General features: G+C 70.9%; 42 protein-coding genes. 19 read left to right on the top strand and 23 right to left on the bottom strand.

Annotation, left to right across the window (positions count from 1 at the left end; all coding sequences use genetic code 11):
• Window positions 1-6 precede the first annotated feature (6 nt).
• From ACFPZ3_RS28785 to ACFPZ3_RS28765, 5 genes are all read right to left on the bottom strand, one after another.
• Window positions 7-963 carry a hypothetical protein gene (locus ACFPZ3_RS28785; RefSeq protein ID WP_379517376.1) on the bottom strand — a complete coding sequence of 319 codons (957 nt, stop codon included), beginning with the start codon at window positions 961-963 and terminating at the stop codon, window positions 7-9.
• 143 nt (window positions 964-1,106) lie between these two features.
• Window positions 1,107-1,298 carry an acyl-CoA carboxylase epsilon subunit gene (locus ACFPZ3_RS28780; RefSeq protein WP_379517375.1) on the bottom strand — a complete coding sequence of 64 codons (192 nt, stop codon included), beginning with the start codon at window positions 1,296-1,298 and terminating at the stop codon, window positions 1,107-1,109.
• Window positions 1,299-1,359: 61 nt separating this feature from the next.
• Window positions 1,360-1,650: a response regulator transcription factor gene (locus tag ACFPZ3_RS28775; protein ID WP_379517374.1), complete on the bottom strand. Its 291-nt coding sequence runs from the start codon at window positions 1,648-1,650 to the stop codon at window positions 1,360-1,362.
• Between the two features lie 42 nt (window positions 1,651-1,692).
• Window positions 1,693-2,613: an LLM class flavin-dependent oxidoreductase gene (locus ACFPZ3_RS28770; RefSeq protein ID WP_379517373.1), complete on the bottom strand. Its 921-nt coding sequence runs from the start codon at window positions 2,611-2,613 to the stop codon at window positions 1,693-1,695.
• A 191-nt stretch (window positions 2,614-2,804) separates the two neighbouring features.
• Window positions 2,805-2,993, bottom strand: a complete 189-nt coding sequence (locus ACFPZ3_RS28765) for a hypothetical protein (protein WP_379517372.1) — start codon at window positions 2,991-2,993, stop codon at window positions 2,805-2,807.
• 176 nt (window positions 2,994-3,169) lie between these two features.
• Between ACFPZ3_RS28765 and ACFPZ3_RS28760 the strand changes: the two genes are divergently transcribed.
• The 3 genes from ACFPZ3_RS28760 (at window position 3,170) to ACFPZ3_RS28750 (ending at window position 9,699) form a co-directional block, all read left to right on the top strand.
• A complete protein-coding gene (locus ACFPZ3_RS28760; protein ID WP_379517371.1) occupies window positions 3,170-4,468 on the top strand; it encodes a lanthionine synthetase C family protein in 1,299 nt (432 codons plus the stop codon).
• Between the two features lie 223 nt (window positions 4,469-4,691).
• Window positions 4,692-7,892, top strand: a complete 3,201-nt coding sequence (locus ACFPZ3_RS28755) for a lantibiotic dehydratase (protein ID WP_379517478.1) — start codon at window positions 4,692-4,694, stop codon at window positions 7,890-7,892.
• A 1-nt stretch (window position 7,893) separates the two neighbouring features.
• A complete protein-coding gene (locus ACFPZ3_RS28750) occupies window positions 7,894-9,699 on the top strand; it encodes an ABC transporter ATP-binding protein (RefSeq protein WP_379517370.1) in 1,806 nt (601 codons plus the stop codon).
• Here the strand turns inward: ACFPZ3_RS28750 and ACFPZ3_RS28745 are convergent.
• A complete protein-coding gene (locus tag ACFPZ3_RS28745) occupies window positions 9,675-10,913 on the bottom strand; it encodes an erythromycin esterase family protein (protein ID WP_379517369.1) in 1,239 nt (412 codons plus the stop codon). The genes ACFPZ3_RS28750 and ACFPZ3_RS28745 overlap by 25 nt on opposite strands.
• Window positions 10,914-10,994: 81 nt before the next feature.
• Between ACFPZ3_RS28745 and ACFPZ3_RS28740 the strand changes: the two genes are divergently transcribed.
• A complete protein-coding gene (locus tag ACFPZ3_RS28740; RefSeq protein WP_379517368.1) occupies window positions 10,995-11,468 on the top strand; it encodes a hypothetical protein in 474 nt (157 codons plus the stop codon).
• 8 nt (window positions 11,469-11,476) lie between these two features.
• Here the strand turns inward: ACFPZ3_RS28740 and ACFPZ3_RS28735 are convergent, their stop codons facing one another.
• Together ACFPZ3_RS28735 and ACFPZ3_RS28730 are read right to left on the bottom strand one after the other, a co-directional pair.
• Window positions 11,477-11,602 (bottom strand): hypothetical protein, encoded by a 126-nt coding sequence (locus ACFPZ3_RS28735; protein WP_379517367.1) that lies wholly within the window; start codon window positions 11,600-11,602, stop codon window positions 11,477-11,479.
• Between the two features lie 62 nt (window positions 11,603-11,664).
• Window positions 11,665-12,147, bottom strand: a complete 483-nt coding sequence (locus ACFPZ3_RS28730) for a hypothetical protein (RefSeq protein WP_379517366.1) — start codon at window positions 12,145-12,147, stop codon at window positions 11,665-11,667.
• Window positions 12,148-12,275: 128 nt separating this feature from the next.
• Between ACFPZ3_RS28730 and ACFPZ3_RS28725 the strand changes: the two genes are divergently transcribed.
• Complete coding sequence (locus ACFPZ3_RS28725) at window positions 12,276-12,659, top strand: PASTA domain-containing protein (RefSeq protein ID WP_379517365.1); 384 nt, start codon at window positions 12,276-12,278, stop codon at window positions 12,657-12,659.
• Here the strand turns inward: ACFPZ3_RS28725 and ACFPZ3_RS28720 are convergent.
• The gene (locus ACFPZ3_RS28720) at window positions 12,648-14,147 is read right to left on the bottom strand and encodes an FAD-dependent monooxygenase (protein WP_379517364.1); all 1,500 of its coding nucleotides are present in this window, start codon (window positions 14,145-14,147) and stop codon (window positions 12,648-12,650) included. The two genes, ACFPZ3_RS28725 and ACFPZ3_RS28720, sit on opposite strands and share 12 nt — an antisense overlap.
• Before the next feature lie 47 nt (window positions 14,148-14,194).
• Between ACFPZ3_RS28720 and ACFPZ3_RS28715 the strand changes: the two genes are divergently transcribed.
• Entirely contained in the window at window positions 14,195-14,719 is a 525-nt protein-coding gene (locus tag ACFPZ3_RS28715; protein ID WP_379517363.1) for a PadR family transcriptional regulator, read from the top strand.
• Window positions 14,720-14,761: 42 nt separating this feature from the next.
• Here the strand turns inward: ACFPZ3_RS28715 and ACFPZ3_RS28710 are convergent, their stop codons facing one another.
• The 4 genes from ACFPZ3_RS28710 to ACFPZ3_RS28695 form a co-directional block, all read right to left on the bottom strand.
• Complete coding sequence (locus ACFPZ3_RS28710; RefSeq protein ID WP_379517362.1) at window positions 14,762-16,180, bottom strand: arabinose isomerase; 1,419 nt, start codon at window positions 16,178-16,180, stop codon at window positions 14,762-14,764.
• 59 nt (window positions 16,181-16,239) lie between these two features.
• Window positions 16,240-17,142, bottom strand: a complete 903-nt coding sequence (locus ACFPZ3_RS28705) for a discoidin domain-containing protein (RefSeq protein ID WP_379517361.1) — start codon at window positions 17,140-17,142, stop codon at window positions 16,240-16,242.
• 12 nt (window positions 17,143-17,154) lie between these two features.
• Entirely contained in the window at window positions 17,155-18,723 is a 1,569-nt protein-coding gene (locus ACFPZ3_RS28700; protein WP_379517360.1) for an alkaline phosphatase D family protein, read from the bottom strand.
• Between the two features lie 94 nt (window positions 18,724-18,817).
• On the bottom strand, window positions 18,818-19,555 hold the full coding sequence (locus ACFPZ3_RS28695; protein WP_379517359.1) for a DeoR/GlpR family DNA-binding transcription regulator: 738 nt from the start codon (window positions 19,553-19,555) through the stop codon (window positions 18,818-18,820).
• A 189-nt stretch (window positions 19,556-19,744) separates the two neighbouring features.
• On the opposite strand from ACFPZ3_RS28695, the gene ACFPZ3_RS28690 reads away from it, so the two are divergent.
• Genes ACFPZ3_RS28690 through ACFPZ3_RS28665 form a run of 6 tightly spaced genes read left to right on the top strand, consistent with a single transcriptional unit; the run spans window position 19,745 to window position 27,514 of the window.
• A complete protein-coding gene (locus ACFPZ3_RS28690; protein WP_379517358.1) occupies window positions 19,745-21,052 on the top strand; it encodes an extracellular solute-binding protein in 1,308 nt (435 codons plus the stop codon).
• Complete coding sequence (locus ACFPZ3_RS28685; protein ID WP_379517357.1) at window positions 21,049-21,936, top strand: carbohydrate ABC transporter permease; 888 nt, start codon at window positions 21,049-21,051, stop codon at window positions 21,934-21,936. Before ACFPZ3_RS28690 ends, ACFPZ3_RS28685 begins: the two co-directional genes overlap by 4 nt.
• Window positions 21,933-22,745 (top strand): carbohydrate ABC transporter permease, encoded by an 813-nt coding sequence (locus ACFPZ3_RS28680; RefSeq protein WP_379517356.1) that lies wholly within the window; start codon window positions 21,933-21,935, stop codon window positions 22,743-22,745. The genes ACFPZ3_RS28685 and ACFPZ3_RS28680 overlap by 4 nt, the downstream gene beginning before the upstream one ends.
• Window positions 22,742-26,170, top strand: a complete 3,429-nt coding sequence (locus ACFPZ3_RS28675; protein WP_379517355.1) for a hypothetical protein — start codon at window positions 22,742-22,744, stop codon at window positions 26,168-26,170. Before ACFPZ3_RS28680 ends, ACFPZ3_RS28675 begins: the two co-directional genes overlap by 4 nt.
• Window positions 26,167-27,063: a phosphotransferase family protein gene (locus ACFPZ3_RS28670; RefSeq protein WP_379517354.1), complete on the top strand. Its 897-nt coding sequence runs from the start codon at window positions 26,167-26,169 to the stop codon at window positions 27,061-27,063. The genes ACFPZ3_RS28675 and ACFPZ3_RS28670 overlap by 4 nt, the downstream gene beginning before the upstream one ends.
• 52 nt (window positions 27,064-27,115) lie before the next feature.
• Window positions 27,116-27,514 (top strand): hypothetical protein, encoded by a 399-nt coding sequence (locus ACFPZ3_RS28665; protein WP_379517353.1) that lies wholly within the window; start codon window positions 27,116-27,118, stop codon window positions 27,512-27,514.
• 71 nt (window positions 27,515-27,585) lie between these two features.
• On the opposite strand, the gene ACFPZ3_RS28660 is transcribed toward ACFPZ3_RS28665, so the two are convergent.
• On the bottom strand, window positions 27,586-28,062 hold the full coding sequence (locus ACFPZ3_RS28660) for a hypothetical protein (protein ID WP_379517352.1): 477 nt from the start codon (window positions 28,060-28,062) through the stop codon (window positions 27,586-27,588).
• A 264-nt stretch (window positions 28,063-28,326) separates the two neighbouring features.
• Between ACFPZ3_RS28660 and ACFPZ3_RS28655 the strand changes: the two genes are divergently transcribed.
• Genes ACFPZ3_RS28655 through ACFPZ3_RS28630 form a run of 6 tightly spaced genes read left to right on the top strand, consistent with a single transcriptional unit; the run spans window position 28,327 to window position 33,157 of the window.
• Window positions 28,327-29,139, top strand: coding sequence for an FCD domain-containing protein (locus ACFPZ3_RS28655; RefSeq protein ID WP_379517351.1), 813 nt, complete (start codon window positions 28,327-28,329; stop codon window positions 29,137-29,139).
• On the top strand, window positions 29,126-29,860 hold the full coding sequence (locus tag ACFPZ3_RS28650; protein WP_465263574.1) for an amino acid ABC transporter ATP-binding protein: 735 nt from the start codon (window positions 29,126-29,128) through the stop codon (window positions 29,858-29,860). Before ACFPZ3_RS28655 ends, ACFPZ3_RS28650 begins: the two co-directional genes overlap by 14 nt.
• An 18-nt stretch (window positions 29,861-29,878) precedes the next feature.
• Window positions 29,879-30,736 carry a transporter substrate-binding domain-containing protein gene (locus tag ACFPZ3_RS28645; protein WP_379517350.1) on the top strand — a complete coding sequence of 286 codons (858 nt, stop codon included), beginning with the start codon at window positions 29,879-29,881 and terminating at the stop codon, window positions 30,734-30,736.
• 3 nt (window positions 30,737-30,739) lie between these two features.
• Window positions 30,740-31,495, top strand: coding sequence for an amino acid ABC transporter permease (locus ACFPZ3_RS28640; RefSeq protein WP_379517349.1), 756 nt, complete (start codon window positions 30,740-30,742; stop codon window positions 31,493-31,495).
• A gap of 2 nt (window positions 31,496-31,497) precedes the next feature.
• Window positions 31,498-32,139 (top strand): amino acid ABC transporter permease, encoded by a 642-nt coding sequence (locus tag ACFPZ3_RS28635; protein ID WP_379517348.1) that lies wholly within the window; start codon window positions 31,498-31,500, stop codon window positions 32,137-32,139.
• 31 nt (window positions 32,140-32,170) lie between these two features.
• Complete coding sequence (locus ACFPZ3_RS28630) at window positions 32,171-33,157, top strand: arginase family protein (protein WP_379517347.1); 987 nt, start codon at window positions 32,171-32,173, stop codon at window positions 33,155-33,157.
• 7 nt (window positions 33,158-33,164) lie between these two features.
• Here the strand turns inward: ACFPZ3_RS28630 and ACFPZ3_RS28625 are convergent, their stop codons facing one another.
• Window positions 33,165-33,827, bottom strand: coding sequence for a DUF6461 domain-containing protein (locus ACFPZ3_RS28625; RefSeq protein ID WP_379517346.1), 663 nt, complete (start codon window positions 33,825-33,827; stop codon window positions 33,165-33,167).
• A 207-nt stretch (window positions 33,828-34,034) separates the two neighbouring features.
• Here ACFPZ3_RS28625 and ACFPZ3_RS28620 point away from each other — a divergent pair, with 207 nt between their 5' ends.
• Window positions 34,035-34,463: a hypothetical protein gene (locus ACFPZ3_RS28620; protein ID WP_379517345.1), complete on the top strand. Its 429-nt coding sequence runs from the start codon at window positions 34,035-34,037 to the stop codon at window positions 34,461-34,463.
• Window positions 34,464-34,727: 264 nt separating this feature from the next.
• On the opposite strand, the gene ACFPZ3_RS28615 is transcribed toward ACFPZ3_RS28620, so the two are convergent.
• From ACFPZ3_RS28615 to ACFPZ3_RS28580, 8 genes are all read right to left on the bottom strand, one after another.
• Window positions 34,728-35,885, bottom strand: coding sequence for an alkaline phosphatase PhoX (locus ACFPZ3_RS28615; protein WP_379517344.1), 1,158 nt, complete (start codon window positions 35,883-35,885; stop codon window positions 34,728-34,730).
• 117 nt (window positions 35,886-36,002) lie between these two features.
• Complete coding sequence (locus ACFPZ3_RS28610) at window positions 36,003-37,889, bottom strand: hypothetical protein (protein WP_379517343.1); 1,887 nt, start codon at window positions 37,887-37,889, stop codon at window positions 36,003-36,005.
• 79 nt (window positions 37,890-37,968) lie between these two features.
• On the bottom strand, window positions 37,969-38,832 hold the full coding sequence (locus tag ACFPZ3_RS28605) for an ABC transporter permease (RefSeq protein WP_379517342.1): 864 nt from the start codon (window positions 38,830-38,832) through the stop codon (window positions 37,969-37,971).
• 31 nt (window positions 38,833-38,863) lie between these two features.
• On the bottom strand, window positions 38,864-39,940 hold the full coding sequence (locus ACFPZ3_RS28600) for an ABC transporter substrate-binding protein (protein WP_379517341.1): 1,077 nt from the start codon (window positions 39,938-39,940) through the stop codon (window positions 38,864-38,866).
• Between the two features lie 11 nt (window positions 39,941-39,951).
• Entirely contained in the window at window positions 39,952-41,526 is a 1,575-nt protein-coding gene (locus tag ACFPZ3_RS28595) for a carboxylesterase/lipase family protein (protein ID WP_379517340.1), read from the bottom strand.
• A 26-nt stretch (window positions 41,527-41,552) separates the two neighbouring features.
• Entirely contained in the window at window positions 41,553-42,248 is a 696-nt protein-coding gene (locus ACFPZ3_RS28590; RefSeq protein ID WP_379517339.1) for a GntR family transcriptional regulator, read from the bottom strand.
• A gap of 34 nt (window positions 42,249-42,282) precedes the next feature.
• Window positions 42,283-43,128: an amidohydrolase family protein gene (locus tag ACFPZ3_RS28585; RefSeq protein WP_379517338.1), complete on the bottom strand. Its 846-nt coding sequence runs from the start codon at window positions 43,126-43,128 to the stop codon at window positions 42,283-42,285.
• A gap of 22 nt (window positions 43,129-43,150) precedes the next feature.
• A partial coding sequence (locus tag ACFPZ3_RS28580; protein WP_379517337.1) for a hypothetical protein occupies window positions 43,151-43,872 on the bottom strand: 722 nt, incomplete at its 5' end.

The following is a 43,872-nucleotide window of genomic DNA, read 5'->3' as shown; positions in this document are numbered from 1 at the left end:
CGGACTCTAGGCCCAGGGCGCGGTCGGGTACCAGGGGATGATCTCGCGGCGGGCCAGCGAGCGCACGTCCCAGTAGAAGAACGTGAACACCCCGGCCACGATCAGCGAGCCGCCGATCAGCGCCGCGGTCCTGCCAGGCTTGGCCGCCAGCCACCGCTGGAGCCGGCCGGCCGCCACGGTGGCCAGCAGCAGGAACAGCACGCCCATGATCACGATGTTGCCGACCGACTGCAGCGCGAAGGCCACCGCGCCGTACAACGGGTTGCCGCTCTCGGCCGCGTCGCGGAACATCTGCCGGAACAGCGGATACGGCCGGCCGATGAGGAAGCCGCCGATGAGCACCCCCATGAACACCATGGGCGCGTTAGGGAAACGCCTGGCGACCCTGGCCAGCGGGTCGGGCACCAGGCCGAGCGCGGCCAGCCCCATGTAGAGCATGATCAGCCCGATGACGCCGAAGACCACGAGTGACTGGATCGAACGCGGTGAGAGCGTGCCCGCCACGTTCGGCGCGGTGGAGAACTGCGGCATGGCCGTACCGAACAGGCCCACCAGCACCCCGTAGAGCGCGGACACGGTGAGCATCCCGGCCGACAACCACCCCAGCGGCTTGAGCACCTGGACCAGCCTGCGCGAGCGGCTGGTCGTGCCGATGAGCGGGGCCACCGCGCCGAAGGCGGCGATGTTGCACGCGGTGAACGACCCGGCCAGGCCGCTGACCAGGGCGAAGACGATGCCCGCCGCGACCCCGGCGATCGGCGTGTCCTGGGCGTCGTGGCCGAGCAGTGTGGTGGCCACGGTGTCGCCGATGGTCTGGTCCACGAACTCGGCCGACCAGACGACGGTGAGCAGGAAGCCGATCAGTCCGCTGATCAGCACGATCAGCCCTCGGCGGCGCGGGGGTGCGGTGGGGTCGAGCGGGCCGGCTTTGGGGACAGCCTCGGGGTTGTCTCTGACGACCATGGGCGATGCCTCCTCAGGGGGGGTGTCATCCAGATGAGGGGGTGCTCGGTGCTCAGCGCTCGGTGCTCAGCGCTCGGTGCTCAGCGCTCGGTGCTCAGCGCTCGGTGCTCAGCGCTCAGTGCTCAGCGCTCAGTGCTCAGCGCTCAATGTGACCAGGCGGCCGTTGTCCAGGATCCCGCGGGCAGCGTACGGCGCAGCAGGTGCGAGCGGTCGGCCCAGCCCTCCGGCTCGTCCGATCGCCGGGCTCTGAGCAGTTCGAAGGCCGCGAGGAGCGCGGCCACGTCATCGGGGCCGGGGTTGCCCCGCACCACGGTCAGCGTTTCCTGCGTCGGCATACCTCCAAGATCAGGCTTGCCCGGCGCTCTTGCAACCTCTCGCATGCGTTCATGTGCGCCGCTATATCGACGAGACGACCCCCTGGCGCAACGCGTAGCCGTAGGAGGCCAGGCGGGCGTGCAGGACGCAGGCGAGGCCGAGCTTGAGCAGGATGGCCGACAGGTGGGCGCGGACCGTGCGCTCGCTCACATGCAGCCGTGCTCCCATTTGCCGGTAGGAATAGCCGGTCGCGAGCAACAGGAAGACCTCGTGCTCCCGGGGAGTAAGGCGGGTCACCTGCTGGACGTCCAATTCCCAGCAGCCGTATCCGATTACGTCGGATTTCAGTAACGATTCCCCCTCGTCGATCACGAGAATATCCTTCTGTTGTTCCGGGGCCCGCGTCAAATGGAATCAATCTGACAGTGCGCTCATAATCTCCGAAAGGTCGGCGAGCGCGGCCGGCGCGCCCTCGGACGCCAGGACGCCGCAGGCGTTGAGCACGACCTCGCCCGCGCCCGCCTCGTGGAAGCGGCGCAGCCCTGCCGCGATCTCCTCGGCCTTGCCCGTGAGGAACGCCCCCGACGCCACCAGCTCACGCTCGGGCGCGGCGCCGTCGATCCGCACGCCCGCCAGCCGGAACATGTCGCGGTAGTGCGGCGAGTCCAGGTGGCCCGCCGTGGACAGGCGCACCAGGCGCGCGATGTCCCTGCCGGGCCGGTCGAGGGCCACGTGCACGATGGAGGCCACCCGGGGCGGGCGCGCCCGGCCGGCCGCGCCCGCCAGCAGCGCGGGCGTCAGCACCTCGCCCAGGTAGGCGGCCGGCGCCAGCCAGGTGATCGCGACGTCGCACACCTCTCCCGCCGTACGGGCCATCCGCGGCCGCAACACCCCCGCCCCCACCTCCACCGGCGGGTGCGCGGCCATGGGCGGCAACATGCCGGTCACGCTGAACTCCGCCCCCCGCCTGCGCACCGGCCGCCCGTCCAGCAGGTCGCGCACCGCCGACAGGTATTCGCCGACCGCCCCCCGCGCGCTCCGGTACGGCCGCCCCACCAGGTTCTCCACGAACTCCGGGTCACCGGCGCCGAACCCGGCCACGTAGGGCTGCCTGGTGAGCACCGCCAGCGACCTGGCCTCCACCGCCGCCTGGTACGGATGCCGCAGCGGCAGCAGCGTCACACCCGTGCCCAGCGGCACGCGCAGCCCCCGCCCGGCCAGGTAAGCGGCCACGAGGTGGGTGTCCACGGACAACGACTGCCCCAGCCACAACCGGGCCGCCCCATGTCTGGCCGCGAATTCGGCGAACGGCACCACCATATCGGGATGGTCCACCTGAAGCGGATAAACAACGGAGCACTGAACTGGCATAAATCCTCCCGTCAGCGGCAGGCTGGAAAAATGCCGCGATCCAATTCGTCGGCCCGGAATATTGGCAGCAATGACAATACCCGGGAGGCCGTGTCGTTGTGATTATGGAGTCGTCATGAGGCGCGCCGCACAAATCCCCCGAAAATTCTTCTCGGTCAACAACGACCTGAAAGGGTAATGATGGCCAACGACGCTTTCAATCTCGACGCCCGGATCACCACCCCCGGCGACGCCGGAGGCCCCCAGGAGCCGGCCTCCATCTCGGTGGTGACCCGCAGCGTCTGCACACGCTCCTGGGCCACGTGCCGAACGACGTGCACGTGCGCCTGCACGTCGATGTGCACCCCGGGCTGCCCGGGCTGACCGGCCCCTCATGAGACCGGCGGGTGCTGCCGTGATCCCCACGGCAGCACCCCTCCCGTGTCTGTGAGCCGGACGCCACGGCAGCACCCCTCCCATGTTCGTGAGCTGGACGCCGCGCAGTGCTCGCCCGTGTCCGCCGTTCCAGAGAGAGGCAAGCATGTTGCCAACCGAGACCATCGCACCCGCGCTGGAGCTCGCCGACCGCGTCATCCAGCGCATCGGCACCACCGGCGACGTGCTCAGGCACGCCGAGCGGGCGGCCGGGCAGGCGACCTATCCGGCGGGCTGGTTCAGGCCAGGGCTCAGCTACGGCCACGCGGGTCTTGCGCTGCTGCGGCTGGAGGCGGCCAGGGCGGGGATCGGCGAGGCCGAGGCGGCCTACGACTTCCTGCGCGAGGCGGTCGCGAGCACCGGCAGCGAGCCGCTGGAAAGCGCCGGGCTGTTCGGCGGCACCGCGGGGCTCGCGCTGGTCATGGCCGAATGCGCCCGCGAGGAGCCCAGGTTCGGCCCCAGCCTGGACCGGCTGCACGACCAGCTCGCGCGGCAGGTGCGCGGCACTCCCTGGCCCAGGGTCGAGCGCGGGATCGCCGACGAGCACTACGACCTCATCAGCGGCGCCGCCGGGATCCTGGCCTACCTCGCCTCGGTCGAGCGGCCCGGCGCCGAGGTGCGCGGAGCCGCGGAGGAGCTGGCCGACTATCTCATCTGGCTGAGCCGACCGGCCGACGGCGCGGGCACGCCCCGGCGGTGGTTGCTGACCCCCGACTTCTACCCGCCGCTGGACAGCTACCACGAGCTCTACCCGCACGGCTACCTCAACCTGGGCCTGTCCCACGGCGTCCCCGGCATGGCCGCCGCGCTGGCCGCCGCCTGGCGGGCCGGGATCCGCAGGCCCGGCATGGAAGCCGGGATCGAGGCCCTGACCTCGTGGATCCGCGGCGCGCACCGCCGCGACGAGCACGGCCCGCTCTGGCCGGACGGCATCGCGATCGACTCCGGCGGGGCCGAGCTGCCCGCCCGCGACCACTGCGACCAGATCGCCTGGTGCTACGGCACCGCGGGCGTGAGCGCGTCGCTGCTGACCGTCGCGACCTGCACGGACGACGCCGAGCTGCGCGGGGCCGCGGTCGAGGCGTTCGAGGCGGTGCTGCGGCGTACCAGGAAGACGGCCTGCCTGTCGCCCACCCTCTGCCACGGCCACGCCGGCATCCTCCTGCTCTGCCTGGAGTTCGCCGACGTCAGCGAGCACGCCCGGGCCATGGCTCCGGTGCTGCTCGACGAGCTGATCGCCTACGCCGACCCGGCGCGCCCGCTCCTGTTCGCCGACCAGGAGCGGGCCGGCGTCTTCGTGGACGACCCCAGCCTGCTCACCGGCGCCACCGGGGTCGCACTCGTGCTCCTGGCCGCCGCCGCCGAACGCAGGCCAGGCTGGTTCCTCGCCTTCACGGCCCGGTGACCGCCATGACCCGACACGAGCCCGCCGGCCCTTCTCACCTTCGGGGCCAGGTGAGCGCGATGCCACGACACGAGCCCGCTGGCCTTTCCCGCCTTCGGGGCCAGGTGAGCGCGATGACCCGATGCGAGCCTGCCGGCCTTTCCCGCCTTCGGGGCCAGGGGACCGGGATGCCTCGACCCGAGCCCGGCCCGTGCTTTCTCGCTGTCATGGCCGGGTGAGCGCGATGCCGCACTACGAGCCCGCGCCGTTCTTCCTGCTCAGGACGCCCGCGCTGCCGGTCGAGGTCTTTCACGAGCTGATGGCCGAGCCCGACCGTGTGCTGAGCCTGGCCCGTGACCCCTACGTCCGCCGGGCGCTGCTGGTGGCCAGTCCTGACCTGGTCGCCGCCGTGGATCGGATCGAGACGGCGGCCCCGGCCAAGAGGGAGCGGATCCGCGAGCGGCTGCTGCGCTACCTGATCAGGATGTCGACGAGGCCCACCCCGTTCGGCGCGTTCTCCGGGGTGGCCATCGGCCGGTTCGGGGAGCGCAGCACCGCCGCGCTCGGCTCGCCCGCCGTCGCCCGCACGCGCGCCCGCGCCGACATGGGCTGGCTGCTGGGCCTGATCAAGCGGATCGAGCGCGACGAGGCCCTGCTGCCCAGGCTCAACGTGGTCGTCAACGCCACGCTGCACCGCGCCGGCGACCGCATGGTCCTGCCGTACGCCGACGTCTACGGTGAGCGGGACAACCGCGCGGTGCGCATCCGCGCCACCCCGGCGGTGGACGTGGTGCTGCGGGCCGCCGCGACGCCCGTCCCGTACACGACCGTCGTGGGGGAGTTGGCCGCGGCCTTCCCCGACGTGCCGGCCGAGACGGTGACCGGGCTGGTGCGCGAGCTGTGGGACCTCAACGTGCTGACCAGCGACCTGCGCCCGCCGCTCACCGAGGCCCGCCCCGAGCAGCACCTGCTCAAGCGGCTCGTCGGCATCCCCGAGGCGGCCTCCGTGGCCGGGCCCCTGGAGGAGATCGCCGACCTGGCGCGGGCGGCGGACGACGAGGTCGGGCTCGTCCGGCTCGGCGCGGCCCAGCGCGCGCTCCTGCCCGACCACGAGCGTCACACCTACCAGGTGGACGCCGCGGCCGACCTGCGTGAGCCGTACCTGTCGCAGGAGGTCGGCCGGGCGGTGGCCGGTGCGCTCGACTGCCTCATGCGGCTCGCGCAGGCGGGTCCCGGGCAGCTCCGGCACCTGGCGGAATACCGTGAGGCGTTCCTGGAGCGCTACGGCCACGACGCGCGCGTGCCGCTGCTTGAGCTGCTCGGCTCCGACTGCGGCCTGGAGGCGCCGCCCGGCTACACCGAGCCGCCGCGCACCTACGGCCTGCGCACCGCCGCGCCGCCGGAAGAGCGCCGCTACGACCGGGTGCTGGGCGAGCTGGCCGCGCACGCCTGGTGGACGGGCGCGCACGAGGTCGAGCTCACCGACGAGTGGCTGGAACGGCTGGCCGGATCCGAAACCGGGACCGGGGCTGGAACTGGGGCCGGAACTGGGACTGGGGCTCGGGGCGAGGCCGGGGCCGGAACCGGGGCTGGGGCCGGGACTGGGGCTGGGGCTCGGGTCGAGGCCGGGCCTGGGGCTGGGGCCGGGATTGGGGCTGGGGCCGGGCCTGGAGTTGGGGCTGGGGCCGGGTTTAGGTTTGGGGCAGGGGGCGCGCGTCCGCCGCTGCCCGTGGTGGACGTCTACGCGCAGATCCACGCCACCGATCTGGAGGCCATCGACCGGGGGGAGTGGCGGGCCGTGCTGGCGGCCACCGGCCTGGCGCATGGCGGGCGTACGTACGGGCGCTTCTTCGACCTGCTGGACGACGACGGCGTCGAGCTGCTGCGCGACTACGCCCGCGCCGAGGAGGCGCTGTTCCCCGACGTCGCCTACGCCGACCTCGCCTACCTGCCCGCGCGCGGCCGGTACGGCAACGTCGCCGTACGCCCCCTGCTGCGCCGCTACGAGGTGCCGGTCAACACCACGCCCGCCGTCGGCCCCGACCGGGTGATCGAGCTGGACGACATCCTGGTGGGCGCCACCGACGAGCGCATGTTCCTGTGGTCGCGGCGTCTCGGCCAGGAGATCGTGGTCACCCAGCACCACATGCTGGCGCCGTCGCTGGCCCCGAACGTGAGCCGGTTCCTGCTGGAGGTCTCCCACGACGGCTACACGTTGCCGATGGGGTTCCGGTGGGGGTTCCTGGAGGGGACGCCCTTCCTGCCCAGGGTGACGCGCGGCAAGGTCGTCCTGCGCCCGGCGCAGTGGACGTTGCGCGAGCTCGCCGACGGCTGGCGCGAGCGGTGGCGGGTGCCCCGTCACGTGTTCCTCGCCGATGACGACAACCGGCTCCTGCTCGACCTCGACCAGCCGCTCGCGGGCGACGTGCTCCGGCGGGAGATCAAAGCCAAGGGCGAGGTCGTGCTGGAGGAGATGTTGCCCGGCTTCGACGGGCTGTGGTTGCGTGACGGGCAGGGACGCCCGCACGCCGCGGAGATCGTCGTCCCGCTCATCGCGACCGAGGCCCCGAAGCGGCGCGTCACCTCCAGGCCCGAGGTGCCCGCCGTGTGCCATCCGCCCGGCTCCGGCTGGACGTTCCTCAAGGTGTACGCCGCGCCGGAACGCCACGACGAGATCATCGCCGGGCCGCTGCGCGAGCTGGTCGCGGAGCTGCGCGCGGCCGGCCTGATCGACCGCTGGTTCTACATGCGCTACGCCGACCCGCGCCCGCACCTGCGGCTGCGCTGCCGGGGCCCGGCCGCCGCCCTGCTGCCCGCGCTCGCGGAGTGGGGCAACGACCTGGTCGCCCGCGGGCCCGCCAACGACCTGCAGTTCGCCACCTACGAGCCCGAGATCGCCAGATACGGCGGCCCGCTCGCGTTCGACGTGGCCGAGCGCTTCTTCGAGGCCAACAGCGACGTCACCGCCGAGCTCATCGCCCGCCGGCCGGATCTGCGGCCCGAGCACCTCGCGGTGGCCGCCGTGGACGTCCTGTGCGACCAGTGGGGGCTGCCGCCGCTGCGGCGGATCGACCTGGTGCCCGCCCATACGGCCGGCGAGGAGTCGCACCGCGCCTTCCGCGAGCACCGCGCGTACCTCTGCGAGTTGCTGGTACCGAACGCCCGCCGCCCGCATGAGCGGGGACGCGCCGACCACGAGCTGCTCGCGGGCGTGCTCGCGCCGCAGCGCCCGGCCACGCGGGCCATGGCCGCGGCAGTGGCGTCCGGGTCTGTGGCGTCCGGGTCCGCGGCGGCGGCCGGGTCCGAGCGGGGGATTCTCGGGAGTCTCATGCACATGCAGATCAACCGGCTGATGCCGATCGACCTCGAACGAGAGAGCCGCTGTTACGCCCTGTGGCACCACACGCTGCGGGCGATCCGCGGGCGGCTCGTGGCGGAGGAATGACATGAACTGGTGGTGGGTCGCCCGGCTGTTCTGGCGGCTGAGCCCGGCCAAGGTCGCCGGCTACGTCGCGGTAACGATGGTCTCGGCCGCCGTGCCCGGGGCGCAGGTCGCTCTGACGGCGGGCGCGGTGCAGGCGGTCGTAAACGCGGTCGGCGTAGGCGCGGGTGGCGCAGGCGGCGCGGGCGGCGCGGGTGGCGGCGCGGTGCTCGCGGTCGGGCTCGGGCTGCTCGGGCTGACGGCGCTCGCGCACGTCCTGTCCACGGTCGGCGAGTACCTCGACACGATGTTGCGCCTGGAGCTGTCCGCCAAGGTCAGCGAGCTGATCATGACCAAGGGCATCCGGCTGGACCTGCAGCAGTACGAGGACTCAGAGGCGTACGACCAGCTGCAGCGCGCCTTCCAGGAGAGCAACGGGGGCCGGGTCTACCAGCTCATGAGCCAGCTCGTCGGCAGCGTCCGCGACACCGTCACCCTGCTGTCGGTCAGCGCGGTGCTCTTCGCGTGGAGCCCGTGGATCGCACTGCTCGTGCTGGTCTCGCCGGTCCCGTCAATGCTGGCGCACGTGTGGTACGGCAAGCGGACGTTCGAGGTCGAGTTCGCGCGGACGGCCGACCGGCGCCGCCTGTTCTACTACCAGTTCCTCACCACGACCGATCATTCGTACAAGGAGGTCCGGCTGTTCGGCCTGGGGCCGCACCTGCTGGAGCGCTATCGCGGGCTCATCCGGCACTTCCTGCGCGTGGACCGCGGCCTGGCGCGCGGCGAGTCGCTGCTGGCCGGATCGCTGGGCCTGCTCAGCGCCGTGGCCGCGGCCGGCGCCCTGATCTGGGCCATGCTGACCACCGCGGGCAACGGGCAGGTCGGCGAGCTCGCCGGCTTCCTGCAGGCGGTGGGGGTGGTGCAGGCGTCGGCGCTGGGCGTCCTGCTCGGCGTCAGCGGCATGTACGAGAACGCCCTGTTCATCGGCAACCTGTTCAGCTTCCTGAACCTGCCCGAGCGCCGGATCCGCGGCGGTGACCTGCCCTTCCCCGAGAGGTTGCGCGAGGGCATCGAGTTCCGCGACGTGAGTTTCGTCTACCCGGGCACCTCCGTCACCGTGCTCGACCGGGTCAGCTTCGTCATCCCGGCCGGGCGGTGCGCGGCGTTCGTCGGCCCCAACGGCGCCGGCAAGACCACGATCGTCAAGCTGCTGACCCGCCTGTACGAGCCCACGAGCGGCCAGATCCTCATCGACGGCGTGCCCGTCGAGCGCTACGACCTCGACGACCTGCACCGGCACATGGGCGTCATCTTCCAGGACTTCATCAAGTACGACATGACCGTGCGCCACAACATCGGCTTCGGTCAGGTGGAGGCGCTCCACGACGACGAGCGGATCGGGCAGGCGGCGGCGCGCGGCGGCGCGGACGCCATCGTGGACGCGCTGCCCGGCGGCTACGAAGCCATGCTGGGCCGTCACTTCGAGGACGGCAAGCAGTTGTCCGGCGGCCAGTGGCAGAAGATCGCGCTGAGCCGGGCGTTCATGCGCCAGGCCCCGATCGTCGTGCTCGACGAGCCGACCGCGGCCATCGACGCCGAGGCCGAGTCCGAGGTGTTCGGCCGCCTGCGGGAGATCTCTCAGGGCGCGACCGCGCTGCTCATCGCGCACCGGTTCTCGACCGTGCGCATCGCGGACAAGATCCTGGTGATCGAGGGCGGCCGGCTGACGGAGGAGGGCTCCCACGAGGAGCTGCTGCGGCTCGACGGCACCTACGCCCGCCTGTTCCACCTGCAGGCGGCCGGCTACGTCACCGAGCCCGCCGCCTGATACGCATGCAGGGGTTCGGAGCAGGTGGCCGTCGCCACGAAGGCGAGCCCGTCGAACTCGTCGGCCAGCACCGTCGGCATGAACGCGAACGGGGCGGTGAACCGCCCGGCCATCGCGCCGAAGCCGCGGAGGTGGTTGGTCGCGGCCAGCCATTCGGCAACGGGCTCAGGGCGGTCGCCGCCGCGCAGATCCACCAGGTAGTCGCCGGGCCGGGCGGCGGCCAGGCGGGCCTCCACGACGCGCGGCGCCTTGGCGAGCGGGACACGGAACCTCTTGGGCCGGCTGCCCTTGACGAACCTGCCGAACCGCGACCGGTGGGCGCGGAACGCGCCCTTGCCGAACAGCGCCCCGAGCGCGTAGTAGGCCGCGCCGTGCTCCCGCGCGAGGTGCCGCCCCATGGCCGTGACGGAGCGGCCGCTGTAGTCGCCCTTCATGATGTGGCCGTTGTGCGCCCACACGGCGACCTTGGCTCCGGGTTCGGCGGCGAGGAGGCTCACGTTGGCGGCCATGTGGCGGTCGCGGGCGAAGCCGAGCGTCCGCTCGGGATCGGCGTCGCGGAACGGACGGGTGGCCAGGTCGGCGAACTGGCGGACCGTCCTGGCGGGCTCGCGGGCCTCCTCGGGGCCGTGCGCGGCCACGTGGTCCTCCAGGCGCCGCGCGTCCTGCACGATCCGCTCGTCGAACGGCTCCCGGCCCGGACCCCACCGCCACCCGGTGAGCCCGTCGAGCGGGGCGAGCAGCTCGGCGGCGGCCCCGTCGAGGCAGGAGCGCAGGGCCCGCAGCGCCGCGTCCGGGTGTTGCGGGTCGATCCCGGCGAAGCGCACGGGACGGTCGGCGGTGCGGTTGTGCTCGCGCAGCCGCTCGATCACGGTCAGCATCTCCGCGGTGTCCAGCGTCCAGAACCCCAGCCCCGCCAGGGCCGCACGGGCATCGCCAGTCCCGTCGCGCACGTAGGCGTCCACGGCCCGCGCGGCGGCGGCGCTGGCCTCGACGGCCAGCGTGGTGAAGCCGAGATCCTTGATGAGGAACTCCGTTATCCTCCACCTGAGCAGGAAGAACTCGGCGCTGCCGTGCGTGGGCTCGCCCAGCCCCACGATCGGGGTCCCGTCGAGCACGTCACGCAGCGGTGCGAGGTCCGCCGTCCCGGAGCCCGGGTCCAGGCCGTCGAGCGGAATCGCCCGCCCGGCCAGCCACTCGGTCACCTCGTCGGACACCACGCCTCCTCCCGATCGATCACCTGCACGGGCACTCTTACTACCACGGCCACAGCGGCCTGGACGGAAGAAAGGATCCGAATGGCCGACAGCGAGGAATCCGAGGACGACAAGCCGGGCATCGGTGAGCTGGCCGGCGAGTTGCTCTCCTTCTGGGCGTTCGGCCCGGACGCCAACGCCTCCGAGCACAACCTCCGCTATCACCCGGTCAAGCTCGTGGTGTGGACGCTGGTCGCGATCGCCGTGGCGACGGGTGTGAGCGCGGGCAAGCTGGCGCTGTTCGGCGAGCCGCGGGCGGGCTGGGCGGTCACGCTGTTCCCGCTGCTGCTGCCGCTGACCGGGGCCCTGGCGCACCGGCCGCCCCGCTACGTCGCCGCTCTGGTGTCGGGACTGACGGCGGGGCTGGTCGCGGCGTTGCTGCTGGGAATCGACATGGGGACGACGCTCAGTGGGTTCTGGGCGGGGTTCGCGGCGATGTGCGCCGGGTTCCTGGTGTGCTCGGTCGTGTTCGCCGCCGTCACCTGGCCACGCCCGGAGCCCCCGGCCGGGTCGTAGCGAGGTGCTCAGGGAATGAGCGCGGGCAGGAGCCCGTACTCGATGGCCGTGGCGGCGGAGGCCGCTTCCTGTACGACCGCCATGGCCAGCAGGGCGATGGCGAGCGTGACGACGATCCTGAGGGTGGCGCGCATGAGGGGTCCCTTCGATCGGCGGGTTCTCCTCACTCTTCGACGTAGCGGGAAGCCCGGATGGTTCAGCCGAGGTTCACGCGGGTCAGGGTGTTGACGCGGGTCGCCATGATGCTGACGTTGAACACCGAGAAGTTCGGCGCTCCCTGGCACACCAGCCGTACGATCCCGGTGGTGCTCACCGTGCGCGCCGTGAGCAGGGCCAGGTTGCCGAGCTGGCCGTTCGGGCCGAGCGTGGCGGAGGTGCGGTTGTTGTTGGTGCTGCTCTCGCTGATGATCAGCAGGGCGCAGGACAGAGCGCTCGCCGTGGCCGCGTTGTTGCGGCCGGTGATGGTGGCCTGGGCCGTCCAGCTCCCGGCCGGGACGTTGACGTCGAAGAAGGCCGGGGTGCTGTCCGTCACCGTCCGGGTGGCGAACGTGTCAACGATGATCACTTCGGGAGGCACCGCGTACGCCGGGGCCGCGAAGCCGATTCCGGCCAGCGCCGTCAGCGCCACGATCAAGATCGCCCATCGGGCGCGTGCTTTCTTGACAATCGCAGCAGACATGCCGCATCACTCCTCGCATCCTGGGCGGCGGTGTGCCGCCCGACGATGGAGATCGTGCCGCCTGTCGTTGCGCAACCGTCTCATCCGCGACTTCCGGTGCGTGATGGTGAAGGCGTACAAAGGAGGACGTGAGCCGACGGGAGTCACCCTTACTCGCCGCGTTCGTCGTCATGGGCCTCGCGCTGGCCGCGGTGGTCACCGTGCTGGTGCTGGGCATCCCCGAGGATCGTGTCTCCGCTCCGCCTCGTGAGCCCGTCCCCGCGACGGTCACGCCGCGGTTCGCCGAGTCCGTCACGATGCCCGAGCTGTGGGACAAGGACGAGACGAGCGCGAGGGAGGAGATGGCCGCACTCGGGTTCACCGCGCAGATCACGCGAATGAACCCTGAGAACATCACGGACCCGAAGAATTGGGTCGTGGCCGGCCAGGCTCCGGGACCGGGACAGCTGATCAGGAGCGGCGTGCCGGTCATATTGCATGTCGTCCCGGAAGAGCCGGCTTCACGTCCCTGAGATCAGCGCCAGGTAGCCGGGTAGGGCGTCCGGGGAGCTGGCTATGAGGCCGATGTAGCCGTCGGGGCGGATCAGCACGGTCGTGCCCGTGCGGGCGCCGTACATGCGGTGCAGGTGCCCGGTCGTGTCGATCAGTCCGCTCTGACCTGGACGGACGACGGTGTGAGCGCGGAGGCGGGGGTCGGTGAGGTTCGGGGCGAGACCGAAGGTCAGGGCGGTGAAGTGCGGGCCGCGGAGCAGCTCGGACAGGCGGGCCGGGCGGCCGTCGAGCAGGACGGGGGCGTCGGGGGCGACGTCACCGGCCCGGACGCGCCCGCGCCGGCCGGTGAGGTGCAGGCTCAGCGGGCCTGTGCGGTAGACGGGGTGGTCATGGCGGGTACGGCGCTGCTGGCGGGCCATGACGGACTTGATGATCAGCCGCACGACCGGGCGGATGGCGCGCGGCGGGACCGTGCCCCTCATCCGGCGGTCGCTGTCGGCCAGGATCTGCCGGGCGACGGGCAGCCGCTCGGCCTCGTAGGTGTCCAGCAGCCCGGCCCCGGCCGTGCCCTGGAGGACGAGGGCGAGTTTCCAGCCGAGGTTGTAGGCGTCCTGGATGCCGGTGTTCATGCCGTGGCCGCCGAACGGGCTGTGCACGTGGGCGGCGTCCCCGGCCAGGAACACCCGGCCGACCCGGTAACGCTCGACCATCCGCAGGTTGTAGCGCCAGGTCGACAACCAGTCGGGGTCTGAGGCCGTGATGTCGGTTCTGCCTGTTCTGGTGGCGAACGCGTGGCGCACGGTGCCGAGGTCGCCCTCCTCGCCCGGCTCCAGCGAGGTGACGACCTGCCAGGTGTCGGCGTGGGGGATGGGGCGGGCGGCCAGCATGTGGCCGTCGGCGGTCACCCACAGGTGGGTGCCGCTGTCGCGGTCCAGGCCGTCGATGCGCAGGTCGGCGATGACGGCGCGCATGTCCTCGGTCGTGGAGCCGGAGAAGGGCAGGCCCAGCGTGCGGCGGACCAGGCTGCGGCCGCCGTCCGCGGCGACCAGGTAGCGCGCCTGGACGCGTTCGCCGTCCTCCAGGGTCGCGGTCACGACCTCGTCGCCGGCCTCGAATCCGGTCAGCCGCCGCCCGTACTCGACCTTTCCGCCGAGTTCGCCGAGCCGGTCCCGCAGGATCGACTCCGTGCGCCACTGGGGCAGCGCCACCGCGTTCGGGTACGGGCGCGAGGGGTCGGCGGGGGCGGGCGGCAGGCGCAGGTCGAAGAGGGGTTCGGGGCCGAGGTGGAAGCGGAGCCGGCCGCCTGTGTCGCCCGCCGCCAGGATGCGGCCGGCCACGCCGAGATCGTCCAGCGCCTCCAGGGAGCGCGGCTTGAGTGTGAAGCCGCGTGAGCCGGGGGCGGGCTCCGCCGTCTGCTCGACGATGCGGCAGGCGATCCCCCTGCGGGTCAGGTCACAACCGAGGGTCAGGCCGGTCGGCCCGGCGCCCACGATCAGCACGTCCGTCATAACCTCCACATTAGGACCTGTCCATTTGGATATGTCAAGATAGGGACATGTCACTGCGTTACGCCTTGCTCGGCTTGCTGGAGGACGGACCCGCCAGCGGTTACGCGCTCAACGTCCGTTTCGAGCGCTCGCTGCAGCGCTACACCTGGACGGCGCGGCAGAGCCACATCTATCCCGAGCTCAAGCGGCTGGCTGAGGAGGGGCTCATCGTCATCGCCGAGGAAGGGGCCCGCGGCAGCCGTACCTACGCGGTCACCGACGCGGGCCGGGAGGAGTTGCGCGCCTGGCTGCTCTCGCCGCCCAAGCCGCGTGCCGTGCGCGACGAGCACGGCCTGCGCATGTGCCTGCTGTCCGCGCTGGACCCGCCGGAGGCCGGCAGGCTCGTGCGGGGTTACCTGGAGACGGCCGAGCAGATGGTGGCCGAGCTCAGAACCGTCGCCGAGGCCGCCGACGCCGGCGAGCACCCGCGCGGCGGCCTGCGCTTCGGGCGGCTCGCGCTGCAGTACGGGATCCTGCAGTACGAGGCGCAGCGCGAGTGGGCCAGATGGGCTCTGGCGCAGCTGGACCCTTAGGACACCGTGCCGTGCACGATCAGGACGCCGTGCCGTGCACGACTAGGACACCGTGACGTTCACGATCTCGGTGCCCAGGAGGTCGGCCACCGCGCGGAGGTCGGCCAGGCGATGACCGGTGCCCAGCGCCCAGTGGTGTGAGATGCCGCTGGCGCTCCAGGCGTCGGTCCACTCGCCGGGGTCGCACCCGAAGTCCACCCGCGAGGTGGTGTTGCCGATCCGCAGCAGCGGTCCCTCCACGACCTCGCCTTCCGAGACCACGAATCCGTAGCTCCCGTCCCTGGCCTGCCGCAGCCCGAACGCGGTGACCGGCCCTCGCGTCACGTCGAACTCGACCGACACGCCCCAGCCGCGCTTGCCGTGGTAGACGCCCAGGCCGCGCAGGAGCGGGCGGCGGGAGCTGATCGCCAGGTGGGCGGGACCGTCGTGGCCCATCTCCACGTGGCCGCGGGCGAAGTCGAGCGCCTGGAACTCGGTGAACGAGCCGCCGCCGCCCAGCCGGTCCATGATGAGCATGGCCAGGCTGGTGCGCAGTTCGTACTCGCCGGCGGCTGGGATGCCACGGGCGGTCAGCAGGGACGCGCCGAGGATCATGCCCGCGCCGATCCGCTCGTGGACCTCACCGTCCAGGCCCCGGTGGTAGTAGGCGAGGCTGTCCAGCTCGAAGTCCTCGACCAGGCGGTCCAGGCCGACCGACACGCGGGCCGCCCACGACAGGTCCTCCTCGTTCACCGAGTCGGCCAGCTCGAACACCCCTCGGGCCAGCTCGATGCGCTCGCCGACCTCGGCTTCGCTCACCTTCTCCACGCGTACGCGCAGGTCGTCGAACTCCAGCACCTCCACGTGCCCGCCGAAGTTGGCGCTCACCAGCGTGAGGTCAGTGGAGACGTCGAGCATGCCCGGGTAGAGGTGGCCCATGAGGCCGTGCCGCCCCCGGCGCAGCGCGGCGCGCACGCCCGCGGCCCGCACCCACCGTCCGATCCTGTCCCACGCCCGCTCGTCCTCCAGATATCCCGAGACCGAGCGGAACGGGATGCCGCAGCGCGTGAACGCGTTGGCCATCTCCGGCAGCGGGCAGGCGCCGCAGTAGGCCAGCCACTGGCCGGTGTCGAAGGTGGCGTGCTCCATCGACTCGGTCGGCTGCAGGTTGATGAGCAGCACCGGGGCGCCGCTGCGCTGCGCGATCGGCACGAGCATGGTGGCCGTCATGTACGTGGTGAGGAACCCGACGATGAGGTCACAACCGGCCGCGCGCAGCTTCTCGGCCGCCGCCGCGCCCTCCTGGGCGTCGGAGATGAAGCCGACATCCACCACGTCGCAGTCCAGGGCCCTCATCCGCTCGGCCACCCGGGCCGACGAGCGCTCCAGTTGCGGGAGCAGGTCGGGGAACTGCGGCCAGTACGCCCCCAGCCCTCCGGCGACCAGCCCCACCTTGGTCCTGCGTGCCGTGGCGTTGTCCATGAGCGTTCTCCCTTCGATCGGCGCACCGAGGTCGGCCGGCTGAACTCAGCCGGCCGAGTTCAGCGGACTTCTACTTCGATGATGCGGGTGTAGTCGTTGGCTCCGTTCGAGGCGAGCGCGACGATGCGGACCGCGTCCGCGCCGACGGGCGTGAAGTCCGAGCGGACGTTGCCCGCGGTGTTGCCGCGCACCTGCGCGACCGTCTGCCACTGGCCGCCCACCTGCGCCTGGACGTCCCAGTCGCGCAGCCCGACCGCCGAGGCGGGGTAGCGCTCCGTGTCCAGCGTGTACAGGTCGACGCGGGAGATCTGCCGGGTCCCGCCGAGCGCGACGGCCACGGTGTCGGGCCAGGCGCGGCCTGTGGCGTCGTTCCAGCCGTTGCCGCCGGCCCAGCCGTTGGAGGAACGGTCGCCGTCGGCCACGCTGCACGGCGGGTAGTTGGCGTTGGTGTGCTGGGAGGAGGCGGTGACGGGGCGGCGGAGCGCGAGGTTGCCGCCGTTGTCGAGCCGGTCCACGGGCACGACCTCGACGGGCACCGACAGGGTGCGCGAAGGGGTGCGCAGGCGCAGGCCGTACTCGCCTTCCTTGGTGCCGGGCGGGACGGCGACCAGCAGTTTCGCCCCCAGTTCGTAGCCGGGCGGCAGGTAGCTGGACACCATCGTGCGCGAGGCGCTGAGCGGCGGGTCGACCTCCACGTTCATGGTGGCGTACTGGGGTTTCTTGGCGTCGCTGCGCATGCCGATCTCGATCTTGGCCGGGCAGGCCGGGTCGACGTCGAGCGGGGCGACGAGCCGGTCGGCGCCGGCGATCGGGGTCAGCGTCCCGGCGGAGTTCCGGTCGGCGCCGGTGAGCGTCCCGGCGGAGTTCCGGTCGGCGCCGGTGAGCGTGACGCCAGGGTTCCAGGCGGCGCCGGTGAGCGTGACGGCGGCGGTGACGGCGAGCGCTGCGGTGAGAAGACGCATGATCGTTCCTTCCTAGAGCGCGTGCAGGCCGGGGGCGCCGTCGAGGGTGACGAGGCTGGCCCTGGTGGAGACCGGGGCGCCGGGGCGGTCCACGTACGGGACGACCTTGAAGTCGGCCCGCCACTGGCTCCGGGTGACCTCGCAGGAGACGTAGCCGCGCTGGTAGCTGGAGAATTTGAGGTGCGGGTTGGCCGGGTCGGTGCCGCCCGGTGGCAGGCCCGTGGTCGGGCTGCCGTTGCCGCCGCTGCTGACGGAGGTGCCGACGAACTCCACGCCGACCGTGCGCGAGGCCGGGTCGTCGAAGTTCGGCTTCAGCTCGCCCGCCAGGTTGTAGTGGATGTCGCCGGTCAGCACCACGGGGTTGCTGACCTGGCGGTCGGTCATGCCGTTGAGCACGCGGTCCTTGGCGGCCTTGTAGCCGTCCCAGAGGTCCATGCTGAGCTTCTGCGCGGGGCCAGGGTCGTAGTCGAGCTGCATCATGGCGACCTGCTGGGCCAGCACGTTCCACTTGGCGCGGGACTCGCCCAGGCCGTCCAGCAGCCACTTCTCCTGCTCGGCGCCGAGCATCTGCCTGGCCGGGTCGAGGCGGTCGGCGCAGTCCACCTGCTGGCCGTCACCGCAGACCTGGTCGTCGCGGTACTGCCGGGTGTCGAGCACGTTGAACTCGGCGAGGTCGCCGAAGGCGAACCTGCGGTAGATCCGGGCGTCCGGGCCTTCGACGGCGGGCACCCTGACGGGCAGGTTCTCCCAGAAGGCGCGGAAGGCGTTGGCGCGGATCACCATGTAGTCCTGCTCGCTCACCTCGCCGCCGGGGCCGTGCGTGCCCGCCCAGTTGTCGAGCACCTCGTGGTCGTCCCAGGTGACGATCCACGGCGCCCGGTGGTGGGCGGCCTGCAGGTCGGGGTCGCTCTTGTAGAGGCCGTACTGGACGCGGAAGCGGTCGAGGGTGTCGCACTGCACGCGGAACTGCTCGGGCACGGGCGTGTTCCGCAGCCCGCCGGTGGGCACGATGCCGTACTCGTAGATGTAGTCCCCGAGGTGGAACACCACGTCGGGCGTCTCGTCGGCGAGGTGGCGGTAGGCGCTGTAGAAGCCGTCCTGCCACAGCGCGCACGAGGCGAAGGCCAGCCGCAGCGCCTCGGGGCTGCTGTCCGGCGCGGGCGCGGTCCTGGTGCGGCCGACCGGGCTGACCTGGCCGCCGGTGCGGAAGCGGTAGAAGTAGTCGCGGCCGGGCCGCAGGCCCTTGGCGTCCACGTGGACGGAGTGGCCGTACTCGGGGGAGGCCCAGGCGGAGCCGTGCCGGGCGCGCCGCGTGAACGCCTCGTCCTCCGCGATCTCCCAGTCAACCTTGATCTTGTTGTACGGCAGCCCGCCGAGCGGCTCCAGCGGCCTGACGGCGAGCCGGGTCCAGAGGATCACCCGGTCGTGCAGTGGATCACCCGAGGCGACGCCGAGCTGGAAGGGGTAGTCACCCTTCACACTCGCCTGGGCGGTCCATGGATCGGCCAGGCCGGTGGTGAAGGCCATGGCGAGAGCGCTGCCGCCGAGTCCGAGGAAGGATCGGCGTGAGGGACCGTTCATGCTGCTCCCAAAGCTGGGGGGCGAAAGCCCTCACTTTGTAGCAAGCAGGTGGTGCTTTTAACAATAAGCAAGTTAGAAACAACGCGTTCGGGCGTTACAACTGAGCGACCTGAACGTTCCCATGGTGGTCGCGCAGCCGCTGGAGCAGATCGGCGGGGGCGTTGGCGTCGACCACGACGACGTCGAAGTCGTCGAGCGGGGCCACCCGGTGCAGCGCCACCCTGGCCAGCTTGGACCCGTCGACGGCCAGCACGCGGCGGGCTCCCGAGCGCAGCATCGCCCGCTTGACCAGCACGATCTCCTGCTCCTGGTGGAAGGCGTACTTCTCGGAGACGGCCGAGGTGGAGACCACGACCACGTCGGTGCTCACCGCCTCGACCGCGTCCACGCAGCCGAGCCCGAGGAAGGAGTCGTGGGAGGGGTGGTATTCGCCGCCGAGCGCGATGAGCCTGATGCTGGCGTGGCCGGCCAGCAGCCTGATGTTCTCCAGGAAGTTCGTCACCACGGTCAGCGGGGCCAGCTCGTCCAGGTGCCTGGCCACGGCCAGCGCCGTCGTCGAGTCGTCGAGCATGACCGAGCTGCCCGGCTCGATCAGCCCCGCCACCAGCCGGGCGATCGCGTCCTTCTCGGCGGTGTGGGCCTTGAGCCGGTAGGCGATGTTGCTCTCCCACACGTTGCTGGCCTGGGCGGTGGCGCCGCCGCGGACCTTGCGCACCATGCCCTGGCGTTCGAGCTCGTCGAGGTCGCGGTGGACGGTCATCACGCTGATGCCGAAGCTCTCGGCCAGCTCGGTCACCGAGGCGGAGCCCTGACGCACGATGTGCTCGGCCATGCCGTGCCATCGAGCCGACCTGCTGGAGGTGTGCTGCCGGGGATTCAACTAGATCTTCACCCTCTCGGAACGGCTGCGAATCTTACCCTTGACACCCATCTTGGGCGACTCATACTCTCCCTCCACCGTCGCTTTTAACAAGATTGGTTGTTAAATTAACAATCAATTTGCATGGAGGGAGCATGGGGCATGACTGACCTGCTGCGCGAAGCCAGAGTGAGTCGCGGCCAGTTCCTGCGTCTGATGGGCGGCCTCGCCGCAGCGGCGGCCGCCACCGCCTGTTCCACCAGGCCCGAGACCACCACGGCGACGGGCGACGGCAAGTCCGTCGCGACGGAGCTGAAGTTCGTCGGCGTGGCCGACCAGAAGGCGCCGATGGACGAGCTGCTCGCCGCCTACCAGAAGGCCAAACCATCGGTCCGGCTCACCGCCTCCTACGCCCCCACCGACCAGGTGCAGACCTCGCTGCGCACCCAGCTCGGCGCCGGGAACGCTCCCGACCTGCACGTGGTCTACCCGGGCAACGGAAGCGCCATGTCCATGTCCCAGATCGCCGGGGCCGGGCTGCTGGCCGACCTGTCCGCCCAGGCGTGGACGAAGACCATCCCGGAGGGGTTCAAGCCCGCCTTCCAGGTCGAGGGCAAGACGTACATGTACTCGGCGGGCTCGTCGGTCATCGGGGCGGTCTACAACAAGAAGGTCTTCGAGAAGGCGGGCGTGGACGCGCCTCCGACCACCTGGAGCGAGTTCCTCGCGGTCTGCGACAAGCTGAAGAAGGCCGGGGTGGTGCCGATCGCGCTGGGCGCGCAGACGCCGTGGGTCACCCAGCTCATCACGTACGCGCTGGTGCCCTCGACCGTCTACGCCAAGGACCCTGGGTTCGACGACAAGCAGCTCGCCGGGCAGACCAGCTTCGCCCAGTCCGGCTGGCGCCAGGCCATGGAGATGTACCTGGAGCTGCAGAAACGCGGCTTCTTCAACGACAAGCCGAACGGCACCACGTTCGAGCAGCAGACCTCCATGGTGGCCACCGGCAAGGCCGCCATGGCCGTCCAGGTGTCGGCGGTGCTGCCGGACTTCCGCAAGGCCGCCTCCTCACCTGACGACCTGTCGATGTTCCCGGTGCCCGGCGCCGACGACGCCGCCTCCGTGTGGATCCCCGCCGGTGTCGTCGTCGGGCTCGGCGCGAGCGCCAAGGGCAAGAACGCCGAGGAGGCGAAGGCGTTCGTCGACTTCCTCGGCAAGCAGGAGAACATCAACGCCTGGGCCAAGGCGATCGCCGCCATCCCGCTCACCCAGGACGCCTCCTCGGCCATCGACCCGGCCGTGCAGTCGTTCCTGCCGTTCACCAAGGACCGGGCGGTGCCGTTCATGGACCAGCGCTGGCCCAACGCCGAGGTGCAGCCGGTCCACTTCGCGGTCGTCCAGGAACTGCTGGCCGGGGACTCCACGATCGACGAGGCATTGAAGAAGATGGACGAGGCGTACAAGAAGTGAGCCGCCCGACCGCCGCGTGGCGGCGTTTCAACGCCGCCACACCACCCTGGCTGTTCGCCGCGCCCGCCCTCGTGGTCTACGCACTGGTGGTGCTCTACCCCGCGCTCAGCGGCGTGGTCTACGCCTTCACGGACTGGAGCGGGATCGGCAAGGACATGTCCTTCGTCGGCCTGGCCAACTTCGGCACGCTGCTGGGCGACGAGCAGGCCATGGGCTCGATCGGCAACACGCTGCTGCTCACCGTGGCCATCGTGGCCGTGCAGAACGGCGTCGGGCTGCTGCTGGCGCTCGGCGTGCACGCCAAGCTGAAGAGCAGGGCGCTGCTGCGCGTGATCTTCTTCGCGCCGGTCGTGGTCAGCCCGGTCATGGTGGCGTTCCTGTGGAAGTACATCTACAACCCCGACCCCTCCGCGGGCCTCAACGGGCTGCTCGGCCTGGAGGTGGACTGGCTCGGCGATCCGTCCGTGGCGCTGTGGTCGATCGCGGGCATGGTGGTGTGGCAGTACGCCGGATACTCCATGGTCATCTTCCTGGCCGGGCTCGAAGGCGTGCCGAAGGAGCTGCACGAGGCCGCGATGATCGACGGCGCGGGCACCTGGCAGCGCTTCCGCTACGTCACCTGGCCGCTGCTCGCCCCCGCCGTGACGATCAACCTGATGTTGTCCACGATCGGCGGCCTCAAGCTGTTCGACCAGGTCTTCGCCGCCACGAACGGCGGCCCCGGCTACGCCACGGAGACGTTGTCCACAGTGCTCTACAAGCAGGCGTTCGTGTTCGGCAAGTTCGGCTACAGCACCGCGATCGCCCTGGTGCTGGCACTGTTCGTGGCCGCCGTCTCCTTCGTGCAGGTCTCCTACCTGCGCGGCCGGGAGGTGACCGCGTGAGAAGGACGTTCCTGCTGGAGATCGTCATGATCGCGGCGGCGGTGGCGTTCCTGTTCCCCGTGTACACGCTGATCTCGTTGTCGCTGAAGGATCCGGCGCAGATCTCGCAGACACCGCTCGCGCTGCCGAACCCGCCCACGCTCGGCAACTTCGGCAGTGCCTGGTCGGCGGCGGCGCTCGGGCCGTCCCTGGTGAACAGCACGGTCATCACGGTGATCAGCCTCGTCGCGCTGATCGCGCTCGGCTCGTTCGCCGCCTACTACCTGGCCAGGGTGAAGACCCGCCTCGGGTACGGCCTGTACATCCTGTTCCTGCTGGGCATCGTGCTGCCGTTCCAGCTCGGCATGATCCCGCTTTACCAGCTGGTGACCGATCTCGGGCTGATCGGCACGCACGCCGGGATGATCCTCTTCTACACCGGCATCCAGCTCCCGTTCACCGTCTTCCTCTACACCGGCTTCATCCGGGCGCTGCCCGCCGACTACGCCAGCGCCGCCCAGATCGACGGCGCCACGCACTTCGTGGCGTTCACCCGCGTCGTGTTCCCGCTGCTGCGCCCGATCACCGGCACGGTGCTGATCCTCAACGCCGTCTTCATCTGGAACGACTTCTTCACCCCGCTGGTCTACCTCGGCGGCTCCGGCTTCGAGACGGTCCCGGTCAGCGTCTTCGCCTACGTCGGCCAGTACGTCTCCCAGCACGGCCTCGTCTTCGCCGGCCTGGTGCTCGGCGCGCTGCCGATCGTGGTGGTCTTCCTGGCCCTGCAGCGCTACGTCATCAAGGGCTTCTCCAGCGGTCTCAAGGGATGAACGTCCACGAGGTGCTCCGCGAGCCGCCCCGGGCCTTCTCCCCGGCGGCCATCTGGTGGTGGAGCGGCGAGCCGCTGCGCCGCGACCGGCTGCGCTGGCAGCTCGAACGCCTGGTCGCCGGGGGAGTGCGCAACCTCGTCATCCTGAACCTGGCCCCGTCGGGGCCGACGTTCGGGGCCGACGCCGACGACCCGCCGTTCCTGTCGGAGGCGTGGTGGGAGCTGCTCGACGGGGTCTGCGCCGACGCCTATGAGCTGGGCGCGTACCTGTGGTTCTACGACCAGCTCGGCTTCTCCGGCGCCGACCTGCAGGCCCGTCTCGTGGTGGAACGTCCGGAGTTCGCCGGTCAATGGCTGGCCCCCGACGGGACCATCACGCGGCGCGGCTTCGACTACCTGTCGGCCGAGGCGTGCGCGGTGCTGCTGGACCGGGTGCACGGCGAGTTCGAGCGGCGGGTCGGGCACTGGTTCGGCCGGGTGATCGCCGGGTCGTTCCAGGACGAGCTGCCGACGCTGCCCACCTGGTCGGCTCACTTCGCCGCCCGGTACGAGGCCCGGTGGGGCAGGCCGTTCTCCCTCGGCGACCCGGACTGGCAGGCGTACCAGCGCACCCGCGCCGACCTGGCCGAGGAGGCGTTCTTCCGCCCCCTGGCCGAGTGGCACGAACGCCACGGCCTGCTGAACGGCTGCGACCAGCAGGACCCCGCCCGCGCCGGGCACCCGGTCGAGGGCGTGCAACTGTACGCCGACTACGCGCGCACCCACCGCTGGTTCGGCGCCCCTGGCTCCGACCACCACGGCGACGCCCGCCTGCACGCCTCCCTGGCCCACCTGTACGGCCGCCCGCGCACCTGGATCGAGGCGTTCCACTCCAGCGGCTGGGGCGGCACCCTGGAGGAGACGTTCGACTGGCTGCTGCCCTGGCTGCGTGCCGGAGCCACGCTGTACAACCCGCACGCGGTCTACTACACCACCAGACGCGGCTGGTGGGAGTGGGCGCCGCCGTCGACCGACTGGCGTCAGCCGTACTGGCGGCACCACCGCGTCTTCGCCGACGCCGTCACGCGCCTGTGCGCCGCCCTGTCGCTGGGGCGTCACGCCTGTGACGTCGCGGTGCTGCTGCCCACCGCCACCGCCCAGGCCGGTACGGCGCTGGACACGGTGAGCACGGTGAGCACCGAGGCCAATCGGGCGCAGGAGGTCTACCGCGAGATCGTGGGCGACATGGCCTGGTTCGCCACGGTTCCCGGCGCGCTCGACCGCCTCTGCCTCGACGCCGACGTGATCGACGAGGATTCGGTACGGCGGGCCGCCGTCGGGGACGGGCGGCTGGCCGTGTCCACCGAGGCGTACCGTGCGATCGTCCTGCCGTCCGTCACGACCCTCGACGAGGACGTCGCCGCCAGGCTCGCCGAGTTCGCCGCGGACGGCGGCCTGCTCGTCGCCGTCGGCGCGCTCCCGGAGCCCCTGCGCGGCCTGGCCTCCCACGTGGAATCGCCGGAGCACCTGGGCGAGGCGCTGGCCGGGCTGCCCCGGCGGGTCGAGGCTCCGGTGCCCGCGCTGGTGCGCGAGGACGGAGAGACCACGCTGGTGTTCCTGACCGCCGCCTTCCCCATGGCCAGCCGGGTCGGCGTGGGCAGGCCGGAGGAGCGCGGCGTGGAGCTCGGCTGGCTGGACGCGGTCATCGACTTCGACCCCGGCAGGTACGCCCGCGACATGCGGATCACCGTACGAGGGGTCTCGGGGACCCCGCGGCTGGCCCGCCTCTTCGGCGACGGGGGGCTCACACCGCTGCCGCACACCCGCCACGGGGACGCCGTGGAGGTCGTCGTGCCGTTCGACGACGGGCCCGCCGCGCTGCTGGTGTTCGACGGCACCGACGTCGAGCCCGCGCCGCCGCGGCCCGTGTACCCCGTGGAGGCCGATCTCGGCGACGAGTGGGATGTCGAGCTCGTGCCGACCCTGGACGACACGTGGTCCGACTTCGGCGGCGGGGCGGGCGTCGAATGCTGGACATTGCGCAGGCCGGACGGGGAGGCGGCGCACGTGACGTTCGGGCCGCGAGGGGAGCAGCGGGTCGGTGACGGCCCGTGGACGCCCTCGGTGTGGTCGGTGTCGCGGGGCCTGCTCAAGGATCCGATCCATCGGGAGACGCTGGGGCCCAAGGGGCACGTGCCGATGGAGTTCCTCGCGTTCGGCCGGGTCGGGGCGGGGGCCGAGGCGCGCTTCCGTACCGTGCTCACCGTGCCGCCCGGCCGGGACGCCTGGCTGAGCGTCGGAGCCGGGGCGGCCAAGACCCTGTGGCTGGACGGGGTGAGCCTGCCGCTGGACGACGCCGGGTACGCCGCCGTCACCGGCTCGCCGGTCCCGCCAGGTGACTACCTGCTGGAGCTGGCGCTGGTGCCGGAGGAGGAGCTGGAGCTGCGGGCCTACCTCTGCCTGGTGGCCGACCCGGCCGACGCCGTCCGTCCTGAGTGGATCGCGGGCACGCCGCTGGAGACCGTCGTGCGGGTGGCGGAGCCCCGCGAGGTCGCTTTGGCGGAGCCCAGTGAGCCGTTGCAGGTCGCCTCCACCGCGGCCTGCCGGGTGCTGGTCAACGGCGTCGAGGTGGGCAGGCAGGGCGGCTTCGACCCGTACGCGGAGGCGGACATCCCGCGGGTGCGCCGCTACGACGTCACTCCTCTGCTGCGCGCGGGCGACAACACGATCAGCATCGAATCCGACGGCTGGGTGCTGGTGGACGGCCTGGCCGTCTCGGGGCCCGGCTGGCCGTCGCGCCCCCGGGTACGCCGCCGCCAGCACGGCGACCCGGCCGCCCTCTACCTGCGCCCCCGGCCCCATCCCCTGCCGGAGGCGGGCTGGCTCGACGGCCGCCCGGCCGCCCTGCCCGCCACGTTCGCCGTGCCGGGCGCCCGCCCGACGCTCGAACGGTTCCACCTGGACGTGCCTCCGGGGGCGACCGGCATCGAGCCGCCCCCCGGCGTCGAGGTGAGCGGCTTCGAGCCCGGCCGGTCGGGCGTCGTGGAGCTGCGGGCCGTCACCCCGGCGTTCCCCGGGCCCGTCCGGTTCACCTGCGGGCCGGGGCGGATGCGGCTGGGGGACTGGGAGGAGCAGGGCCTGGCCGGGTACAGCGGGGGCGTGCGCTACCGCACGACGGTGACCGCCCACGAGGGTCCGGGGGTGCTCGATCTGGGCCGGGTCAGGGGGACGGCGGAGGTGACGGTGAACGGGCGGCCCTGCGGGGTCCGGGTGTGCTCGCCGTACACGTTCGACGTGCGGCTTGAGGAGGGGAGCAATGTGCTCGACATCCTCGTGCTCGGGACCCTGGGGCCCTACCTCGACGAGGTCAGCCCGACACACTTCGTCTTCGCCGGCCAGCGCAGCACGGGCCTGTTCGGTCCTGTGCGGTTGTGTACTGGAGCATGACGATTTTCCTGACCTCGGTGCTGGACGAATGGCGGTTGACCTGCCAGGAGCAGGTCACACCGATGGAGTCCCGTTCCGGCGCCGGCGTGCACCCCGTACGCACGATCGGCGGAAAGGCCGCCTACCTCAAGGTCACCGCCGCCACGTCAGGTGCGCAGGCGATCGCCCAGGCCCGGCGCGAACTGCGCTTCTACCAGGACCTCGCGCCGATCACTCCGGTACGCACCCCAAGGCTGCTCGACCACCGGGACGACGAGGACGGGGTGGCCGCGCTCCTGGAGCCGGTGGGCGAGACCCGGGCGGCCCCGGCGTGGACGGAGCGCATGTGGGCGGACCTGGGCCGCGAACTGGCCCGCCTGCACACCATGCCGTTACCTGAGGGCGCCGAATGGAACCGGCCCGACGCGCTGGAGGCGGCTCTCGCCGACCCGGACGTGGACCGGATCACCGCCTTCTGGGCGCCCACGCTCCCCGGGCTCCCCGAACTTCTCGCCCGCGGCCACGAACTGGCGCAGGACATCAACGCGCTGCCGCCGGTCTTCACCCACGGCGACTGCCACGTGGGCAACCTCCCGCACTCCGCCGGCTCGCCGGCCTTCTGCGACTGGCAGTCGGCCGGCATCGGCCGGCCCGGCTCCGACCTGGCCTTCCTCGGTGTACGCGCCGCAACGGAAGGCGTGAGCGTGCCCCCGGCGCTGATCGACGCGTACCTGGACGGCCGGTCGTGCGAACGCCGCACGCTTCAGCGCGCTCTGCTGGCCGAGGAACTGGGCGTCTTCGTCCACCTGTGGCCGCCCTTCGCCGCGTTCAACGACGATCTGGGGATCGCCCGCGTTCGTCGCAGGACGCTCGACCTCGCGGAGCGGTTCATGTCGCACTCTCGCCGACCGTGAACGACCGGGCGGCCCTTGCCCTGGGAAGCGTCCCACCCTTGAATGGGGAATCATGTTCCTCCGCAGCCCCACTCCCAACAGCCCCCGCCCCACCGAGATCCTGATCGGAATGGGGTTCTTCGTGGCGGTCGCCGCGTGCGCGATCACCGCCCTGCTGATTCCGGCCACCCAGTTCGAGACCCGGTTCGCCGTCATGGGGCTGGCCGGATGCCTGTACGCCGTGGTCGCGGCCGACCTGCGCGCCGCCGCGGTGACCGGCCTCTCGGCCTGGGCGCTGGCCACCGGCTTCCTCATTCCCCCGGCCGGAGAGCTCGTCGTGACCGGCGGCTCCGACGTGATCCGGCTCATCGCCATCACCGGCATCTCCCTGGCCGGCGGGCTCTACGGCATCTCCCGCCGCCGTCGCACGGGCAACCGGAGGTCTGGGGACGCCGCCGGGCGTTTCCGGTAGGTGCGCCGAAGGCCCTGCGCGGTCGCTCGCGAAGGGCCTTCGGCTGAAGTGCCCTTCCTGGCCGCGGGTCGTCAGTGGCGGTGGTCCTCGATGCGGCCCTCGATGCGGCCGCCGAGCCGGGGAAGCAGCCCGGACAGCAGATTCGAGGCGGCGACGACGGCCCACCCGTCGCCGACCAGGTACGTACCGCCGTAGGACTCGGCCTCGCCCAGCCACGCGTCCTCGCCCGCCCGCGTGGTGAAGGTCATGACGGTGTACCGGCCCGCGGCCAACCGGCAGGACACCTCGTGGAGCTCCGCCGCCTCGACCTGAACCGCCGGCCGCTCGCACCCGATGGCGGCGAGGATGACGTCGAGCCCGGCCACGGGCAGTGACTCGGCGGGTGGAGGCCCGGGCAGAGGCTCGGCGGGTGGAGGCTCGGCGGGCGGAGCGTGGTGCCGGTGGGGAGTCGTGGTGCCGCTCGAAGCGGGGGTGAGGATCGTGAGCGCGGCCAGGCTCACGCCCACGAGGGTCAGGCAGGACGCCACGATGATTCGCAGCAGGTTCATCTCGCGCAACTTTCTGGACCCGGCGCCGGCCGAGTAGCCGTAACCAGGTACGCACGCCGATGGCCCGCCTGTTCACCGTGGTCGAATCCCGGCATGGACGACATGAAGTCGATCTCGCGACCTGGAGCTACGCAACATCCTCTTTACGGGATTGATTCGCGTCCGTAACCCATGACGGACGTCCGTCGCATTTGACTGATTCCCATTCGAACAGCATAAAGTGGTCGAAACTTGTACATATCGGGACAAATGTGAGGGGTGGTTGTGGAGGAGCGCTCTACCGACGCCATCCTCGAGGTGCTCGCCGGCGCCCCAGAGCCGCTGGGCGCACGGCAGATCCTGCAGGCGATCCGGCTGTCCGGCAGCCTCTCCGGCGGGCTCGACGTCAGTGAGGCCACGGTCGCCAGGCGCCTGCGGCTGCTGGACCGGCGCGGGCTGACCGTGGCGGCGGGCATGAAGGGCCGCCTGCTCACCCCCGCCGGCCGCCAGCACGTGGCCGTGGTGCTGCGCGGCAGGGCCACGGCCAGCCAGTTCCTGCGGGGCACCGAGATCCGTACGTCGGAGGGCCTCATTCACCTGCTGCGCGCCCGGCGGGCGGTGGAGCCAGAGGGCGCCAGGGACGCCGCGCTCGCGAACGAGCCCGCCACCGCCGAGGCGCTGGAGCGCCTGATCGGTCAGCACCGGCGGCACTACGGCAACGCGTACGACGTGCCCAGGGACATCTCACTGAACTTCCACCGCAGGGTGGCAGCCTGCACCCGCAACCCCATCGTGCGGGCCATGCTCGACGTCGTCCTCGATCCCGCGCTCGACCGCCTCGAAGCGGCGCTCGACGTGGTCCTCGACTCGCATCGCTCCGGCGGGGAGACGGTGGCGGAGCACCAGGCGATCGCCGACGCGATAGCCGCCGCCGACCCGGAGGCGGCCGAGCGCGCGATGCGCGACCACCTGGACCGGCTGCTCGGCGAGGCCGGCCGCTTCCTCACCGAGGAGACGGCGCCCATCGTCGAACGGCTGCTCACCTGGGGCATGCCGGACACGACAACAGCGAAGGGTGAAGCGGATGCCGATCATTGAGTTCACCGGCGTGCGTAAGTCGTACGGAGAGCTCGAGGTGCTGAACGGCATCGACCTCGCCGTGTCGGAAGGCGAGGTGGTGGTGCTCCTCGGCCCGTCGGGCTCCGGCAAGAGCACGCTGCTGCGCTGCGTCAACGCACTCGAGGACGTCTCGGGCGGGAAGATCACGGTCAACGGCCACGACCCGCACCACAAGTCGACGGACCTCAACGCCCTGCGCAGCGAGGTGGGCTTCGTCTTCCAGCATTTCAACCTCTACCCCCACATGACGGTGGCGCAGAACATCATGCTCGCCCCCGTCAAGGTGAAGAAGTTCTCCCGCGAGCAGGCCCGGTCACGGGCGCTGGAGCTGCTGACGCGCGTGGGGATACCGGAGAAGGCCGACAGCCTGCCCGCGCAGCTCTCCGGCGGCCAGCAGCAGCGCGTGGCCATCGCCAGGGCGCTCGCCATGAACCCCGCGATCATGCTCTTCGACGAGCCGACCAGCGCGCTGGACCCGGAGATGATCCAGGAGGTCCTCGACGTCATGATCGACCTGGCCGGAAGCGGGATGACCATGGTCGTGGTCACCCACGAGATGGGCTTCGCGCGCAAGGTCGCCGACCGCGTGGTCTTCATGGACGGCGGCCGCATCGTGGAGAGCGCCGAACCCGCCGAATTCTTCAGCAATCCCGCGACCGAGAGAGCCCAGGGTTTCCTCCGCCGGGTCACCCATATCTGACATGGAGGTGCCACAGGCATGAAGAGGGTCATCTGCCTGGTGCTCACGTTGTTCCTGGTCGCCGCGTGCGGTGACCGCCCGAGAGCCGGGCTGGCACCGGTCGCCGCCACCAAGGGCGGAACGGGCGTCAACTCGATGGAGAAGATCAAGAAACGCGGCGAGATCGTGTTCGGGGTCAAGTTCGACACCCCGCCGTTCGGATCGATCAGCCAAGGCAGGACGGAGCCCGAGGGCTTCGAGATCGACCTGGCCGGGGAACTGGCCCGCCGGATCGGCGTCAAGGCCACGTTCGTCGAGGTCAACCCCAAGAACAGGGTGGCCAACCTGGACAGCGGCAAGATCGACGCGATCATGGCGACGATGATCGCGACCCGCGCCAGGGACAAGGCGATCGACTTCTCCGAGCCGTACTTCGAGGACGACCAGCGGCTCATGGTCCGCGGCGACTCCAAGCTGACGAGCGTCAGCCAACTCGACGGCAAGACCGTGGCGCTGGTCCAGGGCTCGACGGAGGAGAGCGTGCTGCGCGCGAAGGCGCCGGGAGCGAAGATCCTCAGCTTCCAGTCCTGGCCCACCGCGCTCCAGTCGTTGCTGCGCGGCGACGCCGACGCGCTCAGCACCACGGTCGGGATTCTGACCGGGCTGCAGGCGACCGCGAAGAAGTCGGGGGAGAACGTCAAGATCGTCAGTCCGGGCATCGCGCAGGGGCCGCTGGCCATCGGTTTCCGCCAGGGCGACGCGGCGCTGCGTGACGAGGTCAACGCCGCCCTGATGGGCATGGCGGACGACGGCACCTATGACCGGATCTACACCAGATGGTGGCGTGGCGTGCTGCCGGAGCCGTTCAAGATCCGCGTTCTTCCCGTGGGGTCGTGAGCCATGTTCAACGACCTGAGCTGGTCCGTGGTGCTCGATGAGCCCGGCAGGAGCTTCCTGCTGCACGGCGCCTGGGTGAGTGTGCAGCTCGCCGTGTTCGCCATCGTGGGTTCGACGGTGGTCGGCACGCTGGTGGCGCTCGGCCGGGTGTCGGCGGCGCCCGGGCTCAAGCCGCTGCGGTGGCTGCTGACGGCCTACGTCGAGTTCTTCCGCAACGTGCCGCTGCTCGTGCAGCTCGTCTTCTGGAGCTTCGGCATGTTCAGCCTGCAGTTCGTACGCTCGCTGGCCGCGCCGCTGAACCCGGTGTACACCAACCAGTTCCTCGCCGGCGTGCTCGGCCTCACCGTCTACACCTCCGCCTACGTGGCCGAGGCGCTGCGCAGCGGCATCCAGTCGGTGCCCAAGGGCCAGATGGAGGCGGCCCGCGCCTCCGGTCTCGGCTACTGGGCGGCGATGCGCGCGGTGGTGCTGCCGCAGGCCTTCACCCTGGCCTTCCCGGCCATCGGCAACCAGTACGTCAGCGCCACCAAGAACACCTCGGTGGTGATGGCCATCGGCGTCACCGACCTGGTGTTCCAGGCCCAGCAGATCGAGTCGGCCACCTTCGCCGCGTTCGAGGCGTACACGGCGGTGCTGGCCATCTTCGTGGTGATCTGCCTGGCCGAGTCGGCGCTGCTCGCCCTGATCGTGCGCGGCCTGCTGGCCAGGATACGGCCCGGCAGCGGAGCGGTCGCCCGCGTACCCGCATTGGAGGCCTGAGCATGGGTGCGATCTTCGACAACCTGCCGTTCATGGTGGCCGGACTGTGGGAGACGGCGAAACTGGCGGCGCTGGCCATCGTGCTGAGCGCGGTGCTGGGCGTGTTGTTCGGCGCGATGGGCTCGGCGCGTACCCGGGTCGCGCGGTGGCCCGCGATCGCCTACATCCACCTCATCCGCAGCGCCCCGCTGATCGTCTTCATCCTCTACTGCTACTTCGTGCTCGCCGACCTCGGCCTCGACCTCAGCCCGTTCTGGGCCGGGGTGGTGGCGCTCGGCGTCTTCACCAGCGCCTATCTGGCGGAGATCGTCCGTGCGGGCATCGGCTCGGTGCCGAGCGGCCAGTGGGAGGCCGCGCGCGCCTCCGGCCTGGGCCACGCCAGCACGTTGCGGCACGTCGTGCTCCCGCAGGCCCTGCGGCGCATGGCGCCCGCCGTGGTCTCGGAGTTCATCAAGCTGGTCAAGGACACGTCCCTGGTCTCGATCATCGGTGTCTTCGAGTTCTTCCACCGGGTCGAGGTCACCAACTCCCGCCTGCTCACCCAGCCGTTCGCGGTGCTCGGCTTCGCCGCCGTCTGCTACTTCCTCGTCAACTACGGACTCAGCCGCGTCGCTCGCCGTCTTGAGCTGCGGCTGGACACCTGAAATCACCAAAGAGAGAGAAGGATCAAGAAATATGTCGGAGCTACGGCTCAACCTGCCCTTCGTCGGCATCCCGACCTTCCAGCGCTCGCCCGTCGTCACCGACCTGTCCCAGCTGGACGCCGACCTGGCCATCCTCGGTGTGCCCAACGACGAGGGCTCTCCGTGGTACCCGGGCGCGCGGATGGCGCCGCGGGCGATCAGGGAGCAGTCGGTGCGGTACGCCGGATACGGCAGGATGCAGGCGAGCTCCGGCTACTTCGACATCGAGGAGGACCGTCGCTTCCTCGAGTACGAGACCGCCAACGAGCGGATCGTGGACTGCGGCGACGTCGACATCATCTACTCCAACCCCGAGCAGACCTTCAAGAACATCACCCACAGCACCGCGCAGATCCTGGAGGCGGGGGCCGTCCCGATCGTGCTCGGCGGTGAGCACTCGGTCACCTACGGCGTGGTGCGGGCCTACGAGGAATCGGTCTGCGTGGTGCACTTCGACGCCCACCTCGACTACCGGCCGTTCATCCACGGCGCGGAGTACGGCAACGGCAGCCCCATGCTGAAGATCGGCAAGCTCCCGAACGTGGAGAAGATCGTCCAGATCGGCAGCCGTGGCATGCGCGCGGCCCAGGCCGACCTGGCCGAGAGCCGCGCCAACGGCAACGACGTCTTCACGATGAAGGGCTACCGCAGGGCGGGCATCGACAACGTGCTCTCGACCCTGCCCAAGGGCGCCAAGGTGTATGTGAGCGTGGACATCGACGTGCTCGACATGCCGCTGGTGCCCGGGTGCGCCTCGGCGGAGGCGGACGGCATGTCGTACGAGGAGCTCCGCCAGACGATCTTCGCCATCGTCAAGGAGCACGAGCTCGTCGGATTCGACGTCGTGGAGATCAACCCCATGCTCGACATCCCCTCCAACGTCACCTCGCAGCTCGGCGCCCAGCTCGCCATCGAGACGATGGCGCGGGCGGTGGAGAACACCGGCTACCTGAGCCGCAAGGGCCGCCTGCCGGCCTGAGCCGATCTCAACTGTGGGCGATGGGTCCCACGAGCATCGTGCGGTCGAGCAGGCCCGGCGTGAACGGCACCCCGGTGACCCTGGCCGCCAGGGCGAAGCCCCTGGGCACGGCGGTGCGGTGGTTGTCCTCCCAGGCGCTCTCCCACCCGGCGTCGTCCTCCGGCTGGTCCAGCCCCATGCCCAGCTCCCGCATGAAGCCGTTGAGCCGGTCGGGGTCGTGGCCGTAACGGTCGTACGGGTGCCGCAGCCGGTAGCCCATGACGGCCGTGCCGTCGATGGCGTATTCGAGGCTGTGCTCGGCGGCGTAGTCGTGCCGGGTGACCGCCAGCATCTCGCAACCTCGCGACAGCTCGGTCACCACCTCGTGGTCCGTGACCATCCAGCCGAAGGGCTCGATGGCCACGCACCACTCGCCGGCCTGGAGGACGCCCACGTGGCCGCCGCCGGCCCCGCCGTCGGTCTCCTGGACGAACTCGAGGGCCCTGTCGTGGAGCCCGTCGAAGTCGGACTCCTGACCGGAGTCCGCGCCGCGGCTGAAGCGGCGCACCACCTCCACCGGGTCGAGCCCGCGGAGGAAGGCCACGCTGAAGATCACGCCCAGGGGGCCGCCGCCCTGGCCCTCTGGCAGGTTGAGCCACTCGAACGGGGCCAGGGGATCGGTTGTCGTCATGGGGATCATGGTGGCAGGCGGTACTGACGAGAACGGTCCGTTGTGTGCCCTGTTGTCCAGTGAGATCTGTGGGCTTTGACGGGTTGTTTGGGTTTAAGGAGGTAACTGAGAACATCTGCATGGGTACGTCTGTTTCCGTCTGGGTGCCCGCCAGAAGCGTGGGTGCCGGATTCTGGCCGATACATCCAGGAACGGAAACGAGAGCACGTGAATACAAATATTCGGCAGCCGCGTTATGGGCGGTTCGCGGCACTGGCCATGGCCGGTGCCGCCGCCGCCGTCATGTTCCTTCCCCTGGGAGTGGGGGTGGCCAGCGCGAGCGCGGGCTACTCCACCGTCCAGGCCGGGGGCCCGCCGTCTGCGCCAGCGCCGGTCAAGCATGTGTATAAGCCGAGATATGTCCCGAGGGAGAAGCCGATTCTGCGCATGCCGCACCATCGCCCTCCGAACATCGACGTCTTCATCCACAACCGCTCCCATAACGACAACAAGCGTCACCGCTTCGACCACCGTCGTCGCGAGAACGTCAGGCCCGAGGTCGTCAGGCCCGCGCCGGTCAAGCCCGAGCCGCCGGTGAAGGAAGAGCCGGTGAAGGAAGAGCACGGCGAGTGGTGGTGGCCGGACGAGCTGGAGTAGCCTCCGCGAGGAGTGCCGACCGCTGGCGGGCGGGTCGTGCCATGGGGCCGTTCCCTGTCGGATGACGGGGGCGGCCCCTCCTCGTTGTCACGGCATCGTCGAAGGCGCCCGAGAGGGAATCCCGGTGCTCCGCCGTGGTTGAGCGGCATGAGCGCCCCGGCGGCGGCCAGTGGACCCATCGGCCGCCGGTTATGTCGCGAACAACGGCACGTCGTGCACCAGAACGTGCCCGTCGCGGCGAACCTCGCGGCGTGACCGTCAGGGTCAGGTGTGGAACGGGCCGGTGACGCAGTAGGTGATGCCACCGGAGGACGATCCCGAGGTGCCGCGCTGGGAGGAGAAGTACAGCCGGTCGCCGGCGGGGTTGAAGGCCGGCCCGGTGATCTCCGACGAGCTCTGGCCGTTGATCCGCAGGAACGGGGAGATCCTGTCATCGCGGGTGATCAGGCAGATCTCCATGTTGCCGCCGTCCTCGGCGATGTAGAGGTCGCCGGAGGCGGATCCGGTGACGTTGTCGACGCCCGTGAGCGGCGCGGTGCCGGGGCTGACGAGGTTGTCGTCGTAGGCGAGTTCGTAGGTGCCGGCGGTCAGGTTGAGCTGCCAGACGCGGTTGTCGCCCTTCGTGGTGAACCACACCGTGTCGTCGGCGTAGTGGCAGCCCTCGCCGCCGTTGAACGACTTCGAACCGGACACCTGACTCCTCGTCGCGGTCGGCGACCCGTCAGGGTCCGGTACGTTCGCCCAGGTGAACGTGCCGGAGGTGGCGGTTCCCGCCATCAGGACCTGCAGGGTGCCGGAGGACAGGTCGCCCCACGTCGCGGGGATGAAGCGGTAGAGACGCCCGTTGGTCTCGTCCTCGGTGAGGTAGATCACCTGTCGTACGGGGTCGGCGGCGGCCGCCTCGTGCTTGAACCGCCCCATCGCGGGCCGCCGCACGGCCGTGCCGCCGAACGGGTAGGTCTCGTAGACGTAGCCCAGGCTGACCTCCTCGCACGACAACCACGTGTTCCAGGGCGTCTTCCCGCCGGCGCAGTTCGTCCGGGTGCCGGACAGGATCCGGTAGGCCGAGGTGACGCTCCCACCGGAGCCGAACCGGACGGCCGACGCGCCGCCGCCGGGGTTGATCTCGGAGTTGGAGACGTAGATCCAGCCGCTGCCGTCGGCGAAGCACGCGCCTCCGTCGGGGGCGTTGTGCCAGGTGTACGACGTGCCGGGGACGGCCTGGCCGGAGCGGGCGACCACCTGGCTGGTGAAGCCGGCCGGGAGTTGGATGCCGTTGGCGTCGGCGGCCTGTAACGAGCCGTAGGGGCCGGGGGCGTTCTGAGCGGGCGCGGCCAGCGCCGCGCCCTGCCAGAGACTGCCGGAGAAGGCGATCGTGCTCGCGCCGAGCACCGAAGCACGCAGGAAATGACGACGCTCCATGACGGAACCTCCTGAGAGGGGACGGCCTGGCTGACGGTAAGTCGGCCAGGAAGACGCCCGCATGTCAGAAAAGTTAACAAACACAGTGCGCCGGATCACATTCCGGTGCTCCGCACATCAGAGGGAGAAGACGCTCTGCGGGAGATAGAGCGGCATGGAATCCTCCCACTGGCTGTCGGTCAGCATTTTCTTGTCGGAGCCGTCCGCCTTCATGCTGAAGATCTGGCCGTAGGGCTGGAAGGTGTTGTCGTACAGCGCCGCTTCGGCGCGGAAGCCGTACATGCCGCTGTTGTAGAGAATGCGCCCGTCGTGGTTCCAGACGGCGTGGCCTTCGTTCGAGCCGCTGCTGGTCAGGCGCCGTAAGTCGCCGCCGTCGGGGCGGATGGTGCACACGTCGAAGTTGGTCGCGCTCGTCTTGCGGGTGAACAGGATGCGCTTGCCGTCCGGGGACCAGTCGGGCAGATTGTCGTACTCGCTGGTGAGCACGCGCGTCACTCCGGTCGTGAGGTTGAGGATGCGCAGGCCCTTGTCCTGCGCGCCCCACACGCGAAAGACGATCTCGTTGCCGTCGGCCGAATAACTCGGGAAGCCGGCGTTGGTCGTGCCGTCCGTGAGCGCCTCCCACGTGGAGCCGTCGCTGCGCACCCGCGCCACCACGGCCGTGTGCACCGCGCGTTCCTGGAACCAGCCGCCCAGGCCGAAGGCGATCCAGGCGCCGTCCGGCGACCACGCGGGCCGGAACGCGCCGGCCAGGCCCTTCTGGACCAGGACCGGGTCCAGGCCCTTCCCGGCGGTGTCGAAGACGACCCGCCGATCCGAGCCGTCGGGGCGCATGGTGACGATCGAGGAGGTGCCGAGCTGCTTCTCCGTGATCGCCAGGCGGCCCTGCCGGGACAGGACGGGGAACACGTCGCAGAAGCGGTACTCCCAGTCCGAGTCCCAGCTGTAGAGCGGCTGGTCGAGCGTACGCACGGTGAAGCCGACCTTCTGGTAGATCACCGACTTTCCATCCGGCGACCAGACCGGTGAGCGCAGCCAGGGCTTCGTGATGGCCGGCAGCGTGCCCGAGGTATAGGCCAGGGTCCCGGTGGGCACGCCCTTGACGAGGTAGCCGATCTCGGTGCCGCTTAAGAACTGGGGCGAGACCTTCAGGCCGGCGCCGGAGGTGTGCTCGACGCGGTCGCCCGTCGCGACGTCGACCGAGACGATCTGGGATTCGACCGTCCCGGCGGCCTCCGGGCGATGGGCGCCCCAGGTCCCCTCTGTGGTGATCTCGTAGAAGACGATCCGGCGGCTGTCCGGCGACCACTTCGGCGAGCCGAGGCAGTAGCCCTCCTTGGAGGCGACCTCGCGGAAGCCCGTGCCGTCCGGCCGGATGATGTAGATGCTGAGCTCCTGCGTGTGCTCCCAGCCCTTGCCGTCGTTGTGCCCCCGCCAGACCGTGTCGCGGTCGCTGGAGAAGGCGATCCACTGGCCGTCCGGCGACCAGGACGGGCGGAAATGGCCGTCGGGACCGTTGGGATCGCCGGCCACCGCCGGGCTGTCGGTCAGGTTCTTCAGCCTGCCGGTACGCAGGTCGAGCACCCAGATGTGGGCCTTGTGGTCCCCGCGGGTGGAGACGAAGGCCAGCTTGGTCCCGTCCGGCGACAGGACGCCGCAGTCGTTCATGGCCGGGCCGGACACCAGGGGCTGGATGTTCGTTCCGTCGATGCGGGCCCGGTAGAGGCAGGAGTTGCCATCGCCGGTGCGTTCGGTGGTGAAGACCACCGACTGGCCGTCGGCGGAGAGGCCGGCGTGATAGTCGAACGCCCCGGTTCCCAGCAGCTGGCGCTCGTTCGAACCGTCGATGTTGGAGATGTAGAGATTCGACGACGACGGGCCGATCCGGTTCATCAGCAGCACGCCCCTTTTGCCGGCCCCGGCCGCCGCCACGGCGAAGGGAGCGGGCAGCAGGGCGGTGCCGACGGCGGCCGCGCCGGCCGCCAGAAAGGCTCGGCGCCTCATACCAGATTCCATGGTTGTACCAGCTCTTTCTGCTCGGACGGCTGGTGTTCCGCCGTCGGTGTCTACGCCGGAAAGCGCGTCAGGGACGCTCCTCCGCCGGGCGGCGGCGGGTGAGGAGGCCGAGGCGTCTCAGCGCCAGCTTGTCCAGCCAGGACAGGAACCCGTTCAGGGTCAGCGTCATGATGACGAGGACGATCAGACCGGCGAACTCGGTCGCGGCGTCGAGGTTCATGGCGGCGGTGAAGAGCCCGTGACCCAGCCCTTCTGTGGAGGCGATGAACTCGGCGCCGATGACGCCGAGAATGGCCAGCGGCCCGCCGGTCTTGAGCGCGGCGAAGAACGGCGCGGCGAGCGTGGGGATCGTCACGTACGTCAGCAGATGGTGTTTACGGCCGCCCATCACCTGGACGATCTCCATCAGCTCGCGTTCCCGCAGGCGCAGGCCGAGATAGATGTTGTAGAACATGACGAAGGCCGGGCCGATGACGGCGATGGTGATCTTCGACCAGATGCCGATGCCGAAGAACAGCAGGAAGAGCGGCGCCAGGGCGATCTTGGGGATGCCGTTGAAGGCCGCGACGAGGGGCTCCAGCACCCGGCCCGCCACCGGGAAGGAGCCCAGCAGCAGGCCGATCACGGCGCCGAGCACGACGCCGATGGAGAACCCGGCCGCCACCTCGATCACCGTCGCCCGGATGTCGATCCACCCGGCCGCCGAACCGAGCAGCTTGACCAGGGCCTGCGCGACCTCGGTGGGCTTGCTGACCGCGTACTCGGGCAGGACCGGGCCGCTCAGCACCTGCCAGAGGAGCAGCGCGACCGCGACCACCGCGAGACGCAGCACCACCAGGGTGACGGGGCCCTGCCACCGCTCGCTCCTCCGCCTGGTCGCGACGGCGACCTCGGTCTTCTTCCGCACGGGTCTGTCGGTGGCAGCCACCATGTTCCGCTCCTTTCCGTCCTTGCAGGCCGGATCACGCCCCGCCGCCGGACGGCACGTACGCGTTGGTCCAGTCGTTCGCGGTCACGGTCATCACCTTGGGCAGCACGCCGAGCCCGTTGACGAAGTCCAGGGTCTTCTTCCACTCCGCCTCGTTCATCGCGGCGCTCGTCGGCCAGCCGGCGTGCTTCAGGCTGGCCTGCAGCACCGGGCCCTTGACGCCCGGCATCGCCTTCATCACCACCTGCAGCAGCGCGGGGTCGTCTACGTGGGTGTTCATGTACGCCGTGGCCTCCTGGACCGCGGCGACGAACTTCTTGGCGATCTCGGGGTTCTTCTCGGCGTAGTCCTTGCGCACCACGATCAGCTCGCCGTACCCGGACTGCTCGGCGGACCATTCGGGGACCCGCAGCGGGTCCGCCACGACGACGCCCTCACCGGCGTCCTGGATGGACAGCGGCGTCGGCTCGGAGGTGATGAACCAGTCGATCTGGGCGCTGTTGAGCGCCGCCTTGTTCGCGGCCGGGCTCGGCAGCGACACCCACTTCACCTTGGCGGGATCGACGCCGCGGACCTTGAGGAACGAGCTCGCCTGCGCCTTGGTGTTGGCCGAGCTGGCCCCGCTGATGGAGCCCTCCAGCGCCTTGGCCACCTGGTCGGGAGGGGTGGTGGCGGACAACTGCTTGGCGTCGGCGAACTTCTTGCTGACGACGATGCCGAGCGGGTTGCCGAGCCCGTCCGCGGCGATGGTGATCTCCGGTACGCCTTTGGCCAGAGCGGACAGGAAACCGGTCGGGCTGGAGTTGAGGAACTGCACCGAGCCCGACTCCAGGGCCGCCGGGCCGGTCGAGGCGTTCACCGACACGAACGTTGGCCGCAGGCCCTGCTTGCGGAAGTAGCCGTTGGCCTCGGCCACCTTCATCGGCAGGTCGAAGATGTTGTCGCCGCTGCCGATCGTGACCGTGATCAGGCCGTCCTGGCCGGACGCGGATTCGCCGCACGCGGCGGTCATGGTGGCGCCCAAGGTCAGGGTGGTCGCGAGCGCCACGGCTCGTAAACCCCGCCGGGTCGCCGATGCGCGGCTGCCGCCGTCCGTGATGTGGTGTGCCATGTCTACTCCTGTCACCATGCTTCCTCCGTACCGAAGAAGCGCTTCCAGAACTTGAGCCGGGCGGGATCCGCCACCGGGATCGGCCCGAAGCCGTCGCCGAGTTCCATCACCGCGGCCGAGTCCGGCGAGTACGCCGGCCAGCGCGGCAGTCCCGGGCCGTTGGGGTCCCCCGTGGTGGCGAAGTTGGCCCAGTAGGCGGACATGATCTCCGCGATGCGGCGGTCGTCGCCGTCCCACTCGTCTCCGCCGCCGAGGTTGCCGAACACGAACTCGATCTCCGAGCCGTGTGAGGCGCGCCGGGGATCCTGGCCCCGCGCCGGCGAGGCGTGGGTCCAGTAGTAGGTGTGGACAGGGGCGCGGACGTGCCTGCTCCAGTCCGCGGCCCAGAGGAAGGTGGAGACGCGGGCGTTGTCGCGCACCGCCGCGCAGTGCGCCCTGGCCGCCTCGTCGTCCGTGCTCGCCGGGTACAACCCCAGGAACTCCCCGGCCATGGCGCCGAATTTGCGGCGCGCCGCGGCGAGGTAGCCGTCCAGGGTCACGTGGACCGGAGGCATGCCCGGCCGCCACGTCTTCGTCCCGGCCGCGCGGTGGGCGGCGAAGGTGCTCTCCGGGACCGCGCCGCTCTCGTCGAGGTTGTTGCCCGCGAGGTAGCGGACGTCGTTCTGCAGCCCCTTGGCGTAGGTCTCCTCGTAGCCCGCGGGGATCGCCCAGCCGTCCACGACCGGGCGGAACAGCGGCGGCTTGGCCGGCCCGCCGGTCTCCACCGCGCCGTCCACGTCGGCGTCCCCGTCCACCAGCCGCTGCCAGGGCAGCGACCGCAGCAGGTCCGGCGACGGAGCGTCGCGCTCCTGGGCGTAGCGGGCGCCGGCGAGTTCGGCCTCGGCCAGGGTCCGGTACGAGGTGGCCAGGTAGCGCAGCTCCGGATCACGGCTGTGGCGGGCGTGGCTCTGCGCGACGGCCCGCTGGAAGAGCCCTTCTGCCAGCGGCGACATGGCCAGGAAGTTCACGGCCCCGGCGCCGGCGGACTGCCCGGCGATCGTCACCCGGCCGGGGTCGCCGCCGAAGCCGGAGATGTTGCGGCGCACCCACCGCAGGACGGCGACGCAGTCGAGCAGCCCGTAGTTGCCCGAGGCACGGTGCCCGGACTCCTCGCTCAGCCCGGGCGTGGCCAGGAAGCCGAGGGCGCCCAGCCGGTAGTTGAAGGTGACCACGACCAGGCCCCTGCGGGCCAGGTTCTCGCCGTCGTAGCGGGCGCTCGCGCCGGTGCCCGTACGGAAGCCGCCGCCGTGGATCCAGACCAGCACGGGACGCCCCTCCCCGGCGTCGGCCGCGGCCGTCCAGACGTTGAGGTGCAGGCAGTCCTCGCTCATCGGCAGGCCGAGGCCGGCCACCTCGGCGTCCGGCGCCTGCGGGCACATCGGGCCGAAGGTCTCGGCCCTGCGTACCCCGGGCCAGGGCGGCGCCGGCCGCGGCGGCCTCCACCGCGACTCCCCGACAGGGGGAGCGGCGTAGGGCACGCCCCGGAAGACGGTGACCGAGCGGTCCCGCCCCGGCACGCCCTCCACCAGCCCCGATTCGGTTTCCACTGGGTGAGGCATGAAGTCCTTCCCGGTCAGTCAGCCGCGTTGCCGGCGGCGTGTCGCAGCAGCAGCGCCCGCCGGGCGGAGGCGACGTGGTGGCGCATCGCGGCCACGGCCGCGTCGGGGTTGCGGGTGACGATGGCCAGGAGAATGGCCTGGTGCTCCTCCAGCGACCCGGCGCGCGGGTGGTGCGCGGACAGGTTGCGGTACTGGCGCATCACCAGCGGATACAGCAGGGTGTCGTACGCCCGCGCCAGGGTCTGCTGGTGGGCGGCCTCCTTGATCTGCTGGTGGAACCTGCGGTTGCTCCGCGAGTATTCGGCCTGGTCGCCGCGGCGCTTGCAGTCCTCCATCGCCTCCAGCGTGCCGCGCAGCTCCCTGATCTCTTCCTCGGTGGCCCGCTCCGCGGCCTTGCCGGCCAGGGCGGACTCCAAGGTCTCGCGCGCCTCCAGGATGTCCAGCGCCTCTTCGACCGAGAAGCTGCGGGTGCGCACCCCGCGGTTGACCTCGCTGGTGACGTAGCCTTCCTGGGCGAGCTGGACCAGCACTGCCCGCAGGGTGCTGCGCGAGACGTTGAACATCCCGGTCAGCTCGGCCTCGGTGAGCCGCGTGCCCGGCTCGATGCTGCCCGACAGCAGCAGCGAGCGCAGCCCTTCGTAGGCCTGGCTGTGCCGGGTCGGCGACGCCTTGCCCGGCTCCACGGCCTGGTCGTGAGAGCTGAGATTCACCATGATCCCCTGTGCTCCGGGAGTGTGTCCGAGGTCATTCCAGGCCCGGGTACAACCGCCGCGCCGTACCCGCGAAGATCTCCTCCCGGGCGCCCTCCGGCAGGTCCGCGAGGACCTCCTCGGCGAGCCGCACCAGCTCCGGCAGCGTCTGCTCGGCGGCCGGGCAGTTCGACCCCCAGGCGATCCGCCCCGCGCCGAACGCCTCGATCACCGGCTCCAGGAATCCGGCCGCCTCCTTGCCCGCCTCGCTCAGCCGCTCCAGGTTGCGGTGGGTGAGCTTGAGGTGCAGGTTCGCGTGCCGGGCGAGGTCGGCCACCTCTTTGCCCGCGGCCGACGGCGAGGCGGCGATGTCGGGGTAGCCGAGGTGGTCGAGGAGCACCCGCACGCCGGAGAACCTCTCCAGCACCTCCCGCAACTGCTTGGTGGCCGGTCCGAGACGCATCTGGAGGCAGATGGTGACGTCCAGTTCCCCCGCCTTCTCCCAGAACGCGTACGTCTCGGGAGCGGCGAACCATTCGCCCTGGACGGGCACCGTGCTCCCGCTGGTGAACAGCCGCACCCCGGCCAGGCCGCCGTCGATCGCGGCCGCCAGCGCGGAGGCGGCGTCCGGCCGCAGGGGGTCGAAGGTGCCCACCGCCACGAAACGGCCGGGCCGCTGCCGGGTGCTGTCCACGACGTAGGAATTGTCATACCCGTACGCCGTGGTGGCCTGGACCAGGACGGCCCGCGCGACACCCGCCTCGTCCATGCGGGCGGCCATGCCCTCGGCGCTCACCGGCCGGGACTGCGCCCAGACGGACTGCTTGCCGCCGAGCGGCGCCCGCGGATACCTGGCCAGGTCCTGCGAGATGACGTGGCAGTGCGTGTCGATCACGTTCACTTTTTCAACTCCTTGGTACTGCTCAGGCATCCGGGTAGTCGCCCTCGGCGAAGAAGGTCCGCGGGTCCGCGGGGAAGTCGGGGTCGAGCAGGCCCTGGTCGCGGGAGAAGCGCACGAGCGCCCGCAGGCTCGCCTCGTTGGGCCCGATGCCGTACGGGACGGGGTCGCCGCCGATCTGCCGCGCCTGGCGGGCGAAGCGCGGGAGCCCGGCCCAGCCGGGGTCGGCGGCGAGGTGCCGGCGCTTGCTCCCGGCCAGCGCCGCGTACAGCGCCGTCGGCAGGCCGGGGTCGCGTTCGGCCAGCTCGGAGCGGATCACGATCAGCGAGTGCAGCGGATAGATCCCGGTACGCAGATACCAGTCCGCGCTGAGCACCCCGGCGTCGGCGAAGAGCGGATAGGGCCCGTCGGCGCCGCTCTCCTCGTCGGGGGCCGCCGTCCAGTTCGCCCGGGGCGGGCCCGCCCGTCCGGTCCCGGCGTTGCCGGTGAGCGCGACGTCCAGTTCGCCGGTGCGCAGCAGCTCGCCCAGGGAGCGCCCGTCGGTGACCCGCTCGACGTTCGCGGGGGCGCGGCCCTCGACGTGGTCGTCGTCGTCCACCACCCACGTGATCTTCTCGGTGGCCACGCCGTACTCCTCCGACAGGACACCGCGCACCCACACGCCGGTGCTCACCGAGTACGCGCGCACCCCGGCCCGCCGTCCCTCCAGGTCCCGGCACGCCGAGTTGCCACATCGACGTTGCTCAC

It is taken from the genome of Nonomuraea insulae (assembly GCF_042656245.1).
The sequence above is the reverse complement of the archived record's forward strand: the minus strand, read 5'-3'. Positions and strand labels throughout refer to the sequence as shown.

Coding starts and splice junctions, on each gene's coding strand:
- ACFPZ3_RS28720 (WP_379517364.1), bottom strand. CDS start 14,147: ATGACGGACGTGCTGATCGTGGGCGCCGGGCCGACCGGCCTGACCCTC.
- ACFPZ3_RS28660 (WP_379517352.1), bottom strand. CDS start 28,062: ATGAACCTGCTGCGAATCATCGTGGCGTCCTGCCTGACCCTCGTGGGC.
- ACFPZ3_RS28780 (WP_379517375.1), bottom strand. CDS start 1,298: ATGCCGACGCAGGAAACGCTGACCGTGGTGCGGGGCAACCCCGGCCCC.
- ACFPZ3_RS28755 (WP_379517478.1), top strand. CDS start 4,692: ATGCCGCACTACGAGCCCGCGCCGTTCTTCCTGCTCAGGACGCCCGCG.
- ACFPZ3_RS28645 (WP_379517350.1), top strand. CDS start 29,879: ATGAAGAGGGTCATCTGCCTGGTGCTCACGTTGTTCCTGGTCGCCGCG.
- ACFPZ3_RS28635 (WP_379517348.1), top strand. CDS start 31,498: ATGGGTGCGATCTTCGACAACCTGCCGTTCATGGTGGCCGGACTGTGG.
- ACFPZ3_RS28675 (WP_379517355.1), top strand. CDS start 22,742: ATGAACGTCCACGAGGTGCTCCGCGAGCCGCCCCGGGCCTTCTCCCCG.
- ACFPZ3_RS28665 (WP_379517353.1), top strand. CDS start 27,116: ATGTTCCTCCGCAGCCCCACTCCCAACAGCCCCCGCCCCACCGAGATC.
- ACFPZ3_RS28690 (WP_379517358.1), top strand. CDS start 19,745: ATGACTGACCTGCTGCGCGAAGCCAGAGTGAGTCGCGGCCAGTTCCTG.
- ACFPZ3_RS28785 (WP_379517376.1), bottom strand. CDS start 963: ATGGTCGTCAGAGACAACCCCGAGGCTGTCCCCAAAGCCGGCCCGCTC.
- ACFPZ3_RS28670 (WP_379517354.1), top strand. CDS start 26,167: ATGACGATTTTCCTGACCTCGGTGCTGGACGAATGGCGGTTGACCTGC.
- ACFPZ3_RS28625 (WP_379517346.1), bottom strand. CDS start 33,827: ATGACGACAACCGATCCCCTGGCCCCGTTCGAGTGGCTCAACCTGCCA.
- ACFPZ3_RS28650 (WP_465263574.1), top strand. CDS start 29,126: ATGCCGATCATTGAGTTCACCGGCGTGCGTAAGTCGTACGGAGAGCTC.
- ACFPZ3_RS28615 (WP_379517344.1), bottom strand. CDS start 35,885: ATGGAGCGTCGTCATTTCCTGCGTGCTTCGGTGCTCGGCGCGAGCACG.
- ACFPZ3_RS28715 (WP_379517363.1), top strand. CDS start 14,195: ATGTCACTGCGTTACGCCTTGCTCGGCTTGCTGGAGGACGGACCCGCC.
- ACFPZ3_RS28740 (WP_379517368.1), top strand. CDS start 10,995: ATGGCCGACAGCGAGGAATCCGAGGACGACAAGCCGGGCATCGGTGAG.
- ACFPZ3_RS28700 (WP_379517360.1), bottom strand. CDS start 18,723: ATGAACGGTCCCTCACGCCGATCCTTCCTCGGACTCGGCGGCAGCGCT.
- ACFPZ3_RS28630 (WP_379517347.1), top strand. CDS start 32,171: ATGTCGGAGCTACGGCTCAACCTGCCCTTCGTCGGCATCCCGACCTTC.
- ACFPZ3_RS28610 (WP_379517343.1), bottom strand. CDS start 37,889: ATGAGGCGCCGAGCCTTTCTGGCGGCCGGCGCGGCCGCCGTCGGCACC.
- ACFPZ3_RS28735 (WP_379517367.1), bottom strand. CDS start 11,602: ATGCGCGCCACCCTCAGGATCGTCGTCACGCTCGCCATCGCCCTGCTG.
- ACFPZ3_RS28705 (WP_379517361.1), bottom strand. CDS start 17,142: ATGCGTCTTCTCACCGCAGCGCTCGCCGTCACCGCCGCCGTCACGCTC.
- ACFPZ3_RS28750 (WP_379517370.1), top strand. CDS start 7,894: ATGAACTGGTGGTGGGTCGCCCGGCTGTTCTGGCGGCTGAGCCCGGCC.
- ACFPZ3_RS28730 (WP_379517366.1), bottom strand. CDS start 12,147: ATGTCTGCTGCGATTGTCAAGAAAGCACGCGCCCGATGGGCGATCTTG.
- ACFPZ3_RS28640 (WP_379517349.1), top strand. CDS start 30,740: ATGTTCAACGACCTGAGCTGGTCCGTGGTGCTCGATGAGCCCGGCAGG.
- ACFPZ3_RS28605 (WP_379517342.1), bottom strand. CDS start 38,832: ATGGTGGCTGCCACCGACAGACCCGTGCGGAAGAAGACCGAGGTCGCC.
- ACFPZ3_RS28710 (WP_379517362.1), bottom strand. CDS start 16,180: ATGGACAACGCCACGGCACGCAGGACCAAGGTGGGGCTGGTCGCCGGA.
- ACFPZ3_RS28600 (WP_379517341.1), bottom strand. CDS start 39,940: ATGGCACACCACATCACGGACGGCGGCAGCCGCGCATCGGCGACCCGG.
- ACFPZ3_RS28695 (WP_379517359.1), bottom strand. CDS start 19,555: ATGGCCGAGCACATCGTGCGTCAGGGCTCCGCCTCGGTGACCGAGCTG.
- ACFPZ3_RS28760 (WP_379517371.1), top strand. CDS start 3,170: ATGTTGCCAACCGAGACCATCGCACCCGCGCTGGAGCTCGCCGACCGC.